This is a genomic window from Pseudolabrys sp., from assembly GCF_035943735.1.
GTDB lineage: Bacteria > Pseudomonadota > Alphaproteobacteria > Rhizobiales > Xanthobacteraceae > Pseudolabrys.
In genome coordinates this window covers 115344-171236 of sequence record NZ_DASZBV010000006.1, presented here as the reverse complement: position 1 = coordinate 171236, position 55893 = coordinate 115344, and the positions used below count along the sequence as shown (strand labels likewise).

The 55893-nt window shown below is 65.9% G+C and carries 54 protein-coding genes and 1 pseudogene (2 of these 55 running past the window's edge); 28 read left to right on the top strand and 27 right to left on the bottom strand.

Annotated elements, in window-relative coordinates; all coding sequences use genetic code 11:
* Positions 1-1837 carry the 3' portion of a ferrous iron transport protein B gene (feoB, locus tag VGV41_RS03835; protein ID WP_326862328.1) on the top strand. The gene continues 47 nt to the left of window position 1, outside the view, so only the last 1837 of its 1884 coding nucleotides appear in the window; the start codon falls outside the window, past its left edge; its stop codon occupies positions 1835-1837.
* Between the two features lie 13 nt (positions 1838-1850).
* On the opposite strand, the gene VGV41_RS03830 is transcribed toward feoB, so the two are convergent.
* Both VGV41_RS03830 and VGV41_RS03825 read right to left on the bottom strand, forming a co-directional pair.
* Complete coding sequence (locus VGV41_RS03830; protein ID WP_326862327.1) at positions 1851-2504, bottom strand: DedA family protein; 654 nt, start codon at positions 2502-2504, stop codon at positions 1851-1853.
* A gap of 160 nt (positions 2505-2664) precedes the next feature.
* The gene (locus VGV41_RS03825) at positions 2665-2862 is read right to left on the bottom strand and encodes a hypothetical protein (RefSeq protein ID WP_326862326.1); all 198 of its coding nucleotides are present in this window, start codon (positions 2860-2862) and stop codon (positions 2665-2667) included.
* A gap of 283 nt (positions 2863-3145) precedes the next feature.
* Here VGV41_RS03825 and VGV41_RS03820 point away from each other — a divergent pair, with 283 nt between their 5' ends.
* From VGV41_RS03820 to VGV41_RS03810, 3 genes are all read left to right on the top strand, one after another.
* A complete protein-coding gene (locus VGV41_RS03820) occupies positions 3146-4942 on the top strand; it encodes a sensor histidine kinase (RefSeq protein WP_326862325.1) in 1797 nt (598 codons plus the stop codon).
* A gap of 116 nt (positions 4943-5058) precedes the next feature.
* Complete coding sequence (locus VGV41_RS03815) at positions 5059-5412, top strand: response regulator (RefSeq protein WP_326862324.1); 354 nt, start codon at positions 5059-5061, stop codon at positions 5410-5412.
* A gap of 76 nt (positions 5413-5488) precedes the next feature.
* Positions 5489-6214 (top strand): hypothetical protein, encoded by a 726-nt coding sequence (locus VGV41_RS03810; RefSeq protein WP_326862323.1) that lies wholly within the window; start codon positions 5489-5491, stop codon positions 6212-6214.
* A gap of 35 nt (positions 6215-6249) precedes the next feature.
* Here the strand turns inward: VGV41_RS03810 and VGV41_RS03805 are convergent, their stop codons facing one another.
* The 4 genes from VGV41_RS03805 to VGV41_RS03790 form a co-directional block, all read right to left on the bottom strand.
* Positions 6250-6597, bottom strand: coding sequence for a hypothetical protein (locus VGV41_RS03805; RefSeq protein WP_326862322.1), 348 nt, complete (start codon positions 6595-6597; stop codon positions 6250-6252).
* Positions 6598-6656: 59 nt separating this feature from the next.
* Complete coding sequence (gene mdoH, locus VGV41_RS03800) at positions 6657-8843, bottom strand: glucans biosynthesis glucosyltransferase MdoH (protein ID WP_326862321.1); 2187 nt, start codon at positions 8841-8843, stop codon at positions 6657-6659.
* The gene (locus VGV41_RS03795; protein ID WP_414705053.1) at positions 8831-10348 is read right to left on the bottom strand and encodes a glucan biosynthesis protein; all 1518 of its coding nucleotides are present in this window, start codon (positions 10346-10348) and stop codon (positions 8831-8833) included. The genes mdoH and VGV41_RS03795 overlap by 13 nt, the downstream gene beginning before the upstream one ends.
* Positions 10349-10536: 188 nt before the next feature.
* A complete protein-coding gene (locus VGV41_RS03790; RefSeq protein WP_326862320.1) occupies positions 10537-10713 on the bottom strand; it encodes a DUF1328 domain-containing protein in 177 nt (58 codons plus the stop codon).
* A gap of 165 nt (positions 10714-10878) precedes the next feature.
* Between VGV41_RS03790 and ligD the strand changes: the two genes are divergently transcribed.
* From ligD to VGV41_RS03770, 4 genes are all read left to right on the top strand, one after another.
* Positions 10879-13602, top strand: a complete 2724-nt coding sequence (ligD, locus tag VGV41_RS03785) for a DNA ligase D (protein ID WP_326862319.1) — start codon at positions 10879-10881, stop codon at positions 13600-13602.
* A gap of 83 nt (positions 13603-13685) precedes the next feature.
* A complete protein-coding gene (locus VGV41_RS03780) occupies positions 13686-14216 on the top strand; it encodes a low affinity iron permease family protein (RefSeq protein ID WP_326862318.1) in 531 nt (176 codons plus the stop codon).
* A 79-nt stretch (positions 14217-14295) separates the two neighbouring features.
* Positions 14296-14685 carry a septal ring lytic transglycosylase RlpA family protein gene (locus VGV41_RS03775; protein ID WP_326862317.1) on the top strand — a complete coding sequence of 130 codons (390 nt, stop codon included), beginning with the start codon at positions 14296-14298 and terminating at the stop codon, positions 14683-14685.
* A gap of 77 nt (positions 14686-14762) precedes the next feature.
* Entirely contained in the window at positions 14763-15353 is a 591-nt protein-coding gene (locus tag VGV41_RS03770; RefSeq protein ID WP_326862316.1) for a carboxymuconolactone decarboxylase family protein, read from the top strand.
* Between the two features lie 50 nt (positions 15354-15403).
* Here the strand turns inward: VGV41_RS03770 and VGV41_RS03765 are convergent, their stop codons facing one another.
* From VGV41_RS03765 to VGV41_RS03745, 5 genes are all read right to left on the bottom strand, one after another.
* The gene (locus VGV41_RS03765) at positions 15404-16384 is read right to left on the bottom strand and encodes a tripartite tricarboxylate transporter substrate binding protein (RefSeq protein ID WP_326862315.1); all 981 of its coding nucleotides are present in this window, start codon (positions 16382-16384) and stop codon (positions 15404-15406) included.
* Between the two features lie 100 nt (positions 16385-16484).
* Positions 16485-17273, bottom strand: a complete 789-nt coding sequence (locus VGV41_RS03760; RefSeq protein ID WP_326862314.1) for an SDR family NAD(P)-dependent oxidoreductase — start codon at positions 17271-17273, stop codon at positions 16485-16487.
* A 212-nt stretch (positions 17274-17485) separates the two neighbouring features.
* Positions 17486-18721 (bottom strand): DUF4010 domain-containing protein, encoded by a 1236-nt coding sequence (locus VGV41_RS03755; protein WP_326862313.1) that lies wholly within the window; start codon positions 18719-18721, stop codon positions 17486-17488.
* Positions 18722-18894: 173 nt separating this feature from the next.
* Positions 18895-19431 carry a copper chaperone PCu(A)C gene (locus tag VGV41_RS03750; protein WP_326862312.1) on the bottom strand — a complete coding sequence of 179 codons (537 nt, stop codon included), beginning with the start codon at positions 19429-19431 and terminating at the stop codon, positions 18895-18897.
* 104 nt (positions 19432-19535) lie between these two features.
* Complete coding sequence (locus VGV41_RS03745; RefSeq protein WP_326862311.1) at positions 19536-19895, bottom strand: hypothetical protein; 360 nt, start codon at positions 19893-19895, stop codon at positions 19536-19538.
* Positions 19896-20135: 240 nt separating this feature from the next.
* On the opposite strand from VGV41_RS03745, the gene VGV41_RS03740 reads away from it, so the two are divergent.
* The 7 genes from VGV41_RS03740 (at position 20136) to VGV41_RS03710 (ending at position 25818) form a co-directional block, all read left to right on the top strand.
* Complete coding sequence (locus VGV41_RS03740) at positions 20136-20387, top strand: hypothetical protein (protein ID WP_326862309.1); 252 nt, start codon at positions 20136-20138, stop codon at positions 20385-20387.
* Positions 20388-20603: 216 nt separating this feature from the next.
* A complete protein-coding gene (locus VGV41_RS03735) occupies positions 20604-20885 on the top strand; it encodes an acyl carrier protein (protein WP_326862308.1) in 282 nt (93 codons plus the stop codon).
* 9 nt (positions 20886-20894) lie between these two features.
* The gene (locus VGV41_RS03730) at positions 20895-21368 is read left to right on the top strand and encodes a 3-hydroxyacyl-ACP dehydratase FabZ family protein (protein ID WP_326862307.1); all 474 of its coding nucleotides are present in this window, start codon (positions 20895-20897) and stop codon (positions 21366-21368) included.
* Positions 21361-22557 (top strand): beta-ketoacyl-ACP synthase, encoded by a 1197-nt coding sequence (locus VGV41_RS03725; protein ID WP_326862306.1) that lies wholly within the window; start codon positions 21361-21363, stop codon positions 22555-22557. Before VGV41_RS03730 ends, VGV41_RS03725 begins: the two co-directional genes overlap by 8 nt.
* Before the next feature lie 12 nt (positions 22558-22569).
* Positions 22570-23841, top strand: a complete 1272-nt coding sequence (locus VGV41_RS03720; protein WP_326862305.1) for a beta-ketoacyl-ACP synthase — start codon at positions 22570-22572, stop codon at positions 23839-23841.
* Positions 23842-23864: 23 nt separating this feature from the next.
* Positions 23865-24887: a zinc-binding dehydrogenase gene (locus VGV41_RS03715; RefSeq protein ID WP_326862304.1), complete on the top strand. Its 1023-nt coding sequence runs from the start codon at positions 23865-23867 to the stop codon at positions 24885-24887.
* 7 nt (positions 24888-24894) lie between these two features.
* Entirely contained in the window at positions 24895-25818 is a 924-nt protein-coding gene (locus tag VGV41_RS03710; protein WP_326862303.1) for a lipid A biosynthesis lauroyl acyltransferase, read from the top strand.
* A 3-nt stretch (positions 25819-25821) separates the two neighbouring features.
* Here the strand turns inward: VGV41_RS03710 and VGV41_RS03705 are convergent, their stop codons facing one another.
* Entirely contained in the window at positions 25822-26922 is a 1101-nt protein-coding gene (locus tag VGV41_RS03705) for a polyamine ABC transporter substrate-binding protein (RefSeq protein ID WP_326862302.1), read from the bottom strand.
* A 191-nt stretch (positions 26923-27113) separates the two neighbouring features.
* On the opposite strand from VGV41_RS03705, the gene VGV41_RS03700 reads away from it, so the two are divergent.
* Positions 27114-27821 (top strand): outer membrane protein, encoded by a 708-nt coding sequence (locus VGV41_RS03700; RefSeq protein ID WP_326862301.1) that lies wholly within the window; start codon positions 27114-27116, stop codon positions 27819-27821.
* On the opposite strand, the gene VGV41_RS03695 is transcribed toward VGV41_RS03700, so the two are convergent.
* Positions 27818-28159, bottom strand: coding sequence for a rhodanese-like domain-containing protein (locus VGV41_RS03695; protein ID WP_326862300.1), 342 nt, complete (start codon positions 28157-28159; stop codon positions 27818-27820). The genes VGV41_RS03700 and VGV41_RS03695 overlap by 4 nt on opposite strands.
* Before the next feature lie 69 nt (positions 28160-28228).
* Complete coding sequence (locus VGV41_RS03690; protein ID WP_326862299.1) at positions 28229-30076, bottom strand: chloride channel protein; 1848 nt, start codon at positions 30074-30076, stop codon at positions 28229-28231.
* Between the two features lie 114 nt (positions 30077-30190).
* Here VGV41_RS03690 and VGV41_RS03685 point away from each other — a divergent pair, with 114 nt between their 5' ends.
* Positions 30191-30619 (top strand): MarR family winged helix-turn-helix transcriptional regulator, encoded by a 429-nt coding sequence (locus VGV41_RS03685; RefSeq protein WP_326862298.1) that lies wholly within the window; start codon positions 30191-30193, stop codon positions 30617-30619.
* 132 nt (positions 30620-30751) lie between these two features.
* Here the strand turns inward: VGV41_RS03685 and VGV41_RS03680 are convergent.
* The 4 genes and pseudogenes from VGV41_RS03680 to VGV41_RS03665 all read right to left on the bottom strand — a co-directional run.
* Positions 30752-32590: pseudogene (locus VGV41_RS03680) on the bottom strand (potassium transporter Kup); the annotation flags it as partial.
* A gap of 300 nt (positions 32591-32890) precedes the next feature.
* A complete protein-coding gene (locus VGV41_RS03675; RefSeq protein ID WP_414705052.1) occupies positions 32891-34810 on the bottom strand; it encodes a potassium transporter Kup in 1920 nt (639 codons plus the stop codon).
* A 135-nt stretch (positions 34811-34945) separates the two neighbouring features.
* Positions 34946-35770 carry a flagellar motor protein MotB gene (locus VGV41_RS03670; protein ID WP_326862297.1) on the bottom strand — a complete coding sequence of 275 codons (825 nt, stop codon included), beginning with the start codon at positions 35768-35770 and terminating at the stop codon, positions 34946-34948.
* Between the two features lie 20 nt (positions 35771-35790).
* Complete coding sequence (locus VGV41_RS03665) at positions 35791-36582, bottom strand: motility protein A (protein WP_326862296.1); 792 nt, start codon at positions 36580-36582, stop codon at positions 35791-35793.
* Positions 36583-36808: 226 nt separating this feature from the next.
* On the opposite strand from VGV41_RS03665, the gene VGV41_RS03660 reads away from it, so the two are divergent.
* From VGV41_RS03660 to VGV41_RS03645, 4 genes are read left to right on the top strand one after another with little or no spacing between them, the layout of a single operon-like run.
* Positions 36809-38305 carry a CoA-acylating methylmalonate-semialdehyde dehydrogenase gene (locus tag VGV41_RS03660; RefSeq protein ID WP_326862295.1) on the top strand — a complete coding sequence of 499 codons (1497 nt, stop codon included), beginning with the start codon at positions 36809-36811 and terminating at the stop codon, positions 38303-38305.
* 17 nt (positions 38306-38322) lie between these two features.
* Positions 38323-38685 (top strand): AprI/Inh family metalloprotease inhibitor, encoded by a 363-nt coding sequence (locus VGV41_RS03655; RefSeq protein ID WP_326862294.1) that lies wholly within the window; start codon positions 38323-38325, stop codon positions 38683-38685.
* Between the two features lie 17 nt (positions 38686-38702).
* Positions 38703-39365, top strand: coding sequence for a glutathione S-transferase family protein (locus tag VGV41_RS03650; protein WP_326862293.1), 663 nt, complete (start codon positions 38703-38705; stop codon positions 39363-39365).
* 44 nt (positions 39366-39409) lie between these two features.
* Entirely contained in the window at positions 39410-40480 is a 1071-nt protein-coding gene (locus VGV41_RS03645; protein WP_326862292.1) for a hydroxyacid dehydrogenase, read from the top strand.
* On the opposite strand, the gene pssA is transcribed toward VGV41_RS03645, so the two are convergent.
* Positions 40443-41333, bottom strand: coding sequence for a CDP-diacylglycerol--serine O-phosphatidyltransferase (pssA, locus tag VGV41_RS03640; RefSeq protein ID WP_326862291.1), 891 nt, complete (start codon positions 41331-41333; stop codon positions 40443-40445). The two genes, VGV41_RS03645 and pssA, sit on opposite strands and share 38 nt — an antisense overlap.
* Before the next feature lie 233 nt (positions 41334-41566).
* Here pssA and oxlT point away from each other — a divergent pair, with 233 nt between their 5' ends.
* Positions 41567-42808 carry an oxalate/formate MFS antiporter gene (gene oxlT / locus VGV41_RS03635; RefSeq protein WP_326862482.1) on the top strand — a complete coding sequence of 414 codons (1242 nt, stop codon included), beginning with the start codon at positions 41567-41569 and terminating at the stop codon, positions 42806-42808.
* Positions 42809-42835: 27 nt separating this feature from the next.
* Here the strand turns inward: oxlT and VGV41_RS03630 are convergent, their stop codons facing one another.
* The 3 genes from VGV41_RS03630 to VGV41_RS03620 all read right to left on the bottom strand — a co-directional run bounded on the left by VGV41_RS03630 (position 42836) and on the right by VGV41_RS03620 (position 46017).
* On the bottom strand, positions 42836-43537 hold the full coding sequence (locus tag VGV41_RS03630; protein WP_326862290.1) for a phosphatidylserine decarboxylase: 702 nt from the start codon (positions 43535-43537) through the stop codon (positions 42836-42838).
* Between the two features lie 6 nt (positions 43538-43543).
* The gene (locus VGV41_RS03625) at positions 43544-43951 is read right to left on the bottom strand and encodes an endonuclease domain-containing protein (RefSeq protein ID WP_326862289.1); all 408 of its coding nucleotides are present in this window, start codon (positions 43949-43951) and stop codon (positions 43544-43546) included.
* A 116-nt stretch (positions 43952-44067) separates the two neighbouring features.
* Positions 44068-46017, bottom strand: a complete 1950-nt coding sequence (locus tag VGV41_RS03620) for an ABC transporter ATP-binding protein/permease (RefSeq protein ID WP_326862288.1) — start codon at positions 46015-46017, stop codon at positions 44068-44070.
* A gap of 176 nt (positions 46018-46193) precedes the next feature.
* Between VGV41_RS03620 and VGV41_RS03615 the strand changes: the two genes are divergently transcribed.
* Positions 46194-46799 (top strand): TIGR00730 family Rossman fold protein, encoded by a 606-nt coding sequence (locus VGV41_RS03615; protein ID WP_326862287.1) that lies wholly within the window; start codon positions 46194-46196, stop codon positions 46797-46799.
* A gap of 63 nt (positions 46800-46862) precedes the next feature.
* On the opposite strand, the gene VGV41_RS03610 is transcribed toward VGV41_RS03615, so the two are convergent.
* The 4 genes from VGV41_RS03610 to cysS all read right to left on the bottom strand — a co-directional run bounded on the left by VGV41_RS03610 (position 46863) and on the right by cysS (position 50893).
* Positions 46863-47240 (bottom strand): VOC family protein, encoded by a 378-nt coding sequence (locus tag VGV41_RS03610; RefSeq protein ID WP_326862286.1) that lies wholly within the window; start codon positions 47238-47240, stop codon positions 46863-46865.
* Positions 47241-47284: 44 nt separating this feature from the next.
* Positions 47285-48880, bottom strand: coding sequence for a citramalate synthase (gene cimA / locus VGV41_RS03605; RefSeq protein WP_326862285.1), 1596 nt, complete (start codon positions 48878-48880; stop codon positions 47285-47287).
* A 109-nt stretch (positions 48881-48989) separates the two neighbouring features.
* Positions 48990-49490 (bottom strand): GNAT family N-acetyltransferase, encoded by a 501-nt coding sequence (locus tag VGV41_RS03600; protein WP_326862284.1) that lies wholly within the window; start codon positions 49488-49490, stop codon positions 48990-48992.
* Entirely contained in the window at positions 49487-50893 is a 1407-nt protein-coding gene (gene cysS, locus VGV41_RS03595; protein WP_326862283.1) for a cysteine--tRNA ligase, read from the bottom strand. The genes VGV41_RS03600 and cysS overlap by 4 nt, the downstream gene beginning before the upstream one ends.
* A gap of 336 nt (positions 50894-51229) precedes the next feature.
* On the opposite strand from cysS, the gene VGV41_RS03590 reads away from it, so the two are divergent.
* The gene (locus VGV41_RS03590; RefSeq protein WP_326862282.1) at positions 51230-51541 is read left to right on the top strand and encodes a hypothetical protein; all 312 of its coding nucleotides are present in this window, start codon (positions 51230-51232) and stop codon (positions 51539-51541) included.
* Between the two features lie 196 nt (positions 51542-51737).
* Here VGV41_RS03590 and VGV41_RS03585 read toward each other — a convergent pair whose 3' ends face one another.
* A complete protein-coding gene (locus VGV41_RS03585) occupies positions 51738-52688 on the bottom strand; it encodes an MBL fold metallo-hydrolase (protein ID WP_326862281.1) in 951 nt (316 codons plus the stop codon).
* A 221-nt stretch (positions 52689-52909) separates the two neighbouring features.
* Here VGV41_RS03585 and VGV41_RS03580 point away from each other — a divergent pair, with 221 nt between their 5' ends.
* The 4 genes in view from VGV41_RS03580 to VGV41_RS03565 are tightly spaced (at most 49 nt apart) and all read left to right on the top strand, a layout consistent with a single transcriptional unit that may run on beyond the window.
* Positions 52910-53416 (top strand): MarR family winged helix-turn-helix transcriptional regulator, encoded by a 507-nt coding sequence (locus VGV41_RS03580; RefSeq protein WP_326862280.1) that lies wholly within the window; start codon positions 52910-52912, stop codon positions 53414-53416.
* A 36-nt stretch (positions 53417-53452) separates the two neighbouring features.
* Positions 53453-54088, top strand: coding sequence for a maleylacetoacetate isomerase (gene maiA, locus VGV41_RS03575; RefSeq protein ID WP_326862279.1), 636 nt, complete (start codon positions 53453-53455; stop codon positions 54086-54088).
* 49 nt (positions 54089-54137) lie between these two features.
* A complete protein-coding gene (locus VGV41_RS03570) occupies positions 54138-55028 on the top strand; it encodes a DMT family transporter (RefSeq protein ID WP_326862278.1) in 891 nt (296 codons plus the stop codon).
* A gap of 38 nt (positions 55029-55066) precedes the next feature.
* Positions 55067-55893 carry the 5' portion of a DUF2865 domain-containing protein gene (locus VGV41_RS03565; RefSeq protein WP_326862277.1) on the top strand. Its footprint extends 259 nt past the window's final position, so only the first 827 of its 1086 coding nucleotides appear in the window; the start codon lies at positions 55067-55069; its stop codon lies off the right edge, out of view.

Here is a 55893-nt window from a genome sequence, read left to right as displayed (position 1 = left end):
CACGCCGAACAGCGGCAAGACCGCTTTGTTTAACGCCCTGACCGGAAGCCGCCAGAAGGTCGCGAACTATCCCGGCGTCACGGTCGAGCGCAAAAGCGGCATGCTGCAGACGCCCGGCGGCCACAGCGTCAACCTGATCGACCTGCCCGGCACCTATTCGCTGCGCGCGCGCTCGCCCGACGAGGAAGTCACGCGCGACTTCGTGCTCGGACGTTTCGCCAGCGAAGCGACGCCCGATCTGCTCCTCTGTGTCGCCGACGCCACGAACTTGCGGCTGGCGCTACGGCTGGTGCTCGAATTGAAGCATGTCGGCCGCCCGATCCTGCTCGTGCTCAACATGATCGACATCGCCAAGCGGCGCGGCATCGACATCGATCTCGATCGTATGACGGCCGAGCTCGGCGTGCCGGTCATCACCGCGGCGGCGGTGCGCCGCGGCGGCACCGACGATCTCATGCGCCGGCTCGACGAGCTCGCCGCCTCCGCAGCCGGGGCGCGCGAGACGACCGCGTGGAAACAGCCGACGGCGAGTGAACTGCGCGCGGCGCAGCGCGAGGCCGATCGCATCCTCGCCGCGGCGGTGAAGATGCCGGCCAAGCCCGACACGCTGACGACGCGCCTCGATTCCGTGCTGCTGCATCCGGTCGCCGGTCTGATCATCCTCCTCGCCATCCTGTTCGTGATGTTCCAGGCAGTGTTCACCTGGGCGCAGCCATTGATGGACCTCATCAATGCCGGCTTCAACGCGCTCGGCGCGCTCGCCCACAGCACCCTGCCCGAGGGGCTGCTGCAGAGCTTCGTCGAGAACGGCGTCATCTCCGGTGTCGGCAGTGTCATCGTCTTCCTGCCGCAGATCCTCATTCTCTTCCTGTTCATCCTGCTGCTGGAAGACCTCGGCTACATGGCGCGCGCCGCTTTTCTGATGGACCGCATCATGGGCGGCGCCGGCCTGCACGGCCGCGCCTTCATCCCGCTGCTGTCGAGCTTCGCCTGCGCCATCCCCGGCATTATGGCGACGCGCGTCATCGACAATCCGCGCGACCGCCTGACGACCATCCTCGTGGCGCCGCTGATGACTTGCTCGGCGCGCATCCCGGTCTATACGCTGATCATTTCCGCCTTCATTCCAAGCAAGACGATCTGGGGCTTCGCCAACCTGCAGGGCGTGGTGATGTTCGGGCTCTATGCCGCCGGCATCGTCAGCGCGCTCGGGGTCTCGGCTCTCGCGAAATTCGTGTTCTGGCGCGAAAGCCCGACGCCGCCCTTCATGCTGGAACTGCCGGATTATAAATTGCCGCGGCCGCGCAGCGTGCTCATGGGCGTCTATACGCGCGCGAAGATGTTCCTGCACCGCGCCGGCACCACGATCTTCTCGATGATGGTGCTGATCTGGTTCCTGGCGTCGTTCCCGCGCCCGCCGGCCGGCGCCACCGGACCGGCGATCGACTACAGCCTCGCCTCCTGGATCGGGCATGCGCTCGAGCCGGTGCTCGCACCGATCGGTTTCAACTGGCAGATCAACGTCGCGCTCATCCCCGGCATGGCGGCGCGCGAGGTCGCCGTGGCGGCGCTGGGCACCGTCTATGCCATCGAAGGCGGCAAGGAGAACGCGGCGCAGATCGGCCAGGCGCTGGCCCATCACTGGCCGCTCGCCACCGCGCTGTCGGTGCTTGTCTGGTACATCTTCGCACCGCAGTGCGCGTCGACGCTTGCCGTCATCAAGCGCGAGACCGGCAGCTGGAAGTGGATGGCGCTGACCTTCGGCTACATGCTGGCGCTGGCCTACGTCGCGTCATTCATCACCTGGCACGTGGCCGTGGCGCTCGGCGCCGGCTGACACACGCACTCACTCACCAGAAACGATGATGGTGACGATGCCGGATCGGCCCCGGCAGTGCCCGCTCGGCTTCGGCGATCAGCGCCTGTTCATGCCGCCGCACGAAGATGAAGCCGGCGACCGCCACTGCGACCACGGCGACAAGCAGCGCGATCCCGATCGGCGCTGCGAACCGGTGGAGCTGATGTCCGAACAGATCAGCGCCGAGGCCGATCGCGCCGGCCCAGACGATGCCGCCGAGCGCATTGAACATCAGGAAGCGGCGCCACTGCATGCGGTTCGCGCCGGCAAGCAGCGCCGCGAAGGCGCGCAGCGCGGCAATAAAACGGGCGAAGAACACGACCTTGCCGCCGTGCCGCAGGAACAGGTACTGCCCGAGCTTGAGCCGCGGTTCGGTCAGGCCGACCCGCCCGCCATAACGGTGCAATAGCGGCCAGCCGACGCCGCGTCCGATCCAGAAGCCGGCGGTATCGCCGCCGATGGCGCCCGCGGCAGCGGCGGCTATGACGAGCCCAATGTCGAGACGATGGGTGGCGCCGGCGAACGTCGCCGCTGCGATCAGCATGGTCTCGCCCGGCACGGGAACGCCGAGGCTCTCGAGGGCGACGACACCTGCGACGGCCCAGTAGCCGTAGGTGTGGATCAAATGCGGCAGGTCGATCGTCATGGCGAGGGATTGCTTAGCCGGCGCTGTCGAAAAGGCCAGCGGGAAAGCTCTCGTTCCTCTGCACCCCATCGGGCTGCCGGCGCATTCGGCGTGCCCGCCTGAGAATTCAAAACGTTCGGAACCCGACAAAGAGCGGTGAATTACCCGGAAGAGCCGGCGCTCAGCCGGACGCGTGAATCTCGGTCTCGCCAACCGCGGGTACGGTCGGGACCGGTCGCTTCAAACCGAGCTGCACGGCCTTGCCGCGGATCGCCGACTGCGACCGGCGAAAGCGCAGCGCCAGCTTGCGGACGGGAACGCCGTCCTTCCAGAGCTTCCTGAGGGCAGCGACATCGTCGTCGCTCCAAGGGCGGGACAACAGTAGTCGTGTCATATGCGTTCAGGCCTGCGCGGGTTCACATGATTGGCCAGGCAATGGCCGCGTCCGCCGAAACCCGGACAGACCCCTTCGCCTCGCGCTGCGGACGAAGCCGTCGAAGGAACTCGCAAGATCGTTTCTTTGTTCCCGACGCGGGTTCATTCCCGATTCGGGACAGCGGGACCTTTTGCCTCAGGGCGCTTCTTTCGGCCCAAAAAAGGAACGAAACACCCTCCTGCGCGTTCGCGGTTGGGCTGTTCTAGCCCGTCCGGGGGAGGATTCCATGAGCGAGGCTCTGCACGCGTTTGCGGCAGCGGCGCCGCCGCCCGATCTGTTCAAGCACGGATATGCGCTGCTCGAACACATTCCAATTGGAATATTGATTTGCGATCGGGACGGCACGGTCACCTACGCCAACAAGCGCGCCGTCGCCCTGCACGGCCTGACATCGATAACCGCAAACTCCGCACTCTATGACGGGCTGCGGGTGTTCGACGACAAGGGGCGGCTGCTGACCGCCGAGAACCTGCCGACCGCCCGCGTGCTGCACAGCGGCGAGGCCGAGCCTAATCGCGAAATCATCCTCGAGCGACGCGACGGTCAGCGTCTCGTGCTGCTCGCCACGACGGAGCCGCTGTTCGACGACGACGGCGAGCTCGCCGGCGCCATGCATTGCCTGGAAGACATCACTGCGCGCAAACGCGCCGAGGCACACGACGCGCAAGGCACCCGCACGCTGCAGGCGATCATCGAGACGACGCCGGAGTGCATCAAGGTGGTCGCCGCCGACGGCACCCTGCTGCAGATGAATGCGGCCGGATGCGAGATGCTGGGAGTACCTGCCTCCGCGATCGTCGGCCACTGCGTGTTCGACGTGATCGCTCCGGAGCATCGCGATGTCTGGCGCGACAACCATGCACGCGTCTGCCGCGGCGAGCGCCTGACGTGGCAGTTCGATATCCTCACCGGCAATGGCACGCATCGCCACATGGAGACGCATGCGGCGCCGCTGACGCTGCCGGACGGCTCGCAGGCGCATCTGGCGGTCACCCGCGACGTCACCGAGCGGCGGCGTCAGGAGTTCGAATTGCAGCAGGGCCGCAAGCAATTGCAGGACCTGCTCGAGGGCCTGCCGGCGGCGGTCTACACCACCGACGCCGAAGGCACGATCACCTTCTTCAATCAGGCGGCCGTCGCGACTGCCGGCCGCACGCCGCGGGTCGGCGAGGACAAGTGGTGCGTCAGCTGGAAACTGTTCAGGCCCGACGGCACGGCTGTGCCGCACGAGCAGTGTCCGATGGCGGTGGCCTTGCGCGACAATCGCGCCGTCCGCGGCGAAGAGCTGGTCGTCGAACGCCCCGACGGCGTGCGCATCCCGATCATCCCCTACCCCACGCCGATCCGCGACGACAGCGGACGGCTCGTCGGCGCCATCAACATGCTCGTCGACATCTCCGAGCGCCGGCAAGCCGAATATCGCCAGCGCATGCTGCTTGACGAGCTCAATCATCGCGTCAAGAACAACCTGCAGATGCTGCACGCGCTGTTGCGCACCGCGCATCGCGAGACCGAGGACAAGGAGGCGCGCGCCGTGCTCGAGGACGCCGCGCACCGCGTCGGCGCCATCGCCGCCTCGCAACGCGCGTTGTACGGCTCGGAGAGTGCGACCTGCTTCAACACGCGCGAATTCGTGCACGCCGTGTGCCAGGCGGCGCAGCAGACCTTCGCCGGCGACGTGAAGATCAAGATCGACGCCGAGTGCGGCGAGATGTCGAACGAGATCTCGATGCCGCTTGCGCTGATCCTCAACGAGCTCCTGACCAATGCCGTCAAGCATGGCTTGAAGGGACGCCGGCACGGAACCGTCCGGGTCGAGCTCGCGCGTCAGGATAACGGCTATGTGCTGGCGGTCGAGGATGGCGGCGACGGCTTCGAGCTCGCGCCGTCGGCGCGCCGCTCATCAGGCCTCGGTCTCATCCGCGGCCTCGCGCGGCAGCTCGGCGGCCATTTCGCCGTCGAGCGCGGCGATGGCGCCCGCTGCATCGTAAGTTTTCCTGACCAAGGCGCGAGCTTGCATTGAACGGGCGACCCTCTTTCGAAATCTGCGCATTGCCGGGCCACCGGCCACTCTGGCGGGCGGTTGCTTTTGCCCCTGCCGGATTCGCCGCCGGTGGACCCGGCGGCGAGCCGCGCCGGGTGCTCGTGGTCGAGGACGACTTCCTCGTCGCCGGCGAACTCGAACACTGGCTCTCGCACGCCGGCTTCGAAGTCGTCGGCCCGGCCGCCACCGCCGACGAGGCGATCAACCTCGCGCGCGAGGCAAAGCCCGACGTGGTCGTGATGGACATCCGCCTCGCCGGATCGCGCGACGGTGTCGACGCGGCGATCGAGATCTATCGGTCGCTGGGCATCCGCTCGGTGTTTGCCACCGCGCAATCCGACGCGCGCACAATGGCGCGCGGCCAGCAGGCCAACCCGCTGGCCTGGATCGCCAAGCCCTACAGCCCGTCTGGACTGGTCACCGAGCTCAAGGCGCTGTTTGCAGACTAGTCCTCGACCCGGACGTGGAACTTTCGGGGCGGCCTGTTAGTTTGCGCAGTCGCGTGACCACCAGGACCACCGCTCCATGCAGACCGTGAAATACCGTCTGGCCGATCCCGGCCTGAAGCCACGCCGTACCAAGCTGGAGATGCCCGGCTGGGGCGGCACGCCACAGCCGCGCGCCGACGGCTCGCAGGAGCAGGTCTGGCACTGCATGCCGTTCACCGAAGGCGCGCAGTACGGCATTGAGGTGTTCTACCCCTACGCCAACGAGTTGCACGTGACCAAGAAGGACGGCATCGTGCAACTCGACGGCGACTTCGGCCCCTCGCCGGACGAAGGCCTGCAATGGCCGCCGTTCCGCGCTTTCGGCAAAAACTTCTACACCTACCAGCTCTTGCTCGACCTCGATGTCGGGCCCGGCTTCGGCGTGCGGACCGAGCCGCATCCGCGCTTCTACGCCGACACCACCGACACCGTGCCGATCGCGGTGCCGGCGCTGCTGCGCACCGAATGGTGGCCGATGATCTCGTTCATCGTGTTCAAAGCGCCCCCCGAGGGCACCGTGCACATCTTCCGCCCCGGCGAGCCGATGCTGCAGATCCTGGTCCTCCCGACCGACCCGGAGTTCACGCTGGTCGAGCAGACGCCGGAAGAACAGGCGCAACGGGAAGTGCGCGGGCGGCGCATCCATGCCAGCCGGGAAACGCTGGGCAAGGACTCGACCTGGACCTCGTCGACCGACACCGTCTTCGATGGCACCTACCGCTATCTCCTGCGCGCCGCCAAAACGAAAGTACGCGGCGCCTGAGGCGCCGCGTACTTCGCATTCACCGTTCGCCGCTATCAGCGCACGTAGACGCCGAAACCGACGTTGTGGTGGTGATGATGGTGATGCCGGTGGCGGCGGATCACGATGTGATGATGATGATGATGATGCCGGCGATGGATCACAACCACATGATGGTGGTGGTGGTGATGATGGTACTGCGCCAGCTGCACCGTCGGCTGCTGCTCCTGCAGGCGCTGGTCATCGGCGGCGAGGATCGTCGCTGCATTCGGCACAGGCTCGAGCAGCTCGGCATAATTCGCCGCCGCCGGCAGCGTCTGTGCCGGAGCCGGGGCCGCTTGCGCGCTGCCCAACGTCGTCAGCGCCGCCGCGGCGCCCAGCAGTCCGGCCAACCTCTTATCCATGTATTGCCTCCATCCTTGTTTAGGCATGATGCCTTGAGTTGAACCGCCATCCCCCAATCCTAGTTCCGCCGCTCGAATCGCCTGCTGCCCGCGGCGCGCACCGCCGCTGCCGGCATCTGCAACAACTGCCGCAGCGCATCGCGGTCGGCGAGAACTGCGAAGATCTCGCCGCGGCCGAACATGCCGATTGCCTCCTCCCGATCGTCCGCATCGGCGAGCTTGGCGCGTGCCACGGCGAGCGCCACGTCGATTTCGCCTTTGCCGCGCAGCGGCAGATCGTCGAGCATGGAAAGATGCGCCTCGCGCAATGCGCGGTCGCCGGCCAATCGTTCCAACGGACTTCCCTCGTCTGCGGCGTGCGCGCGCGCCGTCAATTCGTTGGCGCGCACCAGAATGGCCGGCGGCTCGCGCTCCTCCGGGGTCAGCAGCAGGCCGGCGGCGCGGAAGGCCCGGCCGACCGAGGCGCGCGCCGTGAAGGCGGCTATCGGGATCGCCAGAACGAGGCCCGCCACGACCGGCGACATCCACAGCAGGAGCGGCGCAGACACCGCATACGCGACCGCGCCGAGGACAATGCCGAGCAAGGTCGGCACGGCGTAGGCACGCGTGAATTCGCCGCGGGCGAAGCCGCCGTCGTCGCGGCGTTGCACCGACCAGCCGGCGTCGCGGCCGAGCAGTATCTCCGTCACCGCCCACGACTGCATCAGCATCATCACCGGCGCGATCAGCGCCGAGATCACGATTTCCAGCACCACGCTGACGAGGCCGCGCACGACGCCGCCGATGCCGCGACGATCGCGCCGCCTGACAAGCATCGCCAGCCAGCCAAAAAATTTGGGCAGCACAAGCATGACCATGGTGCCGCCGAACACGTAAGCCGCGCGGACCGGATCCTGCATCGGCCATTGCGGAAACAAGGTCGCGCCTCGCGGGAAGTAGTCGGGCGGTATGAACTCGGCCTGCAATGTGATGAGGATGCCGATGAGCAGGAAGACGAGCCACATCGGCGCCGTGATGTAGGAGCCGATGCCGGTCATCAGGTGCAGCCGCGACACCCAGTGCAGGCCGCGCGCCGGCACCACAGCAGCGTGCTGCAGATTGCCCTGGCACCAGCGGCGATCGCGCACCGCGTAATCGGTCAACGTCGGCGGGCTTTCCTCGTAGGAGCCGCCGAGCTCGGTCACCATGTGGACGCCCCAGCCAGCGCGGCGCAACAACGCCGCTTCGACGAAGTCGTGGCTCAGGATGTGGCCGCCGAACGGCTTGCCGCCGCGCAAGATCGGCAGTCCGGCCTGGCCGGCGAAAGCCTCGACGCGGATGATGGCATTGTGGCCCCAGTAATTGCTCTCGGCGCCATGCCACCAGGCGATGCCGCGCGCGATCAGCGGGCCGTAGACGCGGCCGGCGAACTGCTGAAGCCGCGCGAACAAGGTCCGACCGTTGAGTAACTGCGGCAGCGTCTGGATCAGCCCGACCTGCGGATGTGATTCCATCGCCGCGACGAGCCGCACCACGGTATCGCCTTCCATCAGACTGTCCGCGTCGAGCACGATCATCTGCTCGTAGGCACCGCCGAAACGCGTCACCCATTCGCCGATATTGCCGGCCTTGCGCGCAAGGTTCTTGGTGCGGTGGCGGTAGAACAGATGGTCGGCGCCGAGCTCGTCGCGCAGGCGCAGGAACGCCGCCTCCTCCGCGATCCAGATCGCCGGGTCGGTCGTGTCGCTGAGGATGAAGCAGTCGAAATGCGCAAGGCGGCCGGTGTCGCCGAGCGATTCATACATCGCCTGCAAGCGTGCCATCACCCGGTGCGGCTCTTCGTTGTAGGTCGGCAACAAGAGCGCCGTGCGGCCGCGGATCGGCGGCAGCGGCGTCTCCGGATCGATGCCGAGCGGGCGCCCCCTGCCGGCAAAGGTGACGACGAGCCCGATCAAAGTGCTGACGAAGGACAGCGCGATCCAGGCGAACAGCAGCACGAACAGCACCAGCACTGCGGTTTCCAGCGGCGTCAGGCCGCCGACCTTGAGCACTTCGTACATTTCGTAGGCGGCGCCGGCCGTCATGCCGATGGTCGCCGCGAAAACGAACAATCGCCGCAACGGCACATCGCGCGGCGCAGTGCCCGGCGCGCGTGCGCGGCCGCGCGGTTGCCGCAGCGACTGCTGCGGCATCGCCAACGGCGCCTCGGGCGGCAAGGCGTGGAAGCCGCCGGCGTCATCGCGCATCCGGGCGTTCAGCGCGTCCATCGGTAAAGCCAGGTTTCGGTGAGCGGCTTGTCGTCGGTCATCAACTGGCCGCGCAATTCGATCAGCGGTTCGTTCTTCACGTCGAGTTGGAAACTGACACGCAAGCCGCCCGTTTCCGGGTTGGGCTGCAGCACCAGATGCTGCACTTCGCCCTTGCTGGCAGTGACGGTCGTCTTCACAGTCTTGGGATCGACCGATTTGAGGATTTCCCCCGTCACTTCGAGCACGAACAGGCGCACGCCATTCGGGCCGGCGCCGGTGCGCGTCGTGGCGAATTCCGCGAAGTGCCTGGGATTCGGCCTCTGGTTCGTCCAGTGCAGACGATAGGTGAAACCATACTCGCCCTTGGCTTTCAGCGTGTCCTTCGGCCGCCAGAACGAGACGATGTTGTCGTGGATCTCCTCCTTGGTCGGGATCTCCACCAACTCGACACTGCCCGCGCCCCAGTCGCCGATCGGCTCGACCCACAGGCTCGGGCGCTTCTCGAAGTGCGATTCGAGATCGTCATAGGCGAAGAAATCGCGCTCGCGCTGCAACAGCCCGAAGCCGCGCGGATTGACGTCCTCGAAATAGCTGACCTGCAGCTCGCGCGGATTGCGCAGCGGGCGCCAGATATACTCGTCGCGGCCGCTGTGCATCGCCAGGCCATCGGAATCGTGCACGGCGGGACGGAAGTCGTCGATGCCGGCGCGATCGTTGGTGCCGAACAGGAACATGCTGGTGCCGCTGCCGATGCCGACCTCGGCGATATCGACGCGGGGATAGATCGCCGCCTCGGTGTCATAGATCGTCTGGTCGCCCGGCCTGATCGTGAAGCGGAACGCCGCCGACGCGCTCGGGCTGTCCAGCAGCGCATGCACGACGATCGAGTTCGTACCCTTCTGCGGCTTCTCGATCCAGAACGTGGTAAAGGCGGGAAACTCCTCGCCCTTCGGATCGGCGGTCTTGATCGACAGGCCGCGCGCCGACACGCCGTAGACTTGGCCCTTGGCAACGGCGCGGAAATAGCTGGCGCCGAGGAAAACGCCGACCTCGTCGTAATAGTCCGGCCGGTTGATCGGCGCGTGCAGACGGAAGCCGGCAAAGCCGACGTCGGCATTCGCCGGCGGGGGCTTGACCAGATCGAAGGTGAACAGTTCGGGCGAGTAGACGATCTGGTGCGCGCGACCCTGATCGACGACGTAGACCTGGACACGATCCTTGAATATCCACCCGCGATGGAAGAATTCGACCTGGAACGGCAACCCTTCGCCGCGCCACAGTGCACGGTCGGGACGGTAGCGGATGCTGCGATAGCCGTCGTAAGAGATCTTGCCCAGATCGCCCGGCAGGGTCTGGTCCGGCGCCTTGTAGGCTTTCTGCGCAAGCTGCTGCGCCATCTGTCGCACCGTATGCGCATCGAACGGCTGGTCATTCGACCGCTCATCGGCCGAGCTCAAATCCATACCGCTGCCCATGACCGACAGCAGCGCAGCCGAGCCGGCAATAAATCGTCGGCGATCCAAAGACCCCACTCCCAACAGCAACCGTTCTGGCCACGCGCGGCCACTCTCGGCGTCTCATTCCCGATAAGCGCTCGTTGCCCCGCATGTTCCATGCAAGAGGCCGTCCGACCGTCACTTGAAAACAGAAGCCCCGTGCGGGCATTCGCGCCCGACACGGGGTCTTCCGCTTACGCTTGACGCGACAGACGCTACGGTACGGTCCGACGGCCGCGGAATACGCCAACCAGCGCCGAAACGACGAACAGCACGATGGCCACGAAGAAGACGATCTTCGCCGCCTCGACTGCGACGCCCGCAATGCCGCCGAATCCGAACAGGGCGGCAATCAGGGCGATGACCAGAAACGTGATGGCCCATCCGAGCATGGCGTGGTCCCTCTGGTTGAGTGATGCCGATATCTGGCGAGGTAACGTGCCGCCGGGCGCAAAAGTTCCTCAGCTTCCGCCGTCAATGGCGGCCGGCCGTGGGAACCCGTTCTTTTGCCGACGAGTTTCGCCGGGTATGATTGCAAGAGCAGCGGGCAACACACCATGGCGGGGCTGAAGACTTATCACGCGAAGCGGCATTTCGGCGTCACCGCCGAACCCAAGGGCAAGGTCGCGAAGCGCAAGGGCAGCGCCTTCGTCATCCAGAAGCATGACGCGACGCGCCTGCACTATGACCTACGTCTCGAACTCGACGGCGTGATGAAGAGCTGGGCCGTTACGCGCGGCCCGAGCCTGGTGCCGGGCGAGAAGCGGCTCGCAGTCGAGGTCGAGGACCACCCGATCGAATACAACACGTTCGAAGGCGCGATCCCCGAGGGCGAATACGGCGGCGGCACGGTCATGATCTGGGACCGTGGCACCTGGACGCCGGAGCATGATCCGCACAAGGGCCTCGCCAAAGGCCACCTCGATTTCATCCTCGACGGCGAGAAGCTGCACGGCGGCTGGCATCTCGTGCGCATGCACCGGAGGCCGAACGAGAAGCGCAACAATTGGCTGCTGATCAAGCAGCACGATGCCGCCGAGCGCTCGGCGCGCGACAAGGACATTCTGGAAGAGAAGCCGCTGTCTGTCGTCAGCGGCCGCGACCTTGACGAGATCGCGCAATCGAAAAAGGTCTGGCACAGCAATCGCAGCGTGAAGGCCAATGTCGCGGCGCTGGCCAGAGGCGGGCGCAAGCGAACGGCAGCGAAAAAGAGCGCCGCGAAGAAAAACACCCGTAAAGCATCCGCAAAGAAGACGTCGGCGAAGAAGACCGCGCGCAAGAAAACCCGGGCGCGCGCCGCGGCCGTGAAGCCGATCCGCAAGCGCTCGAAACCGAGCGAGCCCGCCGACGCGCTGACCGGCGCGCCGAAAGGCGCCCTGCCCGCCTTCATGCCGCCCTGCCTCGCCACTTTGTCCGAGACGGCGCCCACGGCCGCAACCTGGCTGCACGAGATCAAGTTCGACGGCTATCGCCTGGAGGCGCGGCTCGACAAAGGCAAGGTGAAATTGCTCACGCGCCGCGGCCTCGACTGGACGCGCAAGTTCCCTGCCGTCGCCGCAGCCATTGCCGAATTGCCGGCGGCGAAGGCGTTGATCGATGGCGAAGTCGTCGTTGAAGGTGAGGATGGCGTCTCCAGCTTCTCATTGCTGCAGCAGGCGCTGAGCGACGGCGACGACAGGCGCATGCTGTTCTATGCCTTCGACCTCATGCATCTTGACGGCCGCGATCTGACCCCGCTGCCGCTCGCCGCGCGCAAGGCGGCGCTCGAAGCCCTGCTTGCCGGTGTCGGCAGGCGCGGACCGCTGCGCTTCAGCGCCTCGATCGACCAGCCGGGATCGGCACTACTCGAACAGGCGTGCAAGATGGGCCTTGAAGGCATCGTCTCGAAACTGGCCGACGCGCCGTATCGCTCTGGCCGCGGCCATGACTGGCTCAAGACCAAATGCTCGGACCGCCAGGAATTCGTCATCGCCGGCTTCGCACCGTCGACGGCCGACTCCCGCGCCGTCGGCGCGCTGGTGCTCGGCGTCTACGACAAGGGCAAGCTCCGTTACGCCGGCCGTACCGGCACCGGCTTCACGCACGCCTTTGCGCGCGAGATCTATCGCAAGCTCAAGGCGCTCGAAGTGAAAAAGTCGCCGCTTGATCCCCTGCCGAAGGAGGAGCGCGGCGCGCGAGGTCCGATCTGGGTCGAGCCGAAGCTGGTTGCGGAAGTCGACTTCCACGGCTGGACGCACGGCGACCGCGTACGCCAGGCCTCGTTCCAGGGCCTGCGCGAGGACAAGCCGGCCAAGGACGTGGTGCGCGAAACCAAGAAGGCCATCGCCGCCGCGGCCAAGACCGCCACCAAGCGCAGCGCCCCGGTCGCGAAAGCAAAGAGCGCCCGCAAGGCGGCGCCCGCGACGCGCGGCAAGCCGGACAACACCGTCGCCGGCATCGCGCTGTCGCATCCGGACCGCGTCTACTGGCACGACGTCAACGTCACCAAGCGCGACCTCGCCGACTACTACGTGAAGGTGTGGGACTGGATGGCGCCGCATCTCGTCGGCCGGGCCATCGCCTTGGTGCGATGCCCCGAGGGCGCGGATATGGGCCAGTGCTTTTTCCAGAAGCACGCCAGCGGCGGCGTGGCCACCAAGCACCTGCATCTCGTCGCCGAAAAGGGCGACAAGATTATCTCCATCGACGACCTGGAAGGGCTGATCTCGTTGGTGCAGGCGGGCGTGCTCGAGATCCACACACGCGGCTCGACCATCGACCATCTCGACAAGGCCGAGCGCCTCGTCTTCGATCTCGACCCCGGGCCCGGCACCGGCTGGAAAGACGTGATCGCCGCGGCGCGGGACGTGCGCGATCGTCTTGCACAGATCGACCTCCGCACCTTCATCAAGACCTCCGGCGGCAAGGGCTTGCACGTCGTGCTGCCGATCGCGCCGACGCCGTGGGAAGAGGCCAAGGCTTTCACCCAGGTCGTCGCCCGCGCCATGGAGGCGGACGAGCCGGACCGTTACATCTCGACCGCCACCAAGGCCAAGCGCCACGGCCGCATCTTCGTCGACTACCTGCGCAACAGCCGCGAGGCGACCGCGGTCGCCCCCTTCTCCACCCGCTCGCGTCCCGGTGCGCCGATCTCGGTGCCGATCGACTGGAGCGAACTCGGCTCGCTCAAAAGCGCCAACCAGTACACCGTGCTCAACGTCATGCAGCGGCTGTCGCGCATGAAGGAGGACCCGTGGGCCGGCATCGGCCGGGTCAAGCAGGTGCTGCCGAAGGTGAAATAAGGCGGCTTGCGGAACCGGGGAACCCATCACTGCGTTGGTGCGCGGACCAGCGAGGGCGACGTCCGGCGCTCGCGAGGGGTCGCATGGCCAACCAGAAACGACATACCGACATGAGCGGCAAGCTCAACAATCAGTTCTCGCGCATGGCCCAGGCCGTAGCGAGCTGGACCGGGCACCCGGTCAGTTTCCTGCTCGCCTGCGCTGTGGTCGTCGTCTGGATCGTCACCGGTCCGATGTTCGACTACAGCGACACCTGGCAATTGGTCATCAACACCGGGACCACCATCGTCACGTTCCTGATGGTGTTCCTGATCCAGAATACACAGAACCGCGACGTCCTCACCGTGCAGCTCAAGCTGTCGGAGCTGGTGCTGGCGATGAAGGGCGCGGAAGACCGTTTCGCGGCGATCGAGGACCTGACCGACGAGGAATTGCAGGAGTTGCACGACGAGTGCAAGCAGCGCGCCGCGCAGACACTGAACCACATCGAACAGCGTCGCGAGCCGGCGCCCGCGAACGCCGCCGCCACAACGAACGTCACCGGAGGCAACAAGGCGCGCATGGCGGCCGCACGCGCCAAGTCGGAGCGCAAGAGCGCCGCGGCGAATACCTAAGACGCGAAGCCGCGTCCGCGATTTTGCCACAAGCGCCGGGCATAGTTCCCGGCAGGTGGGACGACGACGGGGCGATGAGATGACGGGCAGACGGCTTCAGGCCGCAGGCTTGGTGGCGCTGGTCGCTGCCGGCAGCCCCGTTTTCGCCGCCGAAAAATCCGCAACCCACAGCTTCTCCGGCGTCGCCGCCTATTATGACACCAACTATCACGGCCGTACCGCCGCCGGCGAAACCTACGACCCGCGCAAGTTCACCGCCGCCCACCGTACCTTGCCGTTCGGCACGCGACTGAAGGTGACCGACCGGCGGACCGGCCGCAGCGTCGAGGTCACCGTCAACGACCGCGGCCCGTTCACGCGCGGCCGCGTCCTCGACCTCTCCCTCGCCGCGGCGAAGCAACTGCGCATGCTCGGACGGGGTCTCGTCCGCGTCACTGCGGACATCGAGCCCACCAGCTCCAGCCGATAGGCCCGGGGTTTGGCGGCCGCCGCATTCGGCGCTATAGACGGCGTCCCGCCGTCTTTCCCGTCCAGGACCCGACGATCATGCCCGCCAAGCGCCCGGCCACCCGCCTCGCACAGCTCAAGGAAGAAGACCTCAACACGGCGCAGCAGGCGCTACTTGAATCCTTGCGCGCCGGTCCGCGCGGCAAGTCCCTGACCCTGCGCGGCCCCTTCGCCGCCTGGATGCACGCGCCGGAATTCGGGCAGCTGGCACAGGCACTGGGCGCCCACGCCCGCTACAAGACCGCGCTCGAGCCGCGCCTGTCGGAATTCGCCATCCTGTGCACCGCGCGCTTCTGGAAGGCGCAATACGAATGGTTCGCGCACGGACCGATGGCGCTCAAGGCCGGCGTCAAGCCCAAGGTCATCGAGGATCTGCGCAAAGGCCGCGCGCCCGCTTCCGCGCCGAAGGACGAGCGCGCGATCTATGCCTTCGTGCAGGAATTGTACAAGACGCGCCGCGCCAGCAATCAAACCTACAAACGCGTGCGTGCCTTCCTGAACGACGCGGCGATGGTCGAGCTCGTCGGCATCCTCGGCTATTACACGTTGATCTCGATGACGCTCAACGTCTTCCACATGCTGCCGCCGGAAGACGAAAAGCTCCCCTTCGCCGAACCGACGGCAAAGTAGCACTTCGCCTCAGCGCGATTCCGTCGCTGCATTTCGGGTTCAGCTCACGCTCAACCCGCTTTGAGCCCCGCCTTACGCACGACCTTGCCCCATTTCTCGGTTTCCGAGGCGATGAACTTGCCGAAGACGGCCGGTGTGCCGATGTCCGGCACGCCGCCCAGCTTGGCGAGGTTCGCCACAAGATCGGGATCGCGGAGCGACTCGTTGATCTCCTTGTTGAGCCGGTCGATGATCGCCGCCGGCGTCTTGGCCGGCGCGCAGACGCCCTGCCAACCGGCAGCTTCAAAGCCCGGCACGAATTTGTTGGCGGTTGGCACGCCCGGCAAGACCTTCTGCTCATCGGCCGTCGTGACGGCCAACGGGCGCAATTGTCCGGATTTGATATAGGACAGCGAAGAGACGACCACGTCGAACATCACCTGCACACGGCCGGCGATCAAATCGGTGATGGCGGGTGCGGCGCCGCGATAATGCACCGGCACCAGATCGACCCCGGTCACCATGTTGAAATAGATGGCGGTCAGGTGTTGCAAACTGCCGGCGCCTACGGTCGCGACGTTGATCTTGCCCGGATGCGCCTTGGCATAAGCGATGAACTCGGGGACCGTCTTGACTGGAAGGCCGGGGGTGACCTCCATCACCACCGGCGTGCGCACGACGCCGGCGACCGGCGCCAGATCGCGCCTGGGGTCGAAATTGGACTTGCCCTCGTAAAGCGTGGCGTCGATTGCAATCGCGGTCGACGCGTAGAGAAGCGAATAGCCGTCGGCAGGCGATCTGACGATATACTCAGTGGCGATGTTGCCGCCTGCCCCGGCGCGATTATCGATCACGAAGTTCTGGCCCATCCGCTTGGCAAGGGACTGGCCGACGAGCCGCGCGTTGATGTCGGACGCCGAGCCGGCGCCGAAGCCAACCACCAGGTGTACCGGCTTCGACGGATAGGTGTCGGCGAAGGCCGTGCGCGTGATTGCCGGAAGCGTCGCCGCTCCCGCGGCCAACTGAAGCAAATGACGACGGTCGATGTTCATGGCGTTCCCCTTGATTGTTGTTTTGATGACTTCCACACGTCTCGAAAGCGAGACGATCTCCACCTCATAGAACTCAATCTGTGCCGCGACTCCTTGAGCCTCACAATGTCATCGAGCCGCCGCCGTCGACATACCAGGCTGTCCCGACCACGTAGCTCGACCGTTCGGAGGCCATGAAGGCGACGACGCCCGAAACTTCCTCAGGGGTCCCCATGCGGCCAACCGGCAGCTTCGAGACCCGCTGCTGGCGCACCTCCGCCTCGGTCTGGCCCGTCATCTGCGCCCACTCGCGCATGGTGTCGTCCTGGCGCTCGGTGTTGATGATGTACGGCACCACCGCGTTCACAAGAATATTGTCTTTCGCAAGTTCGGCGGCGAGCGCCTTCGTCAAATTGAGCATCGCGGAATTGTTGAGCGCAGCCGGCACCACCGTGAAGTGCGGCTGCCGCCCCGCGAGCCCGGAGATATTGATGATGCGCCCCCATTTGCGCGCGCGCATGTGCGGTACGGCGTGGCGGATGCAGCGTGCCGCCGGGTTGAATTTCTGCTCAAGCAGACTTCCCAGATGACCGTCGTCCATCTTGAAGAAGTCCTGCGGGATCACCGTCGCCGCCGAATTCACGAGGATATCGATGCGGCCGAAGCGGTCGACGACCTTTTTCGTCATGGCGGCGATCGCGGCGTCGTCTTCGAGATCAGCAGGAACGCCGAGCACGTGGCCGGGATGAAGCGCGTCCAGTTCGCGCACAGTGGCTGCATTGATACCGGGGTCCTTGCTGACCAACACCACCCGCGCGCCCTCGGCGAGCAATTCACGCGCGCACGCTTTTCCGATGCCACGACTGCCGCCGGTGATGATGGCGACCCTGTCCGCAAGACCGAGATTCAAACCGTCCTCCTTACACACGATCGATCGCGCTCACGTGCGATCGCGCGAACACTAACGGCAATGGAGGACAAAAACACGCGGGATCGTGCCGCTGGCTGATATGCCTTTGGCGCGCCACCTTTCGTTATTGTGAGAAAGGCGACAGCGCCTGCGGCCGGCGGCTTTCATCACCGGAAATGTTGGTTTGCGCCGAGAACTCTCGCGCTCAGCCCTCACGTGCCGAGGATATAGATCGCGGCCGCGCCGATAGTGGCCAATGCGAGCAGCATCAGCAGGGAGGCCGGTCGACGCGCCGCCTGACCGCCGAAACCGACAGCGTAAGCGGACTTCGCGACGTTGTTGGATGCGGCCGCGATCAGCACCGCCGCCGCCAGCAGCGCAACCGGCATGTCGGAAATCCCGCCTTGGGCGATGTTCAGGATGAAAGGATCGATATCAGTCACGCCGACCACTGCCGACAGTGCCAGAATGCCCTTTGCGCCGAACGACGTCCGCACCCAGGCGGTCACGATGGAAATGAAGATCAGCAGCGCCGCGAAGGTGACCGCGGTCGAGAGTTGCAGCGGATTCCTCGGCGCCGTCGCGAGGTCGGCGCCCAGTCGTCTCCGCCATTCGTAGAACGCGAGTGCGGCGGCGAAGGCTGCCAGCGCAAGCAGAGCAGGCAGAAGCTGGATCGCCAACGGCACGTCGAAAATCGCGATCACGACGCCGAGCCGCAGATACATGACCCCGCTCGCCGCCAGAATGCCGGCGGAGAGATCCGCCCGCACTTGCGCGCTCTCGCGCAGGCGCTTGGCAAACACCACCGTAGTGGCGGTCGACGAATAGGCTCCGCCCAGGATCGCCGGCAGCAGCGCCGTGTCGCGCGACGGCAAATAGCGTTGCAGCAGATAGCTCGCATAGGACAAGGTGCAGACCGCGACCACCGCGAGCCACAGCCCATATGGCGTAAGCGGCGTCAGCGATGTGACCGGCTGCTCCGGGGCGAGCGGCAGAACGACCCCGACCAGAATCAAGAACTTCCCGGCCGTGAGCAACTCATCGCGCGGCACGACGCTCGTCAGACGGTGCAACTGCTCGCGCGCGGACAACAAAAGCACGGCCGCCACGGTGATGGAAACGGCAACCCATGGCGGCTGCGCCAGGGCGATCGGCCCGATCGCGTAGGCGAGTAAATTCGAGGCCGGGATCATCATGCTGCTGGCGTCGCTCGAGTGCTGCGGCGTTCGCGTAAAGGCGTGCAGCCACAACGCGATCGCCAGGAGCCCGGCGACGAAAGCAAGAGCATGAGACGGCTCGATCAGGCTCAGCATGGCCCCGGCGAGCGCCAGCATCGGGAAGCTGCGAATGCCGCCGGGGATCGAACGCTGCTCGCTCTTGTAGACTTCCTCGAAGGCGAGCCCCAAAAAGAGCGCGAGCGCCAACGCCAGTGTCAGGCGGGCGGCCAAATGGTACGCCGGCAGTGAGAAATCCGGCATGCGATGTCACCGAAACGGGCCCGCATATTAAATCTTGGACGCGGCGGCGCAATCGACGGCTGTGCCGGAGAGCTGCCGCGCCGGTCCTGGGCGGTGGGCCCCCGGCCGACGCGGCGGCCCGGGGTTTATCGTCGCGCCCTGCGTTAGTGGTTCATCTTCGTGCCGGGCATGCTGTCATGGCTCATGCCGGGCATGGCGTCGTGAGCGCCGCCGCCGCTGTCGCCGGTCATCGCGCCGATGCCGGCCACGGCGAAGTCGACCTTCACCTCGCCCGCCGCCTGGAATTTCAGCGTGGCGTCGACGTGCCCGCCTTGCTTCAGCGGCGCCGTCAGGCCGGTCAGCATGATGTGATAGCCGGCCGGCTTCAGCACCACCGTCTCGCCCGGCTTGATCTCGAGTCCGTTCGGCAATTCGCGCATCTTCATGACACCGTTGGCCAGGCTCATCTCGTGCACCTCGAAGCCCTTGGCGACGGCGGTCGAGCCGCCGATCAGGCGATCGGCTGTCGTGCCGGTGTTGGTGATGGTCATGTAGGCACCCCCGACTTGGGCACCCTTGGGCGTAGCACGTGCCCACGGGTCATGAATCTTGAGCGCGCCGACGGTGTAGTCGTGTGCCAGCGCCGGCACGGTGATCAGGGTGGCGAGCGCGGCGGCGGCGGCGAGGGATTTGTACAGCATGCGAAGTTCCTGAACGATGGGGCGAACCCGGCGACGCACATTGGCGCCAGCGCTGGTCCGGTCGTGGATTGACTTGAGAGCGACGAAGAGCGGTCGAAGCGTTCTCAAGCGGCCGGCGGCCCGCGTGGCATTTGCGCAGAATGAACCGCAGGCCGTGGCGCGGCAGCGACCGACGCCGGCGCGACAATGGCGGCAGCGCCCAGTTGCGGCGCCGGATTCGGATCGGCGATGCCGCCGGCGAGCACTGGCGCATGGCACAGCAGGCCGCAGCCGGCGCAGCAGGGACAGTTTTTGTCGTGCCCGGCCGGATGTCGCGCCGGATCGGCGGAATGATCGCTGAGGCAGAGGCCCCCACCCAAGGCCGCCGTCGGCGCAATCGACAGCGGCATCGCGAGCACCTGCAACGCGACCAGATAGGCCGCGAACAGTCCGATCACCCGTCCGCTGAAACCGCGCGCGCTCATGGCCGCAAGCCATAGCCCTTTGGTCCAAAGGCGTCCACGCGGGGCCGGGCTGCCTGGCAGGCATGACAGGGTACGAAGCGCGCGCCCGTTACATAGATGAAGAGGCCGGGCGGCCTTCCTGACGAGCCAGCATGGCTGCGACCGCCCCTGAGACGTGGTAGGATCGCCAGCGTGGCAAACAGCACTCCTTCCGACGGTGGCCCGCGGGTCGTTCGCTTCCGGCGGCGGTCCGGCGGTGCCGTGACACCCCACCCGGAGGCGCGGGACGGCGCGAAGGCAGACCTGACCGCCTACGCCCACTCCCCCGAGGATCCGACCGAGTATCGCCGCCGGCAGGCGGTCAACGCCGCAGTCTTCCTGTTCGTCGTCCTGTTGATCGGCGCCGCCATCTGGCTCGCCGACACCCTCGCCGACATGCGCCGGAACCAGGACTGCGTCCTGTCCGGCCGGCGGGGCTGTACGCCGGTCGAGTACGATCGGACCGTCCGCTGAGCCCACCTCCGGCGCCGGACTAAAACCGGCCTTGCCGCCGGCGTTAGCTAGTTTTCCCCGATAGTTACGGGCGGCATTGAAACCGAGGGCCCGCTTCGCTATACGGGCAGCCGACTGCCAGCCGGTTGTCGAAGGCCGCGCGGATACTGGCACGTGCGCGGGGTGGCGCGTGTCCGGGCGATTGCCAGAATCTTCCCTTCAATCAGAGAGTTAACGATGTCCTCGACGTTCGACACCATCGCCAATATTATCGCCGAGACTTGCGATATTCCGCGCGACTCGATCACGCCCGAGAGCCACGCCATCAACGACCTCGGCATCGACAGCCTGGACTTCCTCGACATCGCCTTCGCCATCGACAAGGCGTTCGGCATCAAGCTGCCGCTGGAGCAGTGGACGCAGGAGGTCAACGACGGCAAGGCCACCACGGACCAGTATTTCGTGCTCAAGAACCTCGCCGCGCGTATCGACGAGCTCGTGGCAGCCAAGGGGGCCTGACAGGGGGCAATGCGTCTCGAGTACTTCCAGCTCATCGACCGCGTCACGGACCTCAATCTCGCCGACCGAACGATCCGCACCGAAAACACGGTCCCGCAAGCCAGCACCGTCTTCGAAGGGCACTTCCCCGGCTATCCGCTGATGCCCGGCGTGCTGCTGATCGAGACGATGGCGCAGACCTCGGGCTGGCTGGTGGTTGCGCTCAATAAATTCGAACGCATGCCTTTTCTCGCCGCGGTCAAGGACGCCAAGTTCCGGACCTTCGTCGTGCCCGGCATGGTGCTCGCGGTGGAAGCCAAGCTCGAACACGACGGCTCCGGCTACGCCGTCACCAATGCGAAGATTACCTCGGCCGGCAAGCAGATCTGCGATGCGACGATCACATTGCGCGTGATGCCGTTCCCCAACGACGAGATCCGCCAACACATGCGCGACCAGGCCGGCCGCCTCGGCGTGCCGAGCGAGGAATCCGCGCATGGCTGACGGCGCGCGCGAGGCCCTGATCACCGGCATCGGCATCGTCTCCTGCCTCGGCGAAGGGCCGGATGCGCACTGGCAGAAGCTATCCGAGGCGAAGCCGTCGGCCGACGTGACCACCTTCGCGCCCTACGTCGTTCATCCTCTCGCGCCCATAAATTTCGATCTGCAGATCCCGAAGAAGGGCGATCAGCGGCAGATGGAGAACTGGCAGCGCATCGGCACCTATGCTGCCGGGCTGGCGCTCGATTCAGCCGGCGTCAAGGGCAACACCGACGTGCTCTCCCACATGGACATGATCGTCGCCGCCGGCGGTGGCGAGCGCGATCTCGCCGTCGACTCCGCGATCCTGTCCGGCATGCCACGTGCGGCCAACCCATCTGCCTTCCTGAACGAAAGGCTGATGAGCGACCTGCGCCCCACCCTCTTCCTGGCGCAGCTCTCCAATTTGCTCGCGGGCAACATCTCCATCGTGCACGGCGTCACCTCGTCGTCGCGCACATTCATGGGCGAGGAATCGGCCGGCCTCGACGCCGTGCGCATCGCGATGTCGCGCATCGGCGCGGGCCAGAGCGACATCGCCCTCGTCGGTGGCGCGCACAACGGCGAACGCCCCGACCTCATCATGCTCTACGAGTTCGCCGGGCTGATGCTGAAGGACAAATACGCGCCGGTGTGGGAGCGCGGTGACGGTAAGGGCGGCTTCGCGCTCGGCTCGCTCGGCGCCTTCCTCGTGATCGAAGCGCGCGACCATGCGGAAGCACGCGGCGCCAAGCCGCTGGCGCGGCTGACCAGCGTTCTCGCCGACCGCCGCAAACGCGTGGCGGGCAACGTCGCCGCCTCGCTCGAAGGGCTTTGGGACAAGGTCAAGGACAAGGTGGGCGCCAAGAGCGCCGCCGTTCTCTCGGGCGCCACGGGCGCCAATCCCGCGACCGCGGAAGAGCGCGCCTTCCTCGAGGCACACGGCGAGCTTGCCGTGCGCGCCACCGGTTCCTATCTCGGTCATGGGTTGGAGCCGCAATTCCCGATGAACCTCGCTTTGGCCACGGTTGCCGTCCAGCATGGTAGCCTGTTCCCACCCTGCGACTCGACGGGGCTGGAAAAGCCGATGAGCGGGCCGCTCAATCAGGTCGTGGTGACCGGCGTCGGCCACTGGCGCGGCGAAGGCTTGGCGCTAGTGGAAAAGGCCGGCTGAGGAGGATCGAACATGGCGTCGACCAGGGACAAACTCGGGCGTCCGATCGTCGTGGTCACGGGCTTGGGCGTCGTGACCTCGCTCGGTGCCGGCAAGACCGACAACTGGGCCAAGCTGACCGGCGGACAGTCGGGCATCCACGCCATCAGCCGCTTCCCAACCGACGGTCTGAAAACGCGGATCGCCGGCAGCGTCGACTTCCTTGGGCAGCCTGAATCCACGGCGGCACACTCCGAGCAAATGGCCGATCTCGCCGCGGAAGAGGCGATCGCCCAGTCCGGCCTCGGCAAGCCCGGCGATTTCCCCGGCCCCCTCTTCCTCGCGGTCCCGCCGATCGAGATGGAATGGCCGCATCGCCTGGAAGTCGGCGCGCACTCCGGCAGCAACGATCAGGTCACGTATGCCGACCTGCTGCGCGCGAGCAGCCAGTTTCCCGCCTATCATGGTCGTTTCCTGTTCGGCTCGGTCGCCGACCACATTGCCGAGAAGTTCGGCACCCGCGGATCGCCGATCTCGCTGTCGACCGCCTGCGCCTCCGGCACCAGCGCGATCCAGCTCGGTGTCGAGGCGATCCGCCGCGGCGAGACCGATGCTGCGCTCTGCATCGGCACCGACGGCTCGGTCAACCCGGAAGCCGTGATCCGCTTCTCGCTGCTGTCGGCGCTGTCGACGAGCAACGACAATCCGCAGAAGGCGGCGCGACCCTTCTCCAAGAACCGCGACGGCTTCGTCATGGCCGAGGGCGCCGGCGCCCTCGTGCTCGAGAGCTATGACGCGGCGAAGGCGCGCGGCGCCAAAATTCTCGGCGTGGTCGAAGGCTGCGGCGAGAAGACCGACGCCTTCCATCGCACGCGCTCGAGCCCGGACGGCAAGCCGATCATCGCCTGCATCAAGAATGCGCTCGAAGACGCCGGGCTCACCCCCGACGATATCGATTACGTCAACGCGCACGGCACCTCGACGCCGGAAAATGACAAGATGGAATATCTCGGCTGCTCGACCGTGTTCGGAGAGCGCATCGCCAAGCTGCCGATCTCCTCGAACAAGTCGATGATCGGCCACACCTTGTCGGCCGCCGGCGCCATCGAGGCGGTGTTCACGGTGCTGACGCTGCAGGAGCAGCGCATGCCGCCGACCATCAATTACGACCTGCCCGATCCGGCGATCCCGCTCGACGTCGTGCCGAACAGCGCGCGCGACGCCAGGCTCAAGCACGCGATCTCCAATTCCTTCGGCTTCGGCGGACAGAACGTCTCGCTGGTGGTGGGGGTCGAGCCGGTTTGACCGCCGGTTCGTCGTATCCTCCCATGCGCGCACTGCGACTGATCGGCGACCGCCAGCTCGAATTGGCCGAAGTGCCCGAACCGCCCGCGCCGGGCGAAAACGAAGTCCAGATCCGCATCAAGGCCGTTGGCCTCAACCACCTCGATCTCTGGGGCTTCCGCGGCATGGCCTTCGCCAAGCGGCAACTGCCGCTGGTCGTCGGCGCTGAGGCCTCCGGTGAAATCGCGGCGGTCGGCCAAGGCGTGACGCAGTTCAAGCGCGGCCAGAAGGTCGTGATGTACGGCGCGATGACGTGCGGCAAATGCGCGAACTGCCGCGAGGGCCGCGATAATTTGTGTGAAAACGTCGCCGGCGTGCTCGGCTTCCATATCGACGGCTTCGCCCGCGACCTGATCAACATGCCGGCGCGCCTCGTCGTGCCGGTGCCGGACGGCGTTTCGCTGCGCGATGCGGCTTGCGCGCCAATCGCTTTCGGCACCACCGAGCACATGCTGTTCGACAACGCCAAGCTGAAGCCCGGCGAGACGATCCTGGTGCACGCGGCAGGCTCCGGGATCGGTTCGGTCGCGATCAAGATGGCGAAGGCCCTGGGCTGCACCGTCATCACCACCGTCGGCGACGATGAAAAGGCTGCGAAGGCGAAGGCGCTCGGCGCCGACCACGTCATCAACTACAAGAAGGACCGCTTCGAGGGCGTGACGCGCAAGCTCACCGCCAAGAAGGGGGTCGACGTTGTCTTCGAGCACGTCGGCGGCGAGGGCTTCAACGGCTCCCTGCTCGTCCTCAAACGCGGTGGACGGCTCGTGACCTGCGGCTCGACCGCCGGCCCGACCGTCACCATTAACCTGATGCAGCTATTCCAGCAGCAGTACAAGATTCTCGGCTCGTTCGGCTGCCGCATCCAGAACATCCGCGACTCCCTGTCGAAGATGGCCGCCGGCATGGGCGCAATCATCGACACCGAAGTGCCGCTCGCCGAATTCGAGAAGGGCCTTGCCCGGCTCGAAACGCGCCAGGTCTTCGGCAAGGTCGTCGTCAACTTCTGAGGCGCCCATGGGCAGCGTGAAACGGCGCCTGCGGCGTAGCCTGAAGCGCGCCGGCGATGCCACCGCGGGCGCGCTCGCCGTCGGCCTGCTGCGCAGCTTGCATCGCGTGCCGTTCGACACGCTGGCGAACGGCGCAGGCTGGTTCATGCGCGCGATCGGGCCGCTGTTCCGCGAGAACAGAATCGCCCGCGCGCAATTGACCGCCGCCTTTCCCGAGAAGTCGCCGGCCGAGATCGAGCGCATTCTTTCGGGCGTGTGGGACAATCTCGGCCGCATGGGGGCCGAGTTCGCGCATCTCGACCGGCTGTGGGATTGGGACGCCGAGCATCCCGAACGCCCGAGCCGCATCGAGCTGGCGCAGCCGACCATCGACCGCTTCGTCAATTTGCTCAATGACGGCAAGCCAGCGCTCATCTTCGCCGCGCATCTCGGCAACTGGGAGCTGCCGGCGATCTGCGCGGCGACCTACAAGCTCGACAGCGCGGTGCTCTACCGGCGGCCCAACATCAAGGCGCTCGATGACTGGATCACGCAGACGCGTGCCACGCACATGGGCGAGATCATCTCCACCAGCCTCGACGCGCCGGTGAAGATCGCCGACGCGCTCACGCGCGGCGCGCATGTCGGCATGCTGGTCGACCAGTATTATGTACGCGGCGTCGAGGTGACCTTCTTCGGCCGCAAGACCAACGCCAACCCCCTGCTCGCCCGGCTGGCGCGGCACTTCAACTGCCCGATCCACGGCACCCGCATCGTGCGCCTGCCCGGCAACCGCTTCCGCGCCGAATTGACCGACGAAATCCAGCCCGCGCGTGATGCCAATGGCGAGATCGACATCGCCGGCACGATGCAGGCGATCACCAACGTGATCGAGGGTTGGGTGCGCGAGCATCCCGAGCAGTGGCTCTGGCTGCACCGCCGCTGGCGGTAAGCCTCACTCCCCCGTCTTCACCTTGGTCCAGAGCCGGTTGATCAGCCGCTGTGCGCGCTGATCGCGGGCGCCGACGGTGTAGAGTTTGGCCATGGTCGCTGCGTCGGGATAGACGCTCTTGTCGTCGAGCACCGTCTTGTCGACGAACTTCTGGCTGGCGAGATTGCCGTTGGCGTAGGACACCATGTTCGAGTTCTTCGCCGCCACTTCGGGGCGCAACAGATAATCGATGAAGGCGTAGGCCTCCGCCGTGTGCGGCGCGTCCTTCGGAATGGCGAGATTGTCGAACCACATCTGCGCGCCTTCCTTCGGGATCGCATAGCCGATCTCGATGCCGTTCTTGGCGTCGGCCGCGCGCTTCTGCGACTGCTTGACGTCGCCCGACCAGCCGACGACGAGGCAGATCTCGCCGCTCGCCAGCGCGTTCAGATATTCCGACGAATGGAATTTGCGCACATAGGGGCGGATCTTGAGCAGCAGCGCGGTCGCCTTTTCGAGGTCCGCCTGCTTTGTCGAATTCGGATCGAGCCCGAGATAATGCAGCGCCGCCGGCAGGATGTCGTCGGCGGAATCGAGCATGTGAATGCCGCAGTCCTTGAACTTGGCAATCAGCTCCGGCTTGAACACGACGTCCCAGCTGTCGATCGTCGCGTTCGGCCCGAGACGGTCGTGCACCGCCTTGACGTTGTAGCCGATGCCGGTGGTGCCCCACATGTAGTTGACGGCATACTGGTTGCCGGGATCGTAGGCGGCCAGCCGCCTGTTGATCTCCGCCCAGGTATTCACCAGGTGTGGCAGCTTCGCCTTGTCGAGCTTCTGGAATACGCCGGCCTTGATCTGCCGCTCGAGGAAATAGGCGGTCGGCACGACGACGTCGTAGCCGGACTTGCCGGCGAGCAGCTTCGTCTCCAGCGTCTCGTTGGCGTCGAAGGTGTCGTATTGCACCTTGATGCCGGTTTCCTTGGTGAAGTCGGTCAGCACCTGCGGGTCGATGTAGTCCGACCAGTTGTAGACGTTGACGACGCGCTGTTGCGCGGCGGCCGGCAACGGCCCCGCGAACAGCAAACCGGCAAGCAGCATCAAGGCAGGCAGCGTCTTTCGCATGAAAACCCTCGTGCGCAACGTCGTCGATCCGACACGCAATCTAGCCGAGGCGCCGACGGTGCACGAACCGTCGCGGAATTGACCTCGGGCGCGCGCGCCGGTTGAAAAGTTATCCACAGGACCGACAGAATCAGTTATACTGATTCCACTTGTAAAAGCGCATTCCAACAACATTCAATCGAGGATTACTCATGCGCCGTTCCACCACCGTGTGGAGTGCGGTTGCGTCTGTATTGTTTCTCTCCGTTTGTTCGTCCGCTTTTGCCGCCGATCTGCCGAGACCCGCTTACAAGGCTCCGCCACTGCTCACGCCGGCTCCGGTATTCACCTGGACCGGCTTCTATATCGGCCCGCACGTCGGCTACGGCTGGAGCCGGTTCAGCGGCGACGGTGACTCGCGCACCGCCAAGGGTTTTCTCGGCGGCGTTCAGGCCGGGTATAATTATCAAATCGGCCAGGTCGTCGTCGGCGTCGAGGGGGAGTATTCCTTCGCCGACGTGAAATACGACACGCCCCTGTTCGGCGGCACACTGACGCTCAAGAACGACTATTTCGCAACCGCCGCCGCGCGGCTCGGCTACGCTTTCGATCGCTCGCTCATCTACGCAAAGCTCGGCGCCGCATGGACGCGTGACAAATGGGACGCGAACGACGGCGCCGGCGGCACCGCCACCGCGACATCCAATCGGATGGGCTGGGTGCTCGGCGCCGGCTATGAGTATGCCTTCTGGGACAATTTCTCAGTGAAGCTCGAATACGACTACATGAAGTTCGGGTCGGTATCGCCAACCTTCGCGACAGCCGGGGGACTGACCGTCGAAGGGTCAGGCGACGTCAAGCTCGACACCCAGGTGATCAAGGTCGGCCTGAACTACCGGTTCGGCGGGCTCGCCTTCTAACCGACGTCCGTGGGCAGGCCGGCTTGCTTCCAGGCCAGGATGCCGCCGGCGAGATGGCACGCATAGGGGTAGCCCTGGTCCTGCGCCGCCACCGAGGCGGTGATGGAGCGACGCCCGGAGCGGCAGGCGAACACGACCGTGCGTCCCTGCGGATCGGGAATGGCGGCCGGGTCGAAGCACGACAGCGGCACGATCACCGCGTCGGGATAGCGCTCGAGCGCCGTTTCGTTCGGCTCGCGCACGTCGACCAGCAGCATGCGGCCGGCGCGCATCCCTTCGGCCACCTCCTGCGGCGTCAGGTTGGTGACTTCGTCGGCGCGCGGCATTTCGTCGGCCATCGGGCGTCCCTCTCGAAAGCCGGATTTCTAGCCGGAATCCGGCTCAGCCGCACCAGTCTTTTGGCCGCCCTATTCCGCCGCCGCGGGCCGGCCCCCGCGAAGCGGGATCAGCACCTCGCGTTCGGTCTCGTGCCGCCGGTCCTGCATGCGCACGCGCAGCAGGTCGCGACGTGCGACCAGCCCGATGACGGCGCGGTCGCCGCGGCGCAGGATCGGCACCCGGCTGGCGTCGGCCGCGGCCATCCGGTCGGCGAGCCGGCCGACGAGCTCGTCGGCGTAGCCGGTCGTGAGTTCCTGTTCGGAAACCACGTCGCGCAGCTTCTGCCCGGTGGGCCAGCCCTCGACCGTCCAGCGCAGCACGTCCGAGCGCGATACGATGCCGGCGAGCGTGCCGTCGGTGTCGACCACGGGATAGCTCTTGTGGCTGTTCGCTCCATCCTCGGCGGTGAAGAACTTGACCACGTCGCCGATCGGCATGTCGGCCGGCAGCGTCTCCGCCGGCTTTGCCATGATGTCAGCCACGCGCATCGTCTCGAACGGATCGACGATGTATTCGCGCATGACGTGATGGCCGCGGCGGGCAACCTTCTCGGTCAGGATCGAGCGGCGCAGCAGCAGCACCGTCGTCGCATGCGCCATGACGCAGGCGATCGCGAGCGGCACCAGGCCGCCCATGTTGTGGGTGAGCTCGAGCGCGAAGATGATCGCGGTCAGAGGCGAGCGCATGGTGCCGCCCATGATCGCGGCCATGCCGATCAAGGCCCAGGTGCCGGGATCGCCGAACGGCACAAAGCCGCCGAACAGCGCGCCGAGCGCGCCGCCCATCATCAACAGCGGCGCCAGCACGCCGCCGGACGTGCCGGAGCCGAGCGCCACCGACCAGATGACGGATTTCACCACCATCAGCCGCACCACCGCCGCGGTGGTCATGTGTCCCGACAAGAGCGCGGCGATATTGTCGTAGCCGACGCCAAGCGCATGCGGCTCGATCAGCCCGCCAATGCCGATGACGACGCCGCCGATCGCCGGCCACCACATCCAGTGGATCGGGAGATGCTGGAAGGCGTCCTCGCAGGCATAGACCATCTGCGTCAGCAGGCCGGAGCCGAGCCCCGCGATGATGCCGAGCACCGCCGCGAGGACGAGGCCGAGCGGCGCCATCGCCGCGCTCTCCGGCATCGGGAACAGCACGCCGCCGGTCATCAGATACGGCCGCAGCGCCGCCGCGACGATTGAGGCGACGGCCACCGGCACGAAGCTGCGCGGCTTCCATTCGAACAGCAGCAGCTCGACCGCGAGCAAAATCGCCGCAAGAGGCGTACCGAAGGTCGCACTCATGCCGGCGGCGGCGCCGGCCACGAGCAGCGTCTTGCGCTCGGCGTTCGATAGATTGAACAGTTGCGCGAATAGCGAGCCGAACGCGCCGCCCGTCATGATGATCGGGCCTTCGGCGCCGAACGGGCCGCCGGTGCCGATCGAAATCGCCGAGGACAGCGGCTTCAGCACCGCCACGCGCGGCTGGATCCGGCTGCGGCCGATGAGGATCGCCTCCATGGCCTCCGGGATGCCGTGGCCACGAATCTTCTCCGAGCCGAAGCGCGCCATCAGGCCGATGATCAGGCAGCCGACGACGGGCACCAGCACGGTCCACCAGCCGAGCGCGTGTGTCGGCGGCCCCACCAGCGCCGCACTGAAGCGCCCGTAATAGGCGATATTGGTGGCGAGCGAGATCAGATGGTAGAGCGCCCAGGCGGCCCCAGCACCGGCGCAGCCGACAACGAGAGCCATGGCCATGAGCAGAAAAAGCCGCCGATCCGTGCTGAAATCGCGCAGGCGGTCTTCGACCGCCCGCTGGGCGGCTTCGGCCGGGCGGACCTTGGAAAGCGTTGGACGATCGGGCGGGGCGGCGCTCGGCATGAAGGCGTACCTTTTGGCAGAAAATGCAGTTCCGATGACGGTCTGGCGGATATATATCGCACTGCGATATAATTTAAAGCGCCGGCTGTGTATAGCTGTTCCCCGAGGGCTGCCATGAGCGCCTCGCCCGCCGCCCGCCAGCTGGCCGACGCCGATTATGAGCGGCTGGCCGAGTTCCGCTATCTGCTGCGGCAGTTCATGATCTTCAGTGAGGACGCCGCCGGACAGGCCGGGCTTACCGCCCAGCAGCATCAGGCGCTTCTGGCGATCAAAGGCTTCGGCCGCGACAAGCCGCTGACCACCGGCGAGCTCGCGGAACGGCTCGGGGTCCGCCACCACAGCGCGGTGGGTCTGATCGATCGATTGCTATCGAAGTCGCTGGTCAAGCGGCAGAGTGGCGCGGAGGACCGCCGCCAGGTGCTGCTGACGCTGACGCCGAAGGCGGAGGCCATGCTCGCCAAGCTCTCGGCCGCGCATCGCGACGAGCTCAAGCGCCTGGCGCCGCTGTTGCAGACGCTGCTCACGCATTTCAAGCCCGAGTAGTCTCCACGAGCAGGGTGCGCTCCCTCTCCCCGGCGGGGAGAGGGTTGGGGTGACCTTCACCCGCCGCGCTTTCGCACGGCGACCTCACCCTATGGGAGAGGTGAAGCGCGACCGCGGCGAAGATCGATCAATCTAGATCGTCACCTGCGTGCCGACCTCGACAACACGGCCGGTCGGGATCTGGAAATAGCTGGTGGCGTCGTTGGCCGAGCGGGTCAGCGCGATGAACAGCCGGTCCTGCCAGCGCGGCATGCCGGACTGCGCGGCGGGCTTGAGCGAGCGGCGCGACAGGAAGAACGAGGTCGACATGATGTCGAACTGCCAGCCGAGCTTGCGCGCGATCGCCAAAGCCTTGGGCACGTTCGGCGTCTCCATGAAGCCGAACCGCAAAACAACCCGCGAGAAGGTTTCCCCGACCGGCTCGATGCGTACGCGCTCGGCGACGTCGACCGTCGGTGTGTCGGCCGTTTCGATCGTCAGGATCACATTCTTCTCGTGCAGCACCTTGTAGTGCTTGAGGCTGTGCAGCAGCGCAGTCGGCGCGAATTCGGGATCGCTGGTGAAGAAGACGGCGGTGCCCGGCACCGTGTGGGGCATCTTCTTCTCGAGGCTGGTCACGAGGCTCTTGAGGGGGATCTCCTGCTTGCGCGTCTTCTGGATCAGCAGCCGCGTGCCGCGCCGCCACGTGTACATGATCACCATCACGACGGCGCCCAGCACCAGCGGAATCCAGCCGCCCTCGACGATCTTGAGCATGTTGGCGGTCAGGAAGGTCAGATCGACAAAGAGGAACGGCACGATCAGCGCCGCCGCGGCGTAGAGCGGCCAGTGCCACACGCGCCAAATGACGACGATCGACATCATCGCCGTCACCACCATCGTGCCGGTGACGGCGATGCCGTAGGCGGAGGCCAGCGCGCTCGAGGAGCGGAACAGCGCCACCAGGAGCAGCACGCCCACCAACAGCAGCCCATTGACGCGCGGCATGTAGATCTGGCCCGCGAGTTCGCCGGAGGTGTGGCGGATCTCGAAGCGCGGCAGCAGACCGAGCTGGATCGCCTGCTGCGTCAACGAATAGGCCCCGGTGATGACCGCCTGGCTGGCGATCACGGTGGCGATGGTGGCGAGCCCGACCATCGGCAGCAGCGCCCAATCCGGAAACAGCAGGAAGAAGGGATTGTCGATCGCGTTCGGATTATGCAGCACGAGCGCGCCCTGCCCGAGATAGTTGATCATCAGCGCGGGCAGCACCACAGTCAGCCAGGCGGCTCGGATCGGTTTGCGGCCGAAGTGACCGAGATCGGCATACAGCGCTTCGGCGCCGGTCATCACCAGGAACACGGCACCAAGTGTGAAAAACCCGATGATGCCGTGGTGCACGAGAAACGAGATGCCGTGCCAGGGATTGAAGGCAAAAAGAACGGCCGGGTACTGCCCGATGTGCCAGAGGCCGCCGAGCGTAATGGCGGCGAACCAGATCAGCATCACCGGTCCGAAGAACGTGGCGACGCTGGCGGTGCCGCGCGACTGCACCCAGAAGAGCACGAGCAGAATCACCACCGTGATCGGCACGACGTAATCGGCGAAGGCCGGCGTGACGACCTTGAGGCCTTCCACCGCCGACAGCACCGACAGCGCCGGCGTGATGATGGCGTCGCCGTAGAACAAGGCGCCGCTGATGATGCCGAGCAGGATGATCGTGCCGGTCGTACGGCCGAGCGCGCGCGAGGCGAGCGCCATCAGCGCCAAGGTGCCGCCCTCACCCTTGTTGTCGGCGCGCAGCAGGATGATCACGTATTTGATTGTAACGACGAAAATCAGCGCCCAGATGATCAGCGACAGGATGCCGAGCACGATCGGTTCGTTCAGCGTGCGGCCGTCGCTCGTCGCCGCCAGCACGGACTCGCGCAACGCGTAGAGCGGGCTGGTGCCGATGTCGCCGTAGACGACGCCGATGCTGCCGATCGCGAGCGTCCAGAAGCCGGGCTGAGCCGGCGCGTCGCCGAATTCTTGGGGCGATGCCGAGCCGCCGTTGCCGACGACATTACTATGAGACATTGGGATGAACTCTGAAGAGGCGCCAGTGATGTTGCGGTGCAATAACGCCTCGCGGGCGCCGGTATAAGCCGGGGGGCCTTCCCCCGACACCGGCGAATTCCGCAACGCGCGGCGAGCAGCCATGCAAAAAACGCAGTCGCATTGCGACATTTCCAGCGTGATATCAATGACTTATGCAACAATCGCCGTTGTGCGATTGTGGACGGCGCTCCGCTAGACCGTCACCTGCGTGCCCACTTCGACAACGCGCCCCGTCGGAATCTGGAAGAAGTCGGTGGCGTCGCTGGCCGAGCGTGCCAGCCAGATGAACAGGTGGTCCTGCCAGCCAGGCATCCCCGACTGCGGCGACGGCCTGAGGGCCCGCCGCGACAGGAAGAACGACGTCGACATGATGTCGAACTGCCAGCCTTGCTTGCGCGCCACGGCCAGCGCCTTCGGCACGTTGGGCTGTTCCATGTAGCCGAACTTCAGTGCGATGCGCGAGAAGTGCTTCGACAGGGGCGTGATCTTCACCCGCTCGCTTTCGCGTACGCGCGGCGTGTCCGCCGTCACCACCGTCAAGATGACATTGCTCTCGTGCAGCACCTTGTTGTGCTTGAGGTTATGCAGGAGTGCGGTCGGTGCGAATTCCGGGTCGCTGGTCAGGAACACCGCCGTGCCCGGCACGAGATGCGGCGGCTTCTTCTCGAGGCTGCGGAATAGAGTATCGAGCGGCACCTCGGTGCGCCGCGTCTTGTTGATGAGGATGCCGGAGCCGCGGCGCCAGGTCAGGATCAGGAGCACCATGCTCGTGCCGAACAGGATCGGCACCCAGGCGCCTTCGAAAAGCTTGATCAAGTTGGCCGAGAAGAACGTCACGTCGACGATGAAGAACGGCAGGATCAGGGCCACCGATCGCCACAGCGGCCATTGCCACAGCTTCCACACGACAACGAAGGCGAGCGTGCCGTCCACCACCATCGTCGTCGCCACCGCGATGCCGTAGGCAGAAGCGAGCGCGCTCGACGTGCGGAACAGACCAACCAGCAGCAGGACGCCGATCAGGAGCGAAACCGTCACGCGCGGAATGTAGATCTGCCCCGCATGCGAAGCCGACGTGTGCAGGATCGTCAGCCGCGGCAAAAGGCCGAGCTGGATCGCCTGATGCACCAGCGAATAGGCGCCGGTAATGACTGCCTGGCTGGCGATGACCGTCGCCGCCGTGGCCAGCACGATCATCGGCAGCAGGAAGTGATCTGGCACGAGGCGATAGAAGGGATTTTCGATCGCCGCCGGATCGGCCAGCACCTTGGCGCCCTGCCCGAAGTAATTGATGAGCAGTGCCGGCAGCACCAGCGCCAGCCACGCGGTCTGGATCGGCTTGCGGCCGAAATGCCCGAGGTCGGCGTACAGCGCCTCGCCGCCGGTGACGCACAGGAACACGGCGCCGAGCGTGACCAGCCCGAGGCCGCCGTGATCGACGAAGAAATAAATGCCATAGAGCGGGTTGATGGCGACGAGCACGTGCGGGTCGTCGAAGATATGCAGCGCGCCGGCACCCGCGATCGAGACGAACCAGACCACCATGATCGGCCCGAACAGGGCCGCGACCTTGGCGGTGCCGCGGCTCTGCGCGGCGAACAGCCCGATCAGGATCACCACCGTGAGCGGTACGACATATTCACTGAAGGCGGGCGTCGCGAGCTTCAACCCCTCCATCGCCGACAACACGGAAATCGCCGGGGTGATGACGCTGTCGCCGAGGAACATCGAGGCGCCGATGACGCCGACGATGAAGACGAAGGTCGTGCGCCGTCCGAGCGCGCGCGTCGCAAGCGCCGTGAGCGAGAGGGTGCCGCCCTCCCCGTTATTGTCGGCGCGCAGGAGGATCAGCACGTATTTCAGCGTCACCGTTACGATGAGCGCCCACAGGATGAGCGAGAGCACGCCGAGCACGGTCGCGCGCGTCACCGGGTGGCCGTCGCTCGCCACGATCGCCGCTTCGCGGAAGGCATAAAGCGGGCTGGTGCCGATGTCGCCGAAGACCACGCCGACGCTGCCCAAGGCAAGCGCCAGGAAGGTCGGGCGGACATCATGGCCGCTCGCCGCAGTGGCCTCGATCGAGGCCGCCGGATCGTTCACACCGTCAGTCATCCAGTATTATCGCGTCCGCCCAAGGCCCCGGAAGCGGGGCCTTATAGCATCGGGACAACGCAGATAATACCTGCCTATTTCCACAGCCCGTCGCGCCGGAACCATAGGCTACCGAACCGACACTGTTGCTTATGCTTACGGCTTGAAGTCCGGCGGCAGCGGCGGGTCTTCCCGCATCAAAGTGATGGTCACGCGGCGGTTGGGCGCCATCGACGGGTTGTCCGGGAACAATGGCTCGGTGTCCGCCTTTCCGGCGACCATATAGATGTGTCCCGACGGCAGGCCTTGGGCGGCTAGCAACTCGCGCACCGCGTTGGCGCGGTCAGCGGAAAGTTCCCAAGAGCCATAGCCCGGCCGCTGCGGCGCGGTGCTGGCTGCAGTGTGCCCGGTGATGGAAATCCGGTACGGCATGGCCTTGAGCGCCGGCGCCATCCGCTCCAGGAGCTCGCGCGTGCGCGGGTTCGGTTCCTTCGAGCCGTCGGCGAACATCGAGCGGCCGTCCTGATCGACGATCTCGATGTTCAGGCCCTGCTTGGTCTCCTCCATCATCACATGCTTGGAGACCTCGGTGATGTCGGGCATGTCCTGCATCGCCTGCCGCAGCGACGCCGCCGCAAGCGCGAAGCCCTTGTCGGCCTTGAAGCGGGCGCCATAGGTACGTTGGTGATCGTGTTCCTCGGGCGACGGCGTCGCCGAGGCCTCCGACGGGTCGATATGCGCGGCGTTCTTCAGCTTCGGCCGCGTCGGCAGGCCGTTCACCTCGATGATGCCGGAATAGCGCACGTGGTCCTGCACGCCGAAAGCGTCGCGCATCGAGCCGGCGACGACCTGCAATTTGGCCTGGTCCTGCGTCGAGAAGGCGACCAGCATCACGAAGAACGAGACGAGCAGGCCCATCAGGTCGGCGAAGGTCACGAACCAGCCGTGCCCGCCGCCGTGCGCTTCCTTGCGTTTCGCCATACGCTACTCCGGCGCGCCCGTCAGGCCGCGACCGCCTCCCCGGCCCCTTCTTCCTCTTCACCACTGTGGCGATGCTTCTCGGGCAGATAGGCGAGCAGCATTTCGCGCACGAGCGCCGGGCTCTTCGCCTCGCGGATCATCAGGATGCCGTCGATGATGAGCGTGCGATTGATCTCCTCGTCGACGAGTTTGAGGTGCAGCTTGTCGGCGATCGGCAGGCAGAACAGGTTGGCGAGCGCCGCGCCGTAGAACGTCGCGAGCAAGGCGCCGGCCATGAACGGACCCAGCTTCGAGGGGTCGGTCATGTTGGCGAACATCTGCACCATGCCGATGAGCGTGCCGATCATTCCGAAGGCCGGGGCGCAGTCGCCGACCGCGCGATAGATCTTCTGGCCCTCATCGAGATGCGTGAGGAAGTTGTCGCGGTCGCGCTCGAGGTTGTCGCGGATGAAGCTGGTGTCGTAGCCGTCGGCGACGAAGCGAATGCCCTTGGCGAGGAACGGATCCTCGACCTCGACCTTTTCGAGGCCGACCGGACCCTGCTTGCGGGCGATGTCGGCGATGCCGGCCAGCTCGTCGACCAGATCGCGCTGCGTCATGCGACGCATGGTGAAGGCGAACTTGGCGCCGAGCGGCAGCCCATGCAGCATCGAGGTGAGCGGGAAGCGGATCAGTGTGGCGGCGAACGATCCACCGAAGATGACGATGAAGGCATGCTCGCTAACGAACATCTCCAGGTTGCCGCCCATCAGAATCACGGTGCTGACGACGGCGACGCCGCACAAGAGACCCAAACTCGTTGCGATATCCATGCCTTACCCCAGACCGACACCGACCCTCGGGCGGCGTCAAAACACCGCCGCTGCCCGACCCTAGACTGCCGCTATTAAGGAGGGGTAAAGCCTAACCGAAGGTGAAGGGAAAACCGTGCCCGCCTCACGGCGGCCCGGTGACACCCTCATAAAATGCGGTAAAACAGCGAGAAATCCGGCCCCAAGCCGGAGCGATCCAGAAGCCAGCGGAGGAAACTGAAGAGCCATGCGTGAGATCGGTCATTTCATCGGCGGCAAGACCGTCAAGGGCACCTCCGGGCGCTTCGGCGACGTCTTCGATCCCAATACCGGCGAGGTGCAAGCCAAAGTGGCGCTGGCCAAGAATTCCGAGGTCGAGCACGCCATCGCCAACGCCGAGGCCGCGCAGCCGGCCTGGGCCGCGACCAATCCGCAGCGCCGCGCGCGCGTGATGTTCAAGTTTCTCGAGCTGGTGCAGAAGGAATACGACGACCTCGCGCGCCTGCTCTCCTCCGAGCACGGTAAGACCTTCCCCGACGCCAAGGGCGACATCCAGCGCGGCCTCGAAGTGGTCGAGTTCGCCTGCGGCATCCCGCATTTGATGAAAGGCGAGTACAGCACCAGCGCCGGTCCCAGCACTGACCTCTATTCGCTGCGCCAGCCGCTGGGTGTCGTCGCGGGCATCACGCCGTTCAATTTCCCGGCGATGATCCCGCTGTGGAAATGCGCGCCGGCAATCGCCTGTGGCAATGCCTTCATCCTGAAGCCATCGGAGCGCGACCCGTCCGTGCCGATGCGCATCGCCGAGCTCTTCCTTGAAGCCGGATTGCCCGCCGGGATCTTCAACGTCGTCAACGGCGACAAGGAAGCGGTCGACACGCTGCTCAACGATCGCCGCGTGATGGCGATCGGCTTCGTCGGCTCCTCGGCGATCGCCGAGTACATCTATGCCACCGGCTGCGCCAACGGCAAGCGCGTGCAGTGTTTCGGCGGCGCCAAGAACCACATGATCGTGATGCCGGACGCCGACCTGGACCAGGCGGTCGATGCGCTGATCGGCGCCGGCTACGGCTCCGCCGGCGAGCGCTGCATGGCGATCTCCGTCGCGGTGCCGGTTGGCGAGAAGACGGCCGACGCGCTGATGAAGAAGCTCATCCCGCGCGTCGAAAACCTGAAGATCGGCCCCTCCACCGATGCGGGCGCCGACTACGGCCCGCTCGTCACCAAGCAGGCGCGCGACCGCGCCAAAAACTACGTCGATATCGGCGTCAAGGAAGGCGCCAAGCTCGTCGTCGATGGGCGCGGCTTCAAGATGCAGGGTTACGAAAACGGCTTCTTCATGGGCGGCTGCCTGTTCGACCATGTGAAGCCGGACATGAAGATCTACAAGGACGAGATCTTCGGGCCGGTACTCTCGGTCGTGCGCGCCAAGGATTACGAGGAAGCGGTACGGCTGCCGAGCGAGAACGAGTACGGCAACGGCGTCGCCATCTACACCCGCGACGGCGACACCGCGCGCGATTTCGTCAACCGCGTCGAAGTCGGCATGGTGGGCGTGAACTTCGCGATCCCGGTGCCGCTCTCCTACTACACCTTCGGCGGCTGGAAGCGCTCCGGTTTCGGCGACTTGAACCAGCACGGACCGGACTCGATCCGCTTCTACACCAAGACCAAGACCGTCACCTCGCGGTGGCCGACCGGCACCAAGGAAGGCGCCGAGTTCGTCATCCCGACGATGAAATAGGCGCGGCGGCGCGCGCAATGCAGCGGGCGCTCGCCGCAGGCTTCGCCCTGATGCTTGCCGGCTGCGCCGGCGGGCAGAGCCTCCTGTCCGCGAGCAGCACGCCCGCCCCCGGCGACATGAACGGGCACTGGGTGCTGACCGCACCCGGCGCGCCGTCCTGCGCCATGACTTTCGCAGGTAGCCTCGGCGCGCTCACCGGCACGATCTCGCCGGAAGGCGGCTGTCCCGAGCGCTTCTTCCTGAGCCGCCACTGGAGCATCGGCGAGAACGGCCTGACCATCAGCGACGACGAAATGAAGCCGCTCGGAACGCTCACCTTCTCCGGCGACCGCTTTAGCGGCACCTCCGTCGCCGGCACCAAGGTGACGCTCACGCGATAACGACAACGGGGAGACCGATGGCCGAATACGAACTCTATTGCTTCGCGCAGTCCGGCAACTGCTATCGCGCCGCGCTGATGCTCAATTTGATCGGCGCGGACTGGGAGCCGAAGTGGGTGGATTTCTTCGGCACGATGGTCCAGCGCTCGCCGGCCTATCGTGACGAGGTCAACGAGATGGGCGAGGCGCCCGTGCTCGTGCATGGCGAAAAGAAGCTGTCGCAGTCCGGCGTCATCCTCACCTACCTCGCCAACCGCAGCGGTCAGTACAAGCCGCAGGGCGAGGACGAAGAACTCGAGGCGCTGCGCTGGATCATCTTCGACAATCAGAAGGTCAACGGCTTCCTCGGGCCGTATCGCTTTTTGAAGAACTTCGCCAAGCCAGCCGGCGCCCCCCCGGTCATGGATGCGTTCAAGGCGCGCGCGCTCGGTGCGCTCGGCATCGTCAACAAGCGGCTGGAGAAGACGCCGTTCCTGGTCGGCGACAGACCGACTACCGCCGACGTGTCGTTGACTGGCTATCTCTATTATCCGGCGGAGGAGTTCGGCTTCGACATCGCCAAGGATTACCCCGCGATTGCAAGCTGGCTCCAGCGCATGCGGGCCCTGCCCGGCTGGGCGCATCCCTACGATCTTATGCCGGGCTATCCTTTCGGCACGCAGGGCTATCGCAATCGCTGATTTTTTTGAGTCCCGCCATTCGTTGGCATCGTTCCGGAAATGACATGGCCGCAAATCCGAAGATCGTCGTCCGCTTCAACTTTCCCTACGACCCGGCCATGGACGAGCGCTTTGCGCGCGAACCGGACATCGCGCTGCGCACCTGCCAACGCGAGGCGGCGGACGGCAGGATCTGGGCGGACCTCGCGGAAGCGCATGTCTATCTGATCTCGTCGGCGAAAGACGAACTGCCGCGGCAGTGGTTTGCCACCGCCGACCTGCTGGCGCGCTGCCCCAAGCTCCTGTGCGTGTCGACGAGCGGCGCCGGCTACGACACCGTCGATGTCGACGCCTGCACAAAGGCCGGCGTCATTGTCGTCAACCAGGCCGGCATGAACGCGGGCGCCGTCGCCGAGCACACGCTCGGCATGATCTTGTCGCTGTCGAAGCGCATCGGCGAAAGCGATCGCCGCCTGCGGCGCGAACGCGGCTTTGCGCGCGAGGAGGTGATGGGCTGCGACATCGCGGGCAAGGTTCTCGGCATCGTCGGCATCGGCCATGTCGGCACGCGGGTCGCGCGGCTGGCTGACGCCTTCGGCATGACCGTGCTCGCCTACGATCCCTACGTCGCCGCGGATGAGATCGTCGCGCGCGGCGCGCGGCCAGCGGCCCTCGACGACCTGCTGGCGCAATCGGATTTCGTCTCCGTTCACTGTCCGCGCACGGCCGAGACTTTGGGCATGATCAGCGAGCGCGCCTTCGGTCGCATGAAGAAGGGGGCGATGCTGGTGACCACGGCGCGCGGCGGCATCGTCGATGAGGCCGCATTGTACGCGGCGCTCGCATCCGGCCGCCTTGGCGGCGCCGGCGTCGATGTCTGGGACCGCGAGCCACCGCCGCTCGATCATCCGCTGCTGACGCTCGACAACGTCATCGCCACGTTCCACACGGCCGGCGTGACGGTCGAAGCGCGCCGCAACATGGCAGCGCAGGCGGCCGAGCAGATCGTCGGCCTGCTCAAGGGCGGCCGGCCCCCGCGGCTCGTCAACCCCGAGGCATTGCCGGCCTATCGCGCGCGTTTCGAGGCGATCCTGGGGCTCAGTTCAGCCGCGCCGGACGTTCTTCATCGTCTGTGATCGAACCAGGCGCCGGCGCGAGACTCTCGCTTGGCGCCGCCGCGGCGGCCCGCGCCGCCTGCGCGGAGGCGGCGTCGCGCCGCAGATTGTTCTGATACGACCGCCAGCCGAGCGGCAGCACCACGAGATAGGCGATGGTGCCGATGCTCAGCACGATCCACGGATAGCTGATCAGCAGCGCGACGAAGAGCACCGCCGCGACGAATACCGGCAGCACACCTTCCGGCGGCACGCGCTTGCCCACCCGCTTGCCCGAGAAGACCGGCAGACGCGACACCATCAGGAACGCGATCGCGAGCGTGTAGATCAGCACCACCCAGGCGGTGACCAGGCCGTTCGGCACGCCAAGGAAATAGAGATAGGTCGGCAGCAGCACGGTAATGGCGCCGGCCGGCGCCGGAATGCCGGTGAAGAAGTCGGCGGCCCAAAGCGGCTTGTTCGGATCGTCGATCATCACGTTGAAGCGCGCGAGCCGCAGCGCCGTGCACAGCGCGAAGACCATCGCCGCGATCCAGCCGACCGACTTCAGCTCGTGCAGGCCCCAGAAGTAGAGGATGAGGCCCGGCGCGACGCCGAAATTGACGAAGTCGGCGAGGCTGTCGAGTTCGGCGCCGAAGCGCGACGTGCCCTTGAGCATGCGCGCGACGCGGCCGTCGATGCCGTCGAGCAGCGCGGCAAAGACGATCGCCGCCAGCGCCAGGTCGAGACGGTTCTCGACCGACATGCGGATGGCGGTGAGCCCGGCGCACAGCGCCAGCAGCGTGATCATGTTCGGCAGCAGCGTGCGCACCGGGATCGCCTTGAAGCGGCGGCGGAAACGCGGCGGGGCCGGATCGATGGGTTGGAACACCATGGTGGCGAATATAGCGTGCTCGATGGCTTTTCGAAGCCATTGCCCAAAAACAATGAACGGGCGCTGAAGACTTGGGCAGCGGCGCCTGGCACGGCGCCTGCGAACCCGTTTCATGCAGAAAACTACCGATAATTCAGTCGATTAGGCCGTCGCCGGACGCTGGCCCGTATTTTGCGACACCGGATCGGAACCCCTCCCGATTCCTCAGGAGTTTGCCCGTGTCCGTTTCCACCATGTCCCCGACCGTTTCCGCCGCGAGCTCCTCGACGCGGTGGGTCCAGCTCGGGCTCGGCCTCGTCGCCATGATGTCGATCTCCAGCCCGCAATATGTCTGGACCCTGTTCACCAAGCCGCTGCAGACCAGCCTCGGCGTCGGCCTCCCGGCGATCCAGATCACCTTCTCGCTCGTGATCGTGCTGCAGACCTTCTTCTCGCCGCTGCAGGGCTATCTCATCGACAAGTTCGGGCCGCGCCTGCTCATCGCCATCGGCTGCCTGCTCTCGGGCGCCGGCTGGGTCGCCACCGCCTATGTGCACAGCCTGACCGGGCTGTACCTGACCTACGGCCTGCTCTGCGGGCTTGGCACCGGCATCGTCTACGTCGGCATCGTCGGGCTGATGGTGCGCTGGTTCCCCGACCGCCGCGGCTTCGCCACCGGCATGGTCGCGGCCGGCTATGGCTTCGGCGCCATCCTCACCACATTCCCGATCGACACGATGATCAAGGCGTCCGGCTACCAGCACACGTTGGTGGTCTTCGGCTGCATTCTCGGCGTGGTCGGTGCGGTTGCGGCGCTCGCCATGCGCATGCCGACCGCCGACGACGCGCTGCCGGCGCCGGCCGTCATGTCCTCGGGCAAGAGCATCGGACCGGGCGAGATGATCAAGACGCCGGTGTTCGGGCTGATGTTCGTCATGATGACGATGATGTCGACCGGCGGCCTGATGATCATCTCGCAGTTCGCCGCTTTCTCGCGCGCCTTCGGCGTCGCCGACGTGGTCGTGCTCGGCATGGCGGCGCTGCCGCTGGCGCTGTCGATCGACCGCATCACCAACGGCGCGACGCGACCGTTCTTCGGCTGGGTGTCGGACCGCATCGGCCGCGAGAACACGATGGCGATCGCCTTCCTGATGGAAGCGGCCGCCGTCACGGCGATGGTGCTCTTGCGCAACGACGCGCTCGTCTTCGCGCTGCTCTCCGGCGTCGTGTTCTTCGGCTGGGGCGAGATCTTCTCGCTGTTCCCGTCGACGCTGACCGACACCTTCGGGACCAGACACGCCACCACCAATTACGGTGTGCTGTACATCGCGCAGGGCATCGGCTCGGTGCTCGGCGGGCCGCTCGCCGCGCTCTTGCACGACAAGACCGGCACCTGGCTGCCGGTCTTCGCCATCATCATCACGATGGATGCCCTGACGGGGCTGCTCGCGTTCTTCGCGCTCAAGCCGCTGCGTAAACGCTACGCGGCGGCGTGAGGGGGCGCACGGCGGCCGCGCTGACCTCTACCCGGCACGGAAAGCACGGCCGCCGTCGCCTCCGATCAGATCGGCGAGCACCGTCTCGCCGGCAAGCGCGGTCTGCCCGACCGCCACAAGCGGCGGCGTGCCTTCGGGCAGATAGACGTCGAGGCGCGAGCCGAAGCGGATCATGCCGAAGCGCTCGCCGACACCGACCGGCTGGCCTTCCTTGACGAAGCAGACGATACGCCGGGCGACCAGCCCGGCGATCTGCGTCACCGCGATGCGCGGACCGGCCGTGGTGACGATCACCAGCGAGTTGCGCTCGTTGTCGGCGCTCGCCTTGTCGAGGTCGGCGTTGAAGAACTTGCCCGGCGTGTAAACGATCTTCTCGACGCGGCCCGCGACCGGGCTGCGGTTCACGTGGCAGTTGAACACGCTCATGAAGATGGAGATGCGCGGCAGCGGCGTCGGACCGAGGCCGAGCTCACGCGGCGGCGCCGCGGTGGTGATCTGACTGACGAGCCCGTCGGCGGGCGCAATCACCAGACCGTCGCGCACCGGCGTCACCCGCGGCGGATCGCGGAAGAAATAGACGCACCACAGGGTCAGCAGAGTGCCGAGCCAGCCGAGCGGCGTCCAGATCCAGAACAGGAGCAGCGCCACCAGCGCGAAGGCGCCGATGAAGGGATAGCCCTCCGGCGTGATCGGCACGAATTGCTTGCGGATGGATTGGACGATGGACATTTTGGGTTAGCCACGAGTGCGGGTTCCCCTCTCCCCTTGGGGGAGAGGGTGGCACGCGGAGCGCGCCGGGAGAGGGGTTCTTTCTTGCCTGAGCGTTACCGCTCTTGCGATCTCGCCGAGCAGGACGTCGGTGCGCTTCAATACGTCATCGTTCCAGAATCGCAGCACACGATAGCCTTCACTTGTCAGCCGCGCATCGCGTTTTCGGTCAGCAGCATTCTCGGCATGCTGCCCGCCGTCGACTTCGACGATCAATCTGTACTTGAGACAGACGAAATCAACGACATACGGTCCGATCGGCGCCTGCCGCTTGAATTTCAGATCGAGGAAGCGATGGGCGCGCAGCCGATACCAGAGCCGGTGCTCGGCATCGGTCATTTGGCTGCGAAGGCCTTTTGCAAACGCCCGTTTCATACCCCTCTCCCGGTTCGGCCTTCGGCCGAACCACCCTCTCCCCCAAGGGGAGAGGGGAAGAAGAGTGCCCTGCAGCGAGGTCAAAGCAAAGTCGCTTGTCATCGCGCTCGGCGGGCTCATTCAGCCGCGGTCACTTGCGGCTCTGGCTCCACCACCGCCGGCGGGGGATTGCGGTTGGGCGCGGCATCGTCGTCGCCGGCGCGGGCAAGCCGCTCGCGCGCCTCCTCCGCCTCGCGCTGCCTGTTCCACATGCTGGCGTAGAGACCGTTCTGCGCCAGCAGCGCGTGATGCGTGCCGCGCTCGACGATCTCGCCGCCATCGAGCACGATAATCTCGTCGGCGCTTACGATGGTCGAGAGCCGGTGCGCGATCACCAGCGTGGTACGGCCCTTGGAGACCCGCTCGAGGGCATCCTGGATTTCCTTTTCCGTGTGGCTGTCGAGCGCCGAGGTCGCCTCGTCGAGCACCAGGATCGGCGGAGCCTTGAGGATCGTGCGCGCGATGGCGACGCGCTGCTTTTCGCCACCGGAGAGCTTGAGGCCACGCTCGCCGACTTCCGTCTCGTAGCCCTTCGGCGACAGGCGGATGAAGCGGTCGATCTGCGTCAGCGAGGCCGCCTCCTCCACTTCCGCGTCGCTCGCTTCCCACCGGCCGTAGCGGATGTTGTAGCGGATGGTGTCGTTGAACAGCACCGTGTCCTGCGGCACCATGCCGATCGCCTGCCGCAACGACTTCTGCGTCACCGACGCGATGTCCTGGCCGTCGATGGTGATACGCCCGCCGGAGAGATCGTAGAAGCGGTACAAAAGCCGCGAGATCGTCGACTTGCCGGCTCCCGACGGGCCGACCACCGCAACCGTCTTGCCCGCCGGCACTTCGAAGCTCAGACCTTTGAGGATGCGCCGCGCAGGCTCGTAGGCGAAGGCGACGTTGTCGAAGCGGATGGTGCCGTGCGTCACGGCGAGCGGCTTGGCGTCCGGCGCATCCTTGATCTCGGTCGGCCGCGCCAGGATCGCGAACATCGACTCGATGTCGATCACCGCCTGCTTGATCTCGCGATAGACCATGCCCATCAGGTTCAGCGGCTGGTAGAGCTGAATCATCATCGAATTGATGAGCACGAAATCGCCGACTGTCTTCGAGCCGGCGCGGATCTCGAAAGCGCACATCACCATGGCGGCGGCGAGCCCGAGCGTGAAGATGATCGCCTGGCCGGCGTTGAGCACGGCGAGCGAGGTATAGGCCTTCACGCTCGCGTCCTCGTAGCGCGCCATCGAACGGTCGTAGCGCGTCGCCTCGCGCTCCTCGGCGGAGAAGTACTTCACCGTCTCGTAATTGATAAGCGAGTCGATCGCCTTGACGTTGGCGTCGGTGTCGCTGTCGTTCATCTTGCGGCGGATGCCGATGCGCCACTCGGTCGCGAGATACGTGTAGACCATGTAGAGCACGACGGTGGCGAGAATGACGGCGACGTAGCGCCAGTCGAACTGCCAGACCAGCACGCCGACGATCAGCGCAAGCTCGATGATGGTCGGCGCGAGCTGCAGGATGACCATGCGCACGATGGTCTCTATGCCGTTGCGGCCGCGCTCGAGCACGCGCGTCAGGCCGCCTGTCTTGCGCTCGAGATGGAAGCGCAGCGACAGCTCGTGCATGTGCACGAAGGTGCGATAGGCCAGCCGGCGCACGGCGTGCATCGCCACCTTGGCGAAGAGGCCGTCGCGCATCTGCGTCAGCGCCGCCATCAAGACGCGCATGGCGCCGTAAGCGAGCGTCAGCGCGATCGGCGCCGCCGCCGTCCATATCAGCCAGTTGGAGGCCTCAGTCGGCGCCGAGCCGTGCCCGATGAGCGCGTCGGTCGCCCATTTGAACGTGAACGGCACCGCGACGGTGGCGAGCTTGGCGGCGAGGAGCAGCACCAGCGCCCCGAGCACGCGCAGCTTGAGGTCGCCGCGGCCGGCCGGCCACAGATAAGGCCAGAGATTGATCACCGTGCGCAGCAGCGCGCCGCGGTCATCGGGAGCCCGCGGCGGTTGTGCCGGGGGATGGGAGCGATTCGCAGTCATTCAGGGTCCGGACCAGGCGGCGGAACTCGAATGCCGCCGCGGTTTCATATAGGCGGATTCCCGGCGGTAATCACCCTCCCGCCAGCATAAACCTCGCTGGAATCGGTCGAAATCCCTCGCCGCCTTGACGGTCCTGCCGCGGCAGCGCACATGCAGGGGGCACGAGAACGGTCCCGATGAGCGACATCCGAAAAGTCTGCGTCTATTGCGGCTCCAGCCCTGGAACCGATCCCGCCTACGTCAAAGCCGCCCAGGAGTTTGGCCGCATCCTCGCCGAAGCGAAGGTGGGCTTAATCTACGGCGGCGGCGCCGTCGGCATCATGGGCGCGCTCGCCAACTCCGTGCTCGACCACGGCGGCGAGGTGACCGGCATCATCCCAGAGTTCCTGATGTCGCGCGAGCGCGCCCTGCGCGGCACGCACGAGCTCATCGTCACGCGCGACATGCACGAGCGCAAGCGCAAGATGTTCGACATGGCCGACGCCTTCGTCGCCCTCCCCGGCGGCGTCGGCACCTTGGAAGAGGTGGTCGAACAGATCACCTGGATGCAGCTCGGCCGCCACAAGAAGCCGATCCTGCTCGCCAATGTGCAAGGCTTCTGGGACCCGCTCTGCGCCTTGTTCGACCACATGAAGGCGCTGGAATTCATCAATTCGCGCCTCGACTTCACCGTGCTGGTCACCGACACCGTCGGCGAGATCCTGCCGATGCTGCGCGATTTCGCCGCCAAGGTGCCGGAAGAAGCCAAGAAGATGGAGCCGACCGCGGCGGAGCGGCTTTAGGGCTTCGTGTCCCGGGCGCGGTGCAGCACGCAGTGATGCGCCGCATCCGGCGCACGTGCGATTTCATCCCTTCACGAACGTCACCGCCTCGATGCGATTGCCGTCGGGGTCGCGGATGAACGCGGCATAATAGCCCTCGCCGTGCTGCGGCCTCAGGCCCGGAGCGCCGTCGGATGTGCCGCCATGCTTAAGCGCCGCGGCGTGGAAGGCGTCGACCAGTTCGGTCGATCGGGCGCGAAAGCAGACATGTGCGCCGCTGGTCGGCGATGCCGGAGGCAAGTCGCTGCGCAAATTGATCCAGAACTCGGCATAATGCTTGCCGAAGCCGACGGTGGCGGGACGTCTCTCCAGCGCGGTGAAGCCGAGCGTGCCGAGCACCGCCTCGTAGAAACGGGTGCTGGCTGCAAGATCGCGCACGGGTACGGAAACGTGGTCGATCATGAGGTCCTTCCTTCACCTCCTCCGCGTGCGGGGAGAGAGAAAAGTCACACCGGGGCCCCCGACTTGACCAGCTTGAACACCACCGAATCCATCAGCGCCTGGAACGAGGCGTCGATGATGTTCGCCGACACGCCGATGGTGGTCCAACGCTCGCCGTTCTCGTCCTCGCTCTCGATCAGCACGCGCGTCACCGCCTCGGTGCCGGAATTGAGGATACGCACGCGGAAATCGGTGAGTGACAGACCCTCGATGTATTTCTGATATTTGCCGAGATCCTTGCGCAGCGCCTGGTCGAGCGCATTGACCGGACCGTTGCCTTCCGCCGCGGAGATCGTACTCTCCTCGCCGACCTTTACCTTGACCACCGCCATGGCCACGGTGACCTGTTCGCCGACCGCGTTGTAGCGCTGCTCGACGGTGACATCGAACTGCGTCACGTCGAAATAGTTCGGCACCGCGCCCAGCGTACGCCGCGCCAATAGCTCGAACGACGCGTCCGCCGCCTCGTAGGCGTAGCCGATCGCCTCGCGCTCCTTGACGATCTCCAGGAGCCGGCCGATGCGCGGATCGTCCTTGTCGGCCTTGATGCCGACACGCTCGAGCTCGGCGAGCACGTTCGACTTGCCGGCCTGCTCCGACACCAGCAGCTTGCGCCGGTTGCCGACGCTCTCCGGCGGCACATGCTCGTAGGTCGCCGGATCCTTCATGATCGCCGAGGCGTGGATGCCGGCCTTGGTGACGAAGGCACTGTCGCCGACGTAAGGCGCGTGGCGGTTCGGCGCGCGATTGAGCCGCTCGTCGAGCGCGCGCGAGATGTGCACCAGCCGGTGCAGCGCCGCGTCCGAGACGCCGATGTCGAAGCGGTCGGCGTAGTCCGCCTTCAGCTTCAGCGTCGGGATGATCGAGACGAGATTGGCGTTGCCGCAGCGCTCGCCCAGCCCGTTGAGCGTGCCCTGGATCTGCCGGGCGCCGGCCCGCACCGCGGCGAAGGAGTTCGCCACCGCCTGCTCGGTGTCGTTGTGCGCGTGGATGCCGACGTGGTCGCCGGGAATGACCTTGACCACGTCGCCGACGATCCGCTCCACCTCGTGCGGCAGCGTGCCGCCATTGGTGTCGCACAGCACCACCCACCGTGCGCCCTCTTCGTACGCCGCCTTGGCGCAGGCGAGCGCGTAATCGGGGTTGGCCTTGTAGCCGTCGAAGAAGTGCTCGCAATCGAGCAGCACTTCCCTGCCCTTCGCCTGCGCCGCGCGCACGCTGTCGCGGATCGAGGCGATGTTCTCCTCGCCGGTCGTCTCGAGCGCCACCTTCACATGATAGTCCCACGACTTCGCGACGAAGCAGATGGCGTCGGCCTGCGCGTCGAGCAGCAGCGCCAGGCCGGGATCGTTCGAGGCCGAGCGGCCGGGCCGCCGCGTCATGCCGAACGCGGTGAAGGTGCTCTTGAGCTTGCGCTTCGTGCCGAACAATTCCGTGTCGGTCGGATTGGCGCCCGGATAGCCACCTTCGACATAATCGATACCGAGCTCGTCGAGCATCGCCGCGATGGCGAGCTTGTCGGCGAGCGTGAAGTCGACGCCGTTCGTCTGCGCGCCGTCGCGCAGCGTCGTGTCGAAGAGATAGAGGCGCTCTTTCGCCATCACCATAATCCGAAATACTTGGTAGCGACGGCGATCGCCGCCACGATGATCGCGACCTTGAGCACGATGTAATAGAGCCAGTGGCGCGGGAACGGCGTGTCCGGTCGCTTCATGGCTTGGGCCCCTTGAGCTGTTTGCTCATCGTCGTGTTGGCGAGCCACTCGTCGCCCATCGAGATCGAATTGCGCTGCTGCGCGACATAGCCCCGCTTCTCGAAGAAGCCGCGCGCCGTATCGCTGGCGTCGACGGTCAATTTCTCCGCGCCGCGCCCGCCGGCGAGCTTCTCCAGCGCGTCGGCGAGCATGGCGCCGGCGCCGTGCCCTGCCGCGCCCGGATGCACGTAGAGCATGTCGACCTTGTCGCGGCCTTCGAGCGAGGCGAAGCCGACCGGCGAGCCGCTCATGGTGGCGACGAGCGTGAGCTGCCGGCCGAGTTTCTTGGTGAAGTTTGCGACGTCGTCAGCGGTGGAAGCCCATGCTGCCTGCTGCGCCTCGCTGTAGTCGTCGCCGGTCAATTCGGCGATCGAGGAGCGGAATATCTCTGCGACGACGGCTGCGTCCTCGGCAAGGAACGGCCGCAGCGCGAATTGCGGATTGGCGACGGCGCTCATCGCGCGATCTCCCAGGTCGTGCCGTCCTTCGAATCCTTGAGCACGACGCCCATGGCGGCGAGCTCGTCGCGAATGCGGTCGGACTCCTTGAAGTCCTTGGCCTTGCGCGCCGCGGTGCGGGCGTCGATCAATCTTTGAATTTCTTGCTTGCGGTCTTCTGGCACCAGTTGCGCCGCGGCTTCGCTAATAGCCGCAATGCTTGCGGATGACATCACTGCATGCGTGATAACTCCAAGCCATTCACCAGTGCTATGAAGTTTCTGCGCGGCTTGATGGTCACCTTTTCTAGCGTGATCTGCGAGTTTATGCATCTCGGCTAGCGCCATCGGAGTATTGAGGTCATCCAACAGAGCTTTTAATACGCCGCGCTCTGGTTCGATTCCCGAGTTAAACGATGTCTTATGACGCTCCAGAATGTTGGCCCAATGACGGAGCGCGTTTGCGGACTCATTCAAACCGCTCACCGTCCAATCGATCGGCTGCCGGTAGTGCGTGCGCAGCATGTTGAAGCGCAGCACCTCGCCCGGCCAGTCCTTGAGCAGGTCGCGGATGGTGAAGAAATTGCCGAGGCTCTTCGACATTTTCTCGCCTTCGACCTGCAGGAAGCCGTTGTGCATCCAGTAATTGGCCATGACCTGCGTATGGAAGGCGCAGCGCGATTGCGCGATTTCGTTCTCGTGGTGCGGAAAGACGAGATCGATGCCGCCGCCATGGATATCGAAGGTCTCGCCGAGATGCTTCCAGGCCATCGCCGAGCATTCGATGTGCCAGCCCGGCCGGCCCGGCGCAGCGATGCCGCAGGGCGAAGCCCATCCCGGCTCGCCCGGCTTCGACGGCTTCCACAACACGAAGTCCTGCGCGTCCTTCTTGTAGGGCGCGACCTCGACACGGGCGCCGGCGATCATTTCGTCGAGCGGCCGCTTGGACAGCCGGCCGTAGTCCGCCATCGACGGCACGTTGAACAGCACGTTGCCTTCTGCGACGTAGGCGTGCCCGCCCGCGACGAGCCGCTCGATCAGCGTCTTCATCTCCTCGATGTGCTCGGTCGCGCGCGGCTCGACGGTCGGCGGCAGGCAGCCGAGCGCCGCCACGTCCGATTTGAAATTTGTGTAGGTCTCTTCCGTCAACTGGCGGATGTCGACGCCGCGCTCGGCCGCGCGCGCGTTGATCTTGTCGTCGACGTCGGTGATGTTGCGCACGTAGGTGACGTGGCGCTCGCCGTAGATGTGCCGCAGCAGGCGGAACAGCACGTCGAAGACGATGACCGGCCGCGCATTGCCGATATGGGCGAAGTCGTAGACCGTCGGCCCGCACACATACATGCGCACATTGGCGGGGTCCAAAGGCTGGAACACCCGCTTCTCGCGCGTCAGCGTATCGTAGAGCTTGAGCTCAACCGCCATGAGACAACACCCGTCGGCCGCGCTGGCCGGGCGTCTGTCAGGATCTCAAGGGTTGAGAGAATAGACGGCCGAGCCAGCGATGGTCGCTAGCGAATAATAATGCGGCAGATGCCGCCGTTGGTTTCGAGGCCGTACATTTCGGCGGCACAATGGGTTGTGGACGGCGCGGCGTCAAGGGCCGGTCTCGGGCGTTTCCGGCCCTCGCCTGCCCCAATTCGGCCTCGGCCGGCCCCTAAAGCCCCGCGTCCCGCAGGGTTAAGGCCGGCTTAAGCATTTCCCTGCATCCTTCCTTCGGGCGCTCTGGGGCGCCATTCGACGCATCTCTCGGGCGAACTCATGCGGACCATTCTGGCCGGCCTCCTCGGCGTGTCCCTCCTTGCCGCCGCGCACGCGGCGCAGGCGGAGCGTCGCATGTTCATCATTCCCAACGACGCCGACGGCTACGGCGTCGACCGCTGCCTCGCCAACGGCGAGCATTGCGGCCAGCCGGTCGCCAACACCTATTGCCAGACGCACCAGTTCGCTTCGGCCGCAAGCTATCGCAAGGTCGATCGCGACGACATCACCGGCGCCATCCCGGGCGGCGCATCCGGCGACTGCCGCGGCGGCAAATGCAGCAATCTCGTCGCCATCGTCTGCACGCGGTAACTGGATTTCTCCGTATCCTGAGGCGTGCGCCGCAAGGCGCGCATCGAAAGGCGTGCGAGCCCCCAACCTTCTCTTGTCATCGCCGGGCTTGTCCCGGCGATCCCGCTTAGAAGGCGCTGTGCCACCTTTATCGGGATGACCGGGACAAGCCCGGCCATGACAACCGAGGATCGGCGCGCCACGGCCACCCGTTCATTCAAGCCTGCAGCGCCGCCCACATCTCGCGGTCGCGCTCCGCTGTCCAGATCGTCGGCCATTCGATGCCACGTGCCTCGTCATAGGCGCGCGCGACGTTGAACGGCAGCGCGTGCTCGTAGAGCACCAGGCTCTTGTATTTCGGGTCCATCGCCAGCCGCGCGAAAATGAAGGCGTCCTTGAGCGACCGGCCCTTGGCGACGCTGTCCTGCACCGAGCCATAAAGCGTCTCGAGGAAATCCGCGGTCGCGTTGATCCCCTCCTTCACGGTCTCCGGAGTGGTCAGCGCGGCGCCGCGGCCGGGCAGCAAGGCGGCTGGCTGCATCTCGGCGAGAATGTCCAAAGTCTGCGGCCAATCGGTGAAATGCGCATCGCCGCAGGAACAGGCGCACTGGCTGACGACGAGATCGCCGGCGAAGACGACGCCGCAGTCAGGCACGGCGGCGATCACGTCTCCGGCGGTGTGGCCGCGGCCGATATGCATGATGCGCACCTCGCGGCGGCCGAGCCAGATCGATATCTGGTCGGGAAAAGTGACCGTTGGCGAGGTGAGGCCGGGGATCGTGCCGGCCGTCCGGAACAGGCGCGGGAAACGGCCGATCTCGGAGTCCATATCCTGTTTGCCACGTTCGGCGATGAGCGCGCGCGTCGCGTCGGAGGCAAGAATCTCGGCGTTCTTGAAGGCGGAGGCGCCGAGCGCGCGCGCCGCGTGATAATGCGTCAGCAGCACATAGCGGATCGGCTTGTCGGTGACCTTGGCGACGCGCGCGATGAGATCGGACGCCATCGCCGGCGTCGGCTGCGCGTCGACGACCAGGCAGGCATCGTCACCGACGATGACGCCGGAGTTCGGATCGCCTTCGGCAGTGTACGCGTACAGGCCGGGCCCGATCTGGTCGAACGCGACCTTCTTGTCGCCGAGATCGTCGCTGGAGGCGAAAGCCCTGCTCATGACGGTCCTGTCGGTCAGCCGGAACGGCAGCGTACCACGTCCGCTGCGACCACGGAGGCGGCGGCCGGGCGCGACGGCGTCCGATGTGACCGAAAGCAAAGCCTCCCGGCAAATTCGTTGCGCCCGGTCGCAACTTCGTCCACAGTCGTCGCCGCGCGATGGCGGCGGCGCGCGAGGCTCGCCCGCCATCCCGCTGCAATCGTGCAGGGCTTTACGGGACGATGGTCGAGGATAGTGCGGAGCGCGCCGCGGGCGGTCCCGAGCCGGTCATCAAGCTCGAGGACTTTCTGCCTCACCGCCTCAACGTCTGCTCCAATCTCGTGTCGGCGGCGCTGTCGCGGATCTATGCCGACTACCGCATCGGCGTGCCGGAATGGCGCGTCATCGTCACGCTCGGCGAGTCCGGCATGATGACCGCGAAGGCCATCGGTGCGTACAGCTTCATGCACAAGACCAAGGTTTCACGCGCGGTCGCGCAGCTCGAGAAGCGCAAGCTGATCGCGCGCAAGGCCAACCGCGCCGACCTGCGCGAGGCGTTCCTGTCGCTGACGCCGGCCGGTCGCGACATGTACGAGGAGATCGCGCCGGTCGCCATGCGCTTTGCCGACAAGCTCCTGGCGACGCTCGGCGCCGCCGACCGCGCCGCGCTCGAGCGGGCGCTCACTACGCTTATCGACAAGGCCGGCGAACTCGCCGCCGATATCGCCAATCCGCAACGGGGCCGCTAGATTGCACCACCGCTGCCGCTGCCGGGGTACCATCGCGTGAAACTCTACACCTACTTCCGCTCCTCCGCCGCCTATCGCGTACGCATCGCGCTCAATCTCAAGGGCCTGCCCTACGAGATGGTCGCGGTGCATCTCACCAAGGATGGCGGCCAGCAGCACAAGCCGGAATTCCATGCCGTCAATCCACAGGAGCGCGTGCCGGCGCTGGCCTTGTCCAGCGGCGAAGTCCTGACGCAGTCGCTGGCGATCATCGAGTATCTGGACGACATCGCGCCGGAACCGCCGCTCTTGCCGGCCGACGCGCTCGCGCGCGCCAAGGTGCGCGCCATCGCGCAGATGGTCGCCTGCGACATTCACCCGCTCAACAACCTGATCGCGCTGCAGTACCTCAAGCGCGCGATGAAGCACGAGCAGGCCGAGATCGACGCCTGGTACCACCACTGGGTCATCGAGGGCTTCAAGGCGATCGAGGCGATGATCTCGCCCGCCCCTTATACTTGCGGTGCGCACGTGAGCCTCGCCGACACCTGCCTCATCCCGCAGGTCTTCAACGCGCGCCGGCTGAAGGTGCCGCTCGACCAGTTCCCCAAAATTGTGGCGGTGGAGACGGCCTGCCTGAAACTGCCCGCCTTCGACAGAGCGCGGCCGGAAAACCAGCCGGACGCCGAGTGAGCGCCATCATCGCGCGGCGCCCTGCCCCTTCAATTCCGGCAGCACCTCCGTGACCACGACCTCCTCCACCAACATCCTGCGCGTCGTGCTGTGGATGACCGGCACGCTGCTGTCATTCTCGCTGATGGCGGTGTCGATCCGCGAACTCTCGCGCGGCGGGCTGACGATCTTCGAAATCCTGGCGATCCGCAGCGGCGCGGTGCTTGTCGTGGTGGTGCTGCTGTTGCTGGTGCGGCCGGAATTGCGCGCGGCGGCGCGGCCGCGCCGCATGAAGCTCAATCTGCTGCGCAATATCGTCCACTACGTCTCGCAATTCGCCTGGGCCTACGCGGTCACCATGCTGCCGCTGGCCATGGTGTTCGCGCTGGAATTCACCATGCCGGCCTGGACCGCGCTGCTCGCCGTCTGGCTGCTGAGCGAGAAAATGTCGAAGAGCCGCGCCGGAGTGGTGGTGCTCGGGCTGGTCGGCGTGCTGGTGATCCTGCGGCCCGGCATCGCCAGCATTCAGCCGGCCGCGTTTCTCGTCCTCGCGGCGGCGTTCGGCTACGCCATCACCATGATCACGACCAAGCAGCTGACCACGACCGAAAGCACGATCGGTATCGTGTTCTGGATGGCGGTGATCCAGTTTCCCTTGTCGCTGTTCGGCAGCGACCTCTCGGCGTTCACGCACTTCCAGGCGCACAACATCCTGCCGGCGATCGGGCTCGGCATCGGCGGCGTCACCTCGCATTACTGCCTGAGCAATGCGTTCCGCTCCGGCGACGCCACGCTGGTGGTGCCGCTCGATTTCATGCGCATTCCGCTGATCGCGGTGGTCGGCTGGCTGCTCTATGGCGAGACGCTGGACGTCTTCGTCTTCATCGGCGCCATCATCATCATCGCGGGGGTGGTCTGGAACCTGCGCGCGGAAAGCGCGCAGGCCAAGGCTCTGGCGTGACCTCGCAGCGCCACAATTAAGCAGTTAAGGTGCCGGCCATGAGGGGACTCACTACCACCGCCGCCGCCGCCATCGCGCTCGCCTGGACCGCCGCCGCCGTCGCGCAGGCGCCCGGTCCGAACTGCCAGGCTCTCGTCGCCCAGCTCACCTCGCTCGATGCCGGCAACAACGATCCGGGCCGCGCCGAGCAGCTGCGCCGCTTCGAGGATGCGGTGCACCAGCAGCAATTCCAGGTCGACCGGCTGGTATCGCAAGCCCGCCAGATGGGCTGCGAGCGCTCGGGCTTCTTCTCGATCTTCTCCAATCCACCACCGCAATGCGGCAATCTGAACCGGCAGATCGACCAGGCGCGCAATGCGCTCGACCGGGTGCAGGTGCAGCTCGAGCAGGCGCAGGGCGGCACCACCGAGCGCGCGGCGCAGCGGCAGTCGCTGCTGATCGCGCTGGGCCAGAACAACTGTGGGCCGCAGTACCGCTCTGCGGCGATCCAGGGGCAGCAGGGCGGCTTCTTCGACCGCCTGTTCGGCGGCCTGCCCGGCAGCGAAGGCGGGCCCGGCGGCGCCGGCGGCAACAACATCGGCAACGCGCCGCAGCCCATGGGCAGCACCTATCGCACGGTCTGTGTGCGCACGTGTGACGGCTACTATTTCCCCATTTCGTTCGCCACCACGCCCGACCATTTCCAGGAAGATGCGCAAACCTGCCAGCGCGAATGCCCGGCGGCACAGGCGCAACTCTTCGTCTATCACAACCCCGGCGAGGACATGACGCAGGCGGTGTCGTTGGATGGCCACCCCTATTCGCAGCTGCCGGCGGCCTTTCAGTATCGCAAGGCGATCAGCCCGGCCTGCGGCTGCCGCCGTCC

What these genes read in the sequence shown, in the direction of transcription:
- VGV41_RS03830 (WP_326862327.1), bottom strand. Translation starts at nt 2,504, where the DNA reads ATGACGATCGACCTGCCGCATTTGATCCACACCTACGGCTACTGGGCC.
- VGV41_RS03820 (WP_326862325.1), top strand. Translation starts at nt 3,146, where the DNA reads ATGAGCGAGGCTCTGCACGCGTTTGCGGCAGCGGCGCCGCCGCCCGAT.
- VGV41_RS03810 (WP_326862323.1), top strand. Translation starts at nt 5,489, where the DNA reads ATGCAGACCGTGAAATACCGTCTGGCCGATCCCGGCCTGAAGCCACGC.
- VGV41_RS03805 (WP_326862322.1), bottom strand. Translation starts at nt 6,597, where the DNA reads ATGGATAAGAGGTTGGCCGGACTGCTGGGCGCCGCGGCGGCGCTGACG.
- mdoH (WP_326862321.1), bottom strand. Translation starts at nt 8,843, where the DNA reads ATGGACGCGCTGAACGCCCGGATGCGCGATGACGCCGGCGGCTTCCAC.
- VGV41_RS03790 (WP_326862320.1), bottom strand. Translation starts at nt 10,713, where the DNA reads ATGCTCGGATGGGCCATCACGTTTCTGGTCATCGCCCTGATTGCCGCC.
- ligD (WP_326862319.1), top strand. Translation starts at nt 10,879, where the DNA reads ATGGCGGGGCTGAAGACTTATCACGCGAAGCGGCATTTCGGCGTCACC.
- VGV41_RS03780 (WP_326862318.1), top strand. Translation starts at nt 13,686, where the DNA reads ATGGCCAACCAGAAACGACATACCGACATGAGCGGCAAGCTCAACAAT.
- VGV41_RS03775 (WP_326862317.1), top strand. Translation starts at nt 14,296, where the DNA reads ATGACGGGCAGACGGCTTCAGGCCGCAGGCTTGGTGGCGCTGGTCGCT.
- VGV41_RS03770 (WP_326862316.1), top strand. Translation starts at nt 14,763, where the DNA reads ATGCCCGCCAAGCGCCCGGCCACCCGCCTCGCACAGCTCAAGGAAGAA.
- VGV41_RS03765 (WP_326862315.1), bottom strand. Translation starts at nt 16,384, where the DNA reads ATGAACATCGACCGTCGTCATTTGCTTCAGTTGGCCGCGGGAGCGGCG.
- VGV41_RS03750 (WP_326862312.1), bottom strand. Translation starts at nt 19,431, where the DNA reads ATGCTGTACAAATCCCTCGCCGCCGCCGCCGCGCTCGCCACCCTGATC.
- VGV41_RS03745 (WP_326862311.1), bottom strand. Translation starts at nt 19,895, where the DNA reads ATGAGCGCGCGCGGTTTCAGCGGACGGGTGATCGGACTGTTCGCGGCC.
- VGV41_RS03735 (WP_326862308.1), top strand. Translation starts at nt 20,604, where the DNA reads ATGTCCTCGACGTTCGACACCATCGCCAATATTATCGCCGAGACTTGC.
- VGV41_RS03730 (WP_326862307.1), top strand. Translation starts at nt 20,895, where the DNA reads ATGCGTCTCGAGTACTTCCAGCTCATCGACCGCGTCACGGACCTCAAT.
- VGV41_RS03725 (WP_326862306.1), top strand. Translation starts at nt 21,361, where the DNA reads ATGGCTGACGGCGCGCGCGAGGCCCTGATCACCGGCATCGGCATCGTC.
- VGV41_RS03720 (WP_326862305.1), top strand. Translation starts at nt 22,570, where the DNA reads ATGGCGTCGACCAGGGACAAACTCGGGCGTCCGATCGTCGTGGTCACG.
- VGV41_RS03715 (WP_326862304.1), top strand. Translation starts at nt 23,865, where the DNA reads ATGCGCGCACTGCGACTGATCGGCGACCGCCAGCTCGAATTGGCCGAA.
- VGV41_RS03710 (WP_326862303.1), top strand. Translation starts at nt 24,895, where the DNA reads ATGGGCAGCGTGAAACGGCGCCTGCGGCGTAGCCTGAAGCGCGCCGGC.
- VGV41_RS03705 (WP_326862302.1), bottom strand. Translation starts at nt 26,922, where the DNA reads ATGCGAAAGACGCTGCCTGCCTTGATGCTGCTTGCCGGTTTGCTGTTC.
- VGV41_RS03700 (WP_326862301.1), top strand. Translation starts at nt 27,114, where the DNA reads ATGCGCCGTTCCACCACCGTGTGGAGTGCGGTTGCGTCTGTATTGTTT.
- VGV41_RS03695 (WP_326862300.1), bottom strand. Translation starts at nt 28,159, where the DNA reads ATGGCCGACGAAATGCCGCGCGCCGACGAAGTCACCAACCTGACGCCG.
- VGV41_RS03690 (WP_326862299.1), bottom strand. Translation starts at nt 30,076, where the DNA reads ATGCCGAGCGCCGCCCCGCCCGATCGTCCAACGCTTTCCAAGGTCCGC.
- VGV41_RS03685 (WP_326862298.1), top strand. Translation starts at nt 30,191, where the DNA reads ATGAGCGCCTCGCCCGCCGCCCGCCAGCTGGCCGACGCCGATTATGAG.
- VGV41_RS03675 (WP_414705052.1), bottom strand. Translation starts at nt 34,810, where the DNA reads ATGACTGACGGTGTGAACGATCCGGCGGCCTCGATCGAGGCCACTGCG.
- VGV41_RS03670 (WP_326862297.1), bottom strand. Translation starts at nt 35,770, where the DNA reads ATGGCGAAACGCAAGGAAGCGCACGGCGGCGGGCACGGCTGGTTCGTG.
- VGV41_RS03665 (WP_326862296.1), bottom strand. Translation starts at nt 36,582, where the DNA reads ATGGATATCGCAACGAGTTTGGGTCTCTTGTGCGGCGTCGCCGTCGTC.
- VGV41_RS03660 (WP_326862295.1), top strand. Translation starts at nt 36,809, where the DNA reads ATGCGTGAGATCGGTCATTTCATCGGCGGCAAGACCGTCAAGGGCACC.
- VGV41_RS03655 (WP_326862294.1), top strand. Translation starts at nt 38,323, where the DNA reads ATGCAGCGGGCGCTCGCCGCAGGCTTCGCCCTGATGCTTGCCGGCTGC.
- VGV41_RS03650 (WP_326862293.1), top strand. Translation starts at nt 38,703, where the DNA reads ATGGCCGAATACGAACTCTATTGCTTCGCGCAGTCCGGCAACTGCTAT.
- VGV41_RS03645 (WP_326862292.1), top strand. Translation starts at nt 39,410, where the DNA reads ATGGCCGCAAATCCGAAGATCGTCGTCCGCTTCAACTTTCCCTACGAC.
- pssA (WP_326862291.1), bottom strand. Translation starts at nt 41,333, where the DNA reads ATGGTGTTCCAACCCATCGATCCGGCCCCGCCGCGTTTCCGCCGCCGC.
- oxlT (WP_326862482.1), top strand. Translation starts at nt 41,567, where the DNA reads ATGTCCCCGACCGTTTCCGCCGCGAGCTCCTCGACGCGGTGGGTCCAG.
- VGV41_RS03630 (WP_326862290.1), bottom strand. Translation starts at nt 43,537, where the DNA reads ATGTCCATCGTCCAATCCATCCGCAAGCAATTCGTGCCGATCACGCCG.
- VGV41_RS03625 (WP_326862289.1), bottom strand. Translation starts at nt 43,951, where the DNA reads ATGAAACGGGCGTTTGCAAAAGGCCTTCGCAGCCAAATGACCGATGCC.
- VGV41_RS03620 (WP_326862288.1), bottom strand. Translation starts at nt 46,017, where the DNA reads ATGACTGCGAATCGCTCCCATCCCCCGGCACAACCGCCGCGGGCTCCC.
- VGV41_RS03615 (WP_326862287.1), top strand. Translation starts at nt 46,194, where the DNA reads ATGAGCGACATCCGAAAAGTCTGCGTCTATTGCGGCTCCAGCCCTGGA.
- VGV41_RS03610 (WP_326862286.1), bottom strand. Translation starts at nt 47,240, where the DNA reads ATGATCGACCACGTTTCCGTACCCGTGCGCGATCTTGCAGCCAGCACC.
- cimA (WP_326862285.1), bottom strand. Translation starts at nt 48,880, where the DNA reads ATGGCGAAAGAGCGCCTCTATCTCTTCGACACGACGCTGCGCGACGGC.
- VGV41_RS03600 (WP_326862284.1), bottom strand. Translation starts at nt 49,490, where the DNA reads ATGAGCGCCGTCGCCAATCCGCAATTCGCGCTGCGGCCGTTCCTTGCC.
- cysS (WP_326862283.1), bottom strand. Translation starts at nt 50,893, where the DNA reads ATGGCGGTTGAGCTCAAGCTCTACGATACGCTGACGCGCGAGAAGCGG.
- VGV41_RS03590 (WP_326862282.1), top strand. Translation starts at nt 51,230, where the DNA reads ATGCGGACCATTCTGGCCGGCCTCCTCGGCGTGTCCCTCCTTGCCGCC.
- VGV41_RS03585 (WP_326862281.1), bottom strand. Translation starts at nt 52,688, where the DNA reads ATGAGCAGGGCTTTCGCCTCCAGCGACGATCTCGGCGACAAGAAGGTC.
- VGV41_RS03580 (WP_326862280.1), top strand. Translation starts at nt 52,910, where the DNA reads ATGGTCGAGGATAGTGCGGAGCGCGCCGCGGGCGGTCCCGAGCCGGTC.